A 57,671-nucleotide genomic window follows, 5' to 3' on the forward strand; every position below is an offset into this window, starting at 1 on the left:
TCAGGATGATCACCACCTCGGGCAGGCCGCGGAAAATGTCGGTGTAGACCCGGGCCGGCCAGCGCAGCCAGCGCTGGTGCGAGATTCCAGCGATCGCCAGCGCCATGCCGAGCGCCAGCCCGATGATGCTGGCGCTGAGGGTCAGGATAAACGTGTTGGGCAACCCGGTCTTGAACAACGTCGGGATGGCTTGCCGATACATGTCCCAGTCGAAGAAGGAGTCCCGCAACTGGGCTAGGGCCGATTTCGGTGCGGCCGGCCCCACCGGCTTGTGCCGATGGTTTGCGGCAATGGCTGCGAAATCGGGCAGGGTGGGCGCGGCGACGGCCCGAGAACCCGGCTTCCAGCCCGGCGGCAGGGTTCGGGGCACCCACTTGCTGTACAGCTGGGACCAGGTGCCGTCGGCGATGACGGCGTCCAGCCCCGCGTTGAGGGCATCGAGCAACGGCCGATTGTCTCGGGCCACCACATAGGCCACAAAGTCCCCCGCGCCGAACGTGTTCGCCACGAGCACGGCGGGATCGCCGGGCCGGATCGCCGCCTCGGCCTGATTGCCGGGTGCCACCCAGGCGTAGATCTGGTGGGTCTTGAGGCTGCCGTACACGGTGGCAAAGTCGGGGTACTTCACCGGTTGCAGATGCAGGCTGTTCACCACATAGGCCTCTTCGACCGTGCCCTGAACCACGCCGATGCGTTGCCCCGGCGCCAGGTCACTGAACTTGGTTATTGCCGAACCCGGGGGCACCACCAGCGAGTAGTAGCCGAAGTCGTAGCCGTTGGTGAAGGCGACCGTGCGTCGCCTCGCCTCGGTCAATTTGACCGAGGCAGAGCCAACGTCGAAGCGTCGCGCCGCCACCTGGGCCAGCAGCCCGGAGAAGTCGGTGCCAACAAAGCGGACTTGCAGGCCCAGCTTGGCTGCGATGGCGCGCAAGAGTTCGTTATCGAAGCCGGTGAACTGCCCGGTGGAGTTGATGCAAGTGTTGGGCGGAGCGTCGGACAGGGTGCCCGCCGTCAAGACTCCGGGCGTGCCTAGCCCCAGGTCGCCAATGTTCACCGAACTCAGCGGCACAACCCCCGCGGTGGTCTGGACGTCTTCGTCCGAGCCGGCAGTCGTCGTACTGGACAGATCGGCGGGCAGGACCATGGCACTGTCCACACCGGCCGGTGCGCACTGATTGTGGTCCGCCTGGGCGGGCGCCGCCAGCGCCAAGCCCAACACGATAAGGATCGTCGCGGACACCGCGAGCATTCTCTTCCCGCCGCGAGCACGGGGATGCACGGTTGAACTCATCACCGCCACCGTATCGATCAAGCGGGCGGTGTGTGCTGCTCAGAATGCGAGCCGGGTCGCCTCAGGGGTCTCGACAACAATTTTGGGCCGCGACGGCAGCGGCGCTACCGGCGCGGCCGTTGCATGGCCGTTGTTGCGGCACGCTTGCTCATGCGGGGTGAACACCTGGCGCCGAAACAGTTCGGTCAGCATCGTTTGCGCCATCAATTCGGAGCGGCCGCTACAGGCCGCGCGCGCGGCGTGCGGGTCACGTCGATGTATCGCCGAATGCTCGTCTTCGTAGAAGGGCAGCATGTCTTCGCGCCGGTACTGGTAGCTCGCCCAAAACGCGCCGGGTATCAGGTTTTGCGACGCGCGAATGAGGGCCTGCAGTCGTGGTCCCGCGTACTCCTCGTTGATCGTTCTGCGGTATTCCGAGGTGAGTTCGGCAAAGATCCGAGCGTCCTTGGCGGCGCGAAGCGTTCGCATCAGCCCGTCGAGCTCTCCCAGAATCCGAGGTGTGGGATTGGCCGCGGTGCGCGCGGACGCCATGCCATTGAGCACGCCCTCGAGCTCGTAGTGTTCGAGAACGGTCGATTGGTCGAAGCGTTCCACGAACGCTCCTCGGTGATAGCGCGTGGACACGACTCCGTCGTGTTCGAGCTGGACCAACGCCTCCTGGATGGGGACCCGGCTGACCCCGAGGCTCCCTGCGATCTCGTTGCGGTCGACACGGTCGCCGCTTCGTAGTTTGCCAGTCAGAATCAGGTTGAGGAGGTGCGCAACAACCTGGTCTTTTTCCTTGACCCCATATTTCTTTGGCATCGGTTTCGTCGAGTCTCTTTTCGGCCCGGTCCGGCAATCAGCGCTGGAAGTTTCTCACGACTGGGCACGCAAATTCTCAGATTTGACGATTAAATTTACGTTCTCGAAAGTCAGCGGCTGTCACGCCATCTGCACAACGCCTCGGCAGCTGCCAGGTCGTAGTCGGGCCCATCGCACCCGACGGTCAGCAGTGTGACTCTCAGACCGGCGAGTGCGTCGGCGTCGGCGCTGAGCCTGCCGCTGTCCTGAAGCGCGGCAGAACGCTCGATGGTGGCCGGATCCCGACCGACGTCGGCGCAGTGCCGGGCGAGCACCGCGGACTTCGCCGGGAACTCGTCAACGCCGGTGAAGCTGTGCCAGATGTCAGCGTGTTCGGCGACCAGCCGTAGCGTCTTGCGTTCGCCCCCGCCGCCGATCAGGACCGGAATGTCGCGAGTAGTCGCCGGGTTCAGCTTCGCCAGCCGCGTCTTGATCCGGGGGAGGGCGCCGGCTAGATCGTCGAGACGGCTGCCTGCGGTGCCGAACTCGTACCCGTATTCGTCGTAGTCCTTCTGCTTCCAGCCCGAACCGATCCCCAAGATGAGCCGGCCGTCGCAAATGTGGTCGACGGTGCGAGCCATATCGGCCAGCAACTCCGGATTGCGGTAGGAGTTGCAGGTCACCAGCGCGCCGATCTGGATGCGCGAGGTCTGTTCGGCCCAGGCCGCCAGCATGGTCCAACACTCGAAATGGGCTCCATCGGGGTCGCCGAACAGCGGGAAGAAGTGGTCCCAGTTGAAGGCGATGTCGACACCGATGTCTTCGCACCGGCGCACGGCATCGCGGATATCGCCGTAGTGCGAGGCGTGTTGTGGCTGCAGCTGAACGCCGATACGCAAAGGTCGATCGGGATGTACGGGTGAGGTCATAAGACCACCGTAGGCGCGTTGCGGCGCGGGCTCAGCGCCCGCCGAGCACCCCACGCAGGATCTCGACCAGGACCCGGGGTTGGTCGCTTTGCACCGAATGACCCGAGTTCTCGACCGTCTGTGCGCCACGAAAACCCTTCGCACGCCCGCGCAGCTCGGCGATGTCCTCGTCGCTGACGAAGCCCGACTTACCGCCGCGCACCAGGGTGACCGGCGCTGCCAACGCATCGACGTCCCAGAGGACGGCGAAGTCGGGGAAAGCGCGGATGGCGTCATAACGCCATGCCCAGTTGCCGTTCTCCAGCCGCAGAGAGTTGTGGAACACGCCGCGGCGCAGAGCCTTTACTTCGCGATGTGGTGCCGCGGCGACCGTCAGATCCAGCATGGCCTGGAAGCTGGGAAACTCCCGCTCTCCGTGCATCAGGGCAACCGTGCCGCGCTGCTCCGCGGTCATTTCAGCGTGGCGCTGCAAGGCAGAGGGGGTGACGTCGATGAGCACCAGCTCGTCGACGAGTTCGGGTGCCAGGGCGCCAAGCCGTATCGCGGTCAGCCCGCCTAGCGACATCCCGACAACGAATTCGGCTTCGGGTGCCAGCTCGCGCAGCGCCGGTACCAGTGCGTCCGCGTTGTGCTGGGGTGAATAGTCACCGTCCTGACGCCAGGCCGAATGGCCGTGGCCGGGAAGGTCCACCGCCAGCGCTGGTTCGCCAAGACCGACGATCACGGTGTCCCAGGTGTGGGCGTTTTGCCCCCGTCATGCAGAAAGATCACCCGCGGGGCGCGGCCGCCCCAGCGCAACGCGCTGATCCTGGCCTCGGCCGCGCCGACTTCGATGCGCTCCACTTCCGGAAGCGGACCCGTCACCCCGGCCTGTTCGGCATTCTCGGCCAGCAGGTCGAACTCGGTGAGGCAGGTCAGATCGTCGGGGAAGGAGTCGGTCACACCTGCGACTCTACGAGCTGCGCCGAGCGTCACGCTGGGGTGACGCTCGGCGCAGAAAGCCACGCTGGCGTGACGCTCGGTAAGAAGGGGTTAGCCCTCGATGATGAACTCTTCGAGCTGGGTGCGCGCAACGTCGTCGGCCAGCTGCTTCGGCGGGCTCTTCATCAGGTAGGCCGATGCCGGGATGACCGGGCCACCGATGCCGCGGTCCTTGGCGATCTTGGCCGCCCGCACCGCGTCGATGATGATGCCCGCCGAGTTCGGCGAGTCCCACACCTCGAGCTTGTACTCCAGGTTCAGCGGCACGTCACCGAATGCGCGGCCTTCCAGGCGCACGTAGGCCCACTTGCGGTCATCGAGCCAGGCCACGTGGTCGGACGGGCCGATGTGGACGTTCTTGTCCTCGACCTTGCCGGCCAGCGAGCCGGTGAGGTTGGACGTGACGGCTTGGGTCTTGGAGACCTTCTTGGACTCCAGGCGCTCGCGCTCGAGCATGTTCTTGAAGTCCATGTTGCCGCCGACGTTGAGCTGGTAGGTGCGGTCCAGGGTGACCCCGCGGTCCTCGAACAGCTTGGCCATCACGCGGTGGGTGATGGTGGCGCCGACCTGGCTCTTGATGTCGTCGCCGATGATCGGCACGCCGGCGTCCTTGAACTTCTTGGCCCAGGCCGGGTCGGAGGCGATGAACACCGGCAGCGCGTTGACGAACGCCACGCCGGCGTCGATGGCGCATTGGGCGTAGAACTTGTCGGCCTCCTCGGAGCCCACCGGCAGGTAGGACACCAGGACGTCGACCTTGTTGTCCTTGAGGACCTTCACCACGTCGACCGGCTCGTCGTCGGACAGCTCGATGGTGTCGGCGTAGTACTTGCCGATGCCGTCGAGCGTCGGGCCGCGCTGCACCACCACGTTGGTGGGCGCCACGTCGGCGATCTTGATGGTGTTGTTCTCCGAGGCGAAGATCGCGTCGGACAGATCGAAGCCGACCTTCTTGGCGTCGACGTCGAAAGCCGCCACGAACTTGACGTCGCGCACGTGGTACGGGCCGAACCGCACGTGCATGAGGCCGGGCACCATCGAGTTGTCGTCGGCATTTTGGTAGTACTCGACGCCCTGGACCAGCGAGGACGCGCAGTTGCCGACGCCGACAATGGCGACTCGTACCTCAGGCTGCGCACCCGGCGCGCCTAGCGGCTTCTTCTCACTCATTCGGGCGTTCTCCTAACCTCATTGCTTCTGCGGTGTCTAGGCATTGTTGGTTTGCGGGGGTTCAGGTCTGTTCAGCATGATTGGGTGCGGCGCGTTCGGCGGCGATGAGCTCGTTGAGCCACTTGACCTCACGCTCGCTGGACTCCAGTCCGAGTTGATGCAGCTGGCGGGTGTAGCGGTCGAACGAGCTGCTAGCCCGGGCCACCGCGTCACGCAGGCCTTCCCGGCGTTCCTCCACCTGGCGGCGACGGCCTTCCAGGATGCGCATCCGCGCTTCGGCGGGGGTGCGGTTGAAAAACGCCAGGTGTACCCCGAAGCCATCGTCGGTGTAGTTGTGCGGGCCGGTGTCGGCAACCAGCTCGCCGAAGCGCCGACGGCCGGCATCGGTGAGCTGGTAGACCCGCCGGGCCCGCCGCACCGGCATCCCCGTGGGGGCGGCGTTCTCGGCGATCAACCCTTCGGCCTGCATGCGCCGCAGCGCGGGATAAAGCGAGCCGTAGGAGAATGCCCGGAACGCGCCGAGCAGGCCGGTCAGGCGTTTGCGCAACTCATAGCCATGCATCGGCGATTCGATGAGCAGGCCCAGGATGGCGAGCTCCAGCATCGAACCACCTCCTTTGCATGCCTGGTTACGACGAACCGACGCCTCGCGCCATAGTATCGTCGCGATATATTCGCCACAACACAACCTACCGTTGGTGCGGTGTTAGTCACAGTTGGTTGGCGGGGAAAACCCGCTGAACGACGAGCCCGTTCGGGCTAGGACGGGTAGTTCACCTGTTTGATGGTGCCGTCGCCGGCAAAGGCGATGTATCCACTGCCGTAGTCGCTCGAGACGTATAACTGTAGCGATATCGCCCCGGGGGTGGTCGGGTCGCTCGCGGGGTTGATGGACAGGTACATGTTGGTGACGTCTTTCGGCTTCATCCCCAGGGTCTCCGCGGCCCCGCGCATGATGCCCACTGCCGTCTTCACGTCGAACTTGCCCAGGTCGACGAGTGCGGTGTCGGCGCCGCTTCGGGCGCTGCCGGTGGGATCCCCCCCAGCCGCCGCGGTAGGTGTAGCTCAAGATCCTGCGTTCGTCGGCGGGGTCTTTGCGGTCCAGCACCGCGTACTCGGGATAGATCACCATCCGGTAGCCCATCGTGTCCCCGAACCTCTTGCGGGTTTGTTCCAGCAGCCCGGTCAGCCCGCCCAACGAGTGCAATTGCTTGGGCGGTGTCAGCACCACCGCCGCGACCCCGTCGGGCTTGGCGCCCGGGTCCGTCGTGAAGTCCAGCGGCGAACGGGTGTTTCCGTACAGGCCCCAGCCGATCGCAACACCTAACAAGATCGAGACACCCAACGCGGCCGCCAGCAGGCCAAGGCTGTTGCGCTGACCCCGGGACTTGAGGGCCGGCACCTCCGCGGGCGCACTCTCGGATTGCAGGTCGGCGACCAGGTGCTGCAGGTCACCCAACGTCACCGCCTGGGTTGCCGTGGCGACCCGCTGGAGATGCTCCTCCATCGAGAGCTGGCCGTCGCTGAGGGCACTGTCGAGAATCTGGCAGGCGTCTTGCCGGTCGGTGTCCTTGGCCCGGGTCGCCGCCGAGCCTCCACGCGCGAGTGATGAGCCTAGCCATTTCGCCACGCCGATGATCGTAGAAGTCCCCGCCGGCAGGTGGTCAACGAATACCCAGGAGACGCGCGATAACGGCATTGTTGCGTATCGGTGGTGCGGATCGCGACGTACTCTGGTCAGCGTGCGACTGCAGCGACAGGTAGTGGACTACGCGCTTCGGCGGCGCTCACTGCTGGCCGAGGTGTATTCGGGGCGCACCGGTGTTTCCGAGGTGTGCGACGCGAATCCCTATCTGCTGCGCGCGGCGAAGTTTCACGGGAAACAAAGTCAGGTGATCTGCCCGATCTGCCGTAAAGAGCAGCTCACGCTGGTGTCTTGGGTGTTCGGTGACCACCTGGGCCCGGTGTCGGGTTCGGCGCGTACCGCCGAAGAGTTGATCATGTTGACCACCCGGTTCTCCGAGTTCGCGGTGCACGTTGTGGAGGTGTGCCGCACCTGCAGTTGGAATCACCTGGTGAAGTCCTATGTCCTGGGTGCGGCACGTCCCGCACGTCCCCCGCGGGGAACCGGCGGCAAGCGCACGGCGCGCAATGGAGGCCGCACTGCCAGTGAGTAACGAAGGGCGCCACCACCAGCCGCCCAGCGACGCTCGGGGCGGTCCAGCGGGCGATGACATGGGCGGCCAATCCGGCAACGACGAACGGTCGCGTTCGGCGCCGGTTCCGCGTCGTGCGGTTCCTCCCGACGACAGGATGACCGCGATCATTCCTGCGGTGTCGGATCCTCGCTCAGCTCGCCACGCCGACCCGATCGAGGAAGTCAAGGCCGCCCTGGACAGTCCGCCCTCGACGCCCCTGCAGCGTGATCGACTCGATCAGGTCAAGGCCGCGCTCGACGCCCCGCCGACGCGGCCCATCCGCAGCCGGCGCAGCGGCGGTGGGCTTCCGCCCGATGGCGGGGCGCCTCCACCCGCGGGTCCCGCGGGGCCTTCAGGTCCAACAGGTCGCTCTCGCGCCCGGTCCCACCGGTCCACGACACAGCGCGACTGGCTGCGCCGGATCAACTGGAAATGGGTGCGGCGCTCGGCCTACCTGGCCGCGGCGGTGGTCATCCTGCTGCCCATCGTCACCTTCACCATGGCCTACTTCATCGTCGATGTGCCAAGGCCGGGCGACATCCGCACCAATCAGGTGTCCACGATCCTGGCTAGCGACGGCTCCGAGATCGCCAAGATCGTTCCCCCCGAAGGCAATCGGGTCGACGTCAACCTCAGTCAGGTGCCCGAGCATGTCCGCGCCGCGGTCATCGCCGCCGAAGACCGCGGCTTCTACTCCAACCCGGGGTTCTCCTTCAGCGGCTTCGCGCGAGCGATAAAGAACAACTTGTTCGGCGGTGACCTGCAAGGCGGCTCCACGATCACCCAGCAATACGTCAAGAACGCGTTGGTCGGCTCGGCGCAACACGGGTGGAGCGGCCTGATGCGCAAGGCCAAGGAACTCGTCATCGCCACCAAGATGTCGGGGGAGTGGTCCAAAGACGATGTCCTGCAGGCCTATCTCAACATCATCTACTTCGGCCGCGGCGCATACGGGATTTCGGCAGCGTCCAAGGCCTACTTCGACAAGCCGGTCGAGCAGCTCACCGTGTCGGAGGGAGCCCTGCTGGCGGCGTTGATTCGGCGGCCCTCCACGCTGGACCCGGCGGTGGATCCCGATGGGGCGCTGGCGCGCTGGAACTGGGTGGTCGACGGCATGGTGGATACCAAGGCGTTGTCCGCCAAAGACCGGGCCGAGCAGGTATTTCCCAGGACCGTGCCGCCGGATCAAGCCCGCGCGGCCAACCAGACCACCGGGCCCAACGGGCTGATCGAACGCCAGGTCACCAAAGAGTTGTTGGAGCTGTTCAACATCGATGAACAGACCCTGAACACGCAGGGGCTGCAGGTCACGACCACGATCGATGCCCAAGCGCAGCAGGCGGCCGAAAAGGCGGTAGCGAAATACCTCGACGGGCAGGATCCCGAGATGCGGGCCGCGGTGGTCTCCATCGACCCGCACAACGGGGCCGTGCGCGCCTATTACGGCGGCGACAACGCCAACGGGTTCGACTTCGCGCAGGCCGGGCTGCAGACGGGATCCTCGTTCAAGGTATTCGCCCTGGTGGCCGCCCTTGAACAGGGAATTGGCCTGGGCTATGACGTCGACAGTTCGCCACTGACGGTGGACGGCATCAAGATCACCAATGTCGAAGACGAGAGCTGCGGTACCTGCAACATCGCGCAGGCGCTCAAGATGTCGCTGAACACCTCCTACTACCGGCTGATGCTCAAACTGAAGGGCGGCCCGGAGGCCGTCGCCGACGCCGCGCACCAGGCCGGCATTGCCACCAGCTTCCCGGGCGTGCCCCACACGCTGTCCGAGGACGGCAAGGGCGGACCGCCCAACAACGGGATTGTGCTGGGCCAGTATCAGACCCGGGTGATCGACATGGCTTCGGCCTACGCCACGCTGGCCGCATCCGGGATCTATCACCGGCCACATTTCGTGCAGAAAGTCGTCAACGCCGACGGCCGGGTTCTCTTCGACGCCTCCACCGAAGACAACACCGGTGACCAGCGCATCCCCAAGGCGGTAGCCGACAACGTCACCGCGGCAATGGAACCCATTGCCGGATATTCGCGTGGTCACAACCTGGCCGGCGGCCGGCCGTCGGCCTCCAAGACCGGCACGGTGCAGTTGGGCGACACCAGCGCCAACCGAGACGCCTGGATGGTCGGTTACACCCCGTCACTGTCGACGGCCGTGTGGGTGGGAACGGTCAAGGGTGACGAGCCGTTGGTGACCGCCTCGGGCGCACCGATTTACGGCTCGGGCCTGCCGTCGGACATCTGGAAAGCCACCATGGACGGTGCATTGAAGGGCACCGAGGTCGAGAGCTTCCCCAAGCCCACCGAGATCGGCGGCTACGCCGGCGTGCCGGCACCGCCTCCACCTCCACCGGAGGCGCCGCCGCCCTCGGAGACCGTCATCCAGCCCACGGTCGAGATAGCGCCCGGGATCACGATTCCCGTCGGGCCGCCAACCACCATCACTCTTGCTCCCCCTCCGCCACCAGGGGCGCCACCCGCCGACAATCCGCCACCGTGACGGACGCACGGACACCACGTTGCGCCACCTCGCCCGAACCGCTAGCCAGGGATCTGCGTAGCGCCGACTATCGCGATTTCCCCAGCCGCACTGATGTTTTGGGGTCCGCGCTGGCGGGTGTGATCGGTGGACCGGTAGGCCGCCACGCGCTGATCGGTCGCGCCCGATTCATGACCCCGGTGCGGGTGATGTTCTTGATGGCCTTGGTTTTTCTGGCGCTCGGATGGTCAACCAAGGCGGCCTGTCTACAGACCACCGGCACCGGTCCGGGCGACGAGCGGGTAGCCAACTGGGACAACCAGCGTGCCTACTACGAACTGTGCTATTCCGATACGGTGCCGCTCTACGGGGCCGAACTGTTGAATCAGGGCAAATTCCCGTACAAGTCGAGCTGGATCGAGACCAACGGCGAAGGTACTCCCCAGATTCAGTACGACGGCCGAATTGCGGTGCGCTACATGGAATACCCGGTTTTGACCGGGGTCTACCAGTACCTGTCGATGGCGCTGGCCAAGACCTACACCGCATTGAGCAAGGTGGCCCCCTTGCCGGTGATCGCCGAAGTGGTGATGTTCTTCAATGCCGCGGCCTTGGGTCTGGCACTGGCCTGGCTGGCCACCGTCTGGGCCACCGCCGGGCTGGCGGGCCGACGGATCTGGGACGCGGCCCTGGTGGCGGCCTCACCGTTGGTGATCTTTCAGATATTCACCAATTTTGATGCGCTGGCAACGGCATTCGCGATGGGTGGCCTGCTGGCCTGGGCGCGACGCAAACCATGGCTGAGTGGTGTGCTGATCGGATTGGGCGCTGCTGCCAAGTTGTATCCGCTGCTGTTCCTGGGCGTGCTGGCGGTGCTGGGTATCCGGTCCGGACGATTCGGTGGCGTGCTGCGCGCCACGCTGGCGACCGCGGCAACCTGGCTGATGGTGAATCTGCCGGTCATGGTGCTCTATCCGCGGGGCTGGTCGGAGTTCTTCCGGCTCAACACCCGGCGCGGCGAAGACATGGATTCGCTGTACAACGTCATCAAGTCGTTCACCGGCTGGCGCGGTTTCGATCCCTCGCTGGGCTTCTGGGAGCCGCCGGTGGTGCTCAACACCGTGGTCACGGCGCTGTTTGGGCTGGCCTGTGCGGCCATTGTCTACATTGCGCTCACCGCGCCGCGGCGGCCGCGGCTGGCCCAAGTTGCATTCCTGGTGGTCGCCGCCTTCTTGTTGACCAACAAGGTTTGGAGTCCGCAGTTCTCGCTGTGGCTGGTCCCGCTGGCCGTGCTGGCGCTGCCGCATCGACGGGTTCTGCTGGCGTGGATGACAATTGACGCACTGGTGTGGGTACCGCGGATGTATTACCTCTATGGCAATGCCAGCCGTTCGTTGCCCGAACAGTGGTTCACCACAACGGTGCTGCTCCGTGACATCGCGGTGATGGCGCTGTGTGCATTGGTGATTCGACAGATCTACCGGCCCGAGGAGGACTTGGTGCGTTGGGACGGCCGAATCGACGATCCGGCGGGGGGCACTTTTGATCGCGCCGCCGATGCTCCTCCAGGGTGGTTGCCGGGTTGGCTGCGCCCGGTGCATTCACGACGGGTGACGGTGGCGGCCGCGCCCGAACCGGTCACGGTGGGGGGCCGGTGATGCAGGTCGCGATCCCGGTGTTTCCCCGGTTCACCGCGTTGGACGCGGTTGGCCCCTATGAAGTTCTGCAACGGATTCCGTCGATCGATGTGGTGTTCATCGGGCACCAGCGTGGTGAGGTGCGCACCGAAAACGGCATGCTCGGCGTGACCTGCGATGCCACCTTCGACGAAGTCGATGCGCCCGATGTCGTGGCGTTTCCCGGTGGCATCGGCACTCGCGGACTGCTCGAAGACGAAACCATCCGCGGCTGGCTGCAGGCGGTGCACCCGCACACCAGATTCACCCCTTCGGTGTGTACCGGTGCGCTGCTGCTCGCCGCGGCCGGCTTGCTGGACGGATTGACCGCGACGACGCACTGGCGGGCCGCCGAACTGCTCAACGGGCTCGGTGCACGGTATGTGCCGCAACGAGTGGTCGAGCACCTGCCGCAACGGATCATCACCGCCGCCGGGGTGTCCAGCGGGATCGACATGGGATTGCGGCTGGTCGAGCTGCTGGTGGATCGCGAGGCCGCGCAGGCCACCCAACTGCTGATCGAGTACGACCCCGAGCCGCCGTTCGATGCCGGATCGCTGGCCAAGGCCGACGAAGGGGTCAGGGCCAGGGCGATCGAATTCCTCGACTCCCGCAAGTGAGCGGTCCATCCGATTTCGCAGGTTAAGCCGCGTCCGGTAGCCTGATGCGGTTGCCGACGCAGGCGACCCTTCTGCCGCGGAACTACCGTGGCCGTGCAGACCAGAGGAGGTGATGAGGTTCCCATGCGTCCATACGAAATCATGGTCATCCTTGACCCAACGCTCGACGAACGTACTGTTGCCCCGTCCCTGGAGACGTTCTTGAATGTCATCCGGAAAGACGGCGGAACGGTCGACAAGGTCGACATCTGGGGCCGGCGGCGCCTGGCCTACGAAATCGCCAAGCACGCCGAAGGCATCTACGCCGTCATCGACGTGAAGGCCGCCCCGGCGACGGTATCTGAGCTCGACCGCCAGCTGAGCCTGAACGAGTCGGTGTTGCGCACCAAGGTGATGCGCGCCGACAAGCGCTGACTGTCCGCTGTCAGCGCCGTTGCATAGGCTCGTGTGCAGGCTCGCTACGACATGCTCATGACTACCCGCCAGGCGGATCCAGGAGGAAATTGTGGCTGGTGACACCACTATCACCGTTGTTGGAAACCTGACCGCTGACCCCGAATTGCGTTTTACGCCATCGGGTGCGGCCGTCGCGAATTTCACCGTGGCTTCCACGCCGCGGATCTATGACCGCCAAAGCGGTGAGTGGAAGGACGGCGAGGCGCTGTTCCTGCGCTGCAACATCTGGCGTGAGGCCGCTGAGAACGTCGCAGAAAGCCTTACCCGGGGAGCGCGCGTGATTGTCAGCGGGCGGCTCAAGCAGCGGTCCTTCGAAACCCGTGAGGGCGAGAAGCGCACCGTCGTCGAGGTCGAGGTCGAGGAGATCGGACCGTCGCTTCGGTACGCCACCGCCAAGGTCAACAAGGCCAGCCGCGGCGGCGGTGGTGGCGGCTTCGGCGGTGGCGGTGGCGGTGGCGGTGGGGCGCGTCAGGCGCCCGCGCAGGCCAGCAGCCCGGCAGGGGGCGACGACCCGTGGGGCAGTGCCCCGGCATCGGGTTCGTTCGGCGGCGACGACGAACCGCCCTTCTGAACCAACAGAATTTCAGACCAGTAAGAAACGGAAAGAAACAGACACATGGCCAAGTCCAACAAGCGTCGTCCGGCTCCGGAGAAGCCGGTCAAGACGCGCAAATGCGTCTTTTGCGCCAAGAAAGACCAAGCAATCGACTACAAGGACACCGCGCTGCTGCGGACCTACATCAGTGAGCGCGGCAAGATCCGTGCCCGCCGGGTCACCGGCAACTGTGTGCAGCACCAGCGTGACATCGCCCTGGCGGTGAAGAACGCTCGCGAGGTCGCGTTGCTGCCCTTCACCTCGTCGGCGCGGTAATCGACGGTAATCGCTGAAAGCCCAACGAAAGTACGTATAACGATGAAGCTGATACTGACGGCTGACGTCGACCACCTCGGTTCCGTCGGCGACACAGTCGAGGTCAAGGACGGGTACGGCCGCAACTTCCTACTACCGCGCGGGATGGCGATCGTCGCCTCGCGAGGTGCGCAGAAGCAGGCCGATGAGATCCGCCGGTCCCGCGAGACCAAGGCGGTACGCGACCGCGAACACGCCAACGAGATCAAGACCGCCATCCAGGCGCTCGGCTCGGTCGCGTTGCCGGTGAAGACGGCTGTCGACTCCGGCAAGCTGTTCGGCTCGGTCACCGCTGGTGACGTCGTGGCCGCCATCAAGAAGGCGGGCGGGCCGAACCTCGACAAGCGGATCGTGCGGCTGCCCAAGGCCCACATCAAGGCGGTGGGCACCCATCCCGTGGTGATGCATTTGCACCCCGAGATCGAGGTGGAGCTCTCCGTCGACGTGGTCGCGGAAAGTTAGCCCGCACTAACAAGCAATGTCCCCGGTGGCGGCCAGTGGCCGCCACCGGGTTTTGTGCTGCTCGGAACCATATCCGAGATAGCTGGGAAGCGCGATGCGGCGGCGCCCGGCTGGCGAACTTTCCAGAGCATGGTTTCGGACGTGCCTCGTTACCACTGATTAACTTGGGGAAAATCTCGGCGAAAACCAACACGCCCGACGCAGTAACCTGACCCGACACGCCGAAGAGATTCTTGTCCACACTGAATGTCTGGCGTTGGATAGCGGTCACCTGCAGTGATGTATAGAAGGTCGGCCTTGATCCACAGGTTTTCCACACCCCCCTCAACACCGGCGTCAATGGATATGCACACACGATGCACAGGTTCATAAACAGCAGGCACTTGGAGTACTCGCCAGCAACGTCTAGCATCGTCCCGTCGCAAGACGATGGGTGTGTGGGAGTGGGGGTTGTCGGTGCGGTGACTTACGCTCTGAAACTCAGCGATCGAATGTACGTTCGGATGCTTATTTCGGAGGAGGTGAGAGCCAATGGCTGTCGTTGACGACCTCGCGCACTCGGACAACATGGATGCCCCGTCGCCGAGTGAAGACTTCGGCCGGCAGCCGCCGCAGGATCTCGCCGCGGAGCAGTCGGTGCTGGGCGGGATGCTGTTGAGCAAGGACGCCGTCGCCGATGTGCTGGAGCGGCTGCGGCCCGGTGACTTCTACCGCCCGGCTCACCAGAACATTTATGACGCCATTCTGGATCTCTATGGGCGCGGGGAGCCGGCCGACGCGGTGACGGTGGCCGCCGAGTTGGATCGACGCGGCCTGCTGCGGCGTATCGGCGGTGCGCCCTATTTGCACACCCTGATCTCAACGGTGCCGACCGCCGCCAACGCCGGCTACTACGCGGGCATCGTCGGCGAGAAGGCGCTGCTGCGCCGTCTGGTGGAGGCCGGCACGCGGGTGGTGCAATACGGCTATGCCGGTGCCGAGGGCGCCGATGTGGCCGAGGTGGTCGACCGCGCGCAGGCCGAGATCTACGACGTCGCCGATCGGCGGCTGTCCGAGGATTTCGTGCCGCTGGAAGATCTGCTGCAGCCAACGATGGACGAGATCGACGCCATCGCTTCCAACGGTGGGATCTCGCGCGGTGTGCCGACCGGATTCACCGAACTCGATGAGGTGACCAACGGCCTGCACCCGGGGCAGATGATCATCGTCGCGGCGCGGCCGGGTGTGGGCAAGTCCACGTTGGGCCTGGACTTCATGCGCTCCTGCTCGATCAAGCACCAGATGGCCAGCGTCATCTTCTCGCTGGAAATGAGCAAGACCGAGATCGTGATGCGATTGCTGTCAGCGGAGGCGAAAATCAAACTCACCGACATGCGTTCGGGCCGGATGACCGACGATGACTGGACCCGGCTGGCGCGTCGGATGAGCGAGATCAGCGAGGCGCCGCTGTATATCGATGACTCGCCGAACCTGACCACGATGGAGATCCGGGCCAAGGCGCGCAGACTGCGCCAGAAGGCGAACCTGAAGCTAGTGGTCGTCGACTATCTGCAGCTGATGATCTCCGGCAAGAAGCACGAGTCGCGGCAGGTGGAAGTCTCGGAGTTCTCCCGGCATCTGAAGCTCTTGGCCAAAGAGATCGAGGTCCCGGTGGTCGCGATCAGCCAGCTCAACCGTGGTCCCGAGCAACGTACCGACAAGAAGCCGATGCTTTCGGACCTGCGTGAGTCGGGCTCGCTGGAGCAGGACGCCGACATGGTCATTCTGCTCAACCGCCCGGATGCATTCGAGCGGGACGACCCACGTGGGGGAGAAGCGGATTTCATTCTGGCCAAGCACCGGAACGGTCCGACCAAGACGGTGACCGTCGCGCACCAGTTGCACCTGTCGCGCTTTGCCAACATGGCCAGATGAGCCGCGGCAGCTATTGGGTCTCACGGATCGTGGCGGAATCTCGCGCGCGATGGCGGATCCGCCAAGTTCGTGAAGCACGCCGGCGGGTCGACGAATCCGAGGGCCTCGCCCGCAGCCATGTGACGATCAGCTCACCGAAGCAGCTTGATTCCATTGCCGGGCCGAGGTGATCGCCCTGGGTCGCAATGGAGGCAATGCGTCGACCACCAGTGGCCCAGTGGACTGCGGCCAGGATCGACGAACTTGTCAACGCGGCTGAATCGAGGACTCGCTCGCCGGCGGCTGTGACTGCCATGGGACGTCCGCGCTCGATGCGCCCGATCTGCAGTGTCAGGGGGGCGATGAGTGATGGCTGTGCGCGGGGATGACAGGGAGCTTAGCGGCTCTGCGTGCCCAGCAGCCCAGTTGTTGTGCGGTAGGCGCGGCAGGCCGTACCCACGGCGAGGATGAAATCCGGGCTCGCTGCCCTCGCAGCGGCGTATCCGTGGCGTGAATTCCGCTGGCGCGCAGGGCAGGAGCACTTATCGGACGGCCACCGAGGGTCGGCGTGGCAGAGTTGATCCCGTGGACGGTCTCGAGATGGCCACCGCCGAGCGGACAGAGCTGGCCGATCTGCTGGCGACTTTGACGCCCGAGCAGTGGGAGGCGCAGTCATTGTGTGAGCGCTGGCGGGTGCGCGACGTGGTCGCTCATGTGATGAGCTTCGACGACGCCAGTCTGCTCGGCATGTTTGGCCGTGTCATCCGCGGTCGGATCATTGACGCCAACCAGGTGTGGGTCGACGAACTCGCATCGCTGAGCACCGAACAGCTGCTCGACCAACTGCGGGCTCGGCTGCGGCCGCGGGGGCTGGCCACGACCTTCGGAGGCCGGCTCGCGCTGCTCGACGTCACCATCCATCATCAAGACATCCGCCGCCCGCTCGGTCTGCCGCGCCAGATCCCGGCCGAACGGCTGCGTTGCGTGCTGGGTGACAGCCTGCGCACCCCCGAGCTGCCAGGGTGGCACCTGGCCCGCGGTGTACGCCTGACCACGAGCGACCTGGACTGGAGTCACGGCAGCGGACCAGAGCTGACCGGATCGGCGGAAGCCGTGCTGATGGCGGTCTCCGGTCGGCACAGTGCCATCGGGGAGCTGGCCGGCCCCGGGCAGCAGGTGCTGGCTCGGCGGCTCGCCCGCAGACAACGCCGGACCCATGATCGCGCGCGGTCTCGTCCGCGGTAGCAGTGAGAGCGGATCCGCCAATTCCGTGCGGCACGCGGGTTGTTCAATCCGACGAGCGCGTTGCGGTGACCCCCCTGGTGATGGCGCGGCTGGGGCGAGACGGCTCCTGACCTGAGCGCGCGGCGGTGTCAGCCTCTGCGGGCGACGTCTTGGCTGAGGATCTTGGGCCAGGTCTCGACATCGGCCGGGGTGTGCGCCACGGTGAGCGTCGACTGCGGCAGCAGTGCGGCAAGTGATTCCGCGGTCGACAGCGGATGCGCCGGGTCGTTGATCCAGGCCAGGATCGTGGTCGGCACATCGATTCGTGCCAGGGCTTCACTGGTGGGAAGGTCGCTGAGAGCCGCACCGCGAAACAGTGATGGCAGCAACGCATCGGCGACATCGGGAACTGTTTCGGGCGCGCCGACCGTGGCTGGTGGCGGAGTCGCCGCACGCCCCCAGGCGATGAATGCCCCGACTCCCTCGGTTTCGATGATCTCGGCCGCCACCCGGTAATTGGCGGCCTGCGCGGGCCGGGTGTGCCACGCGGTGGCCGGCACCATCAGCGTGAGACCGGCGAAGCGGTCCGGCTCGCGGGCGGCAGCGTGCAGCAGTGTGCCGGTACCCATGGATGGGCCGACCCCATGCACCTGTTCGCCGGGAAACCATTTGTCGAGCAGCCGTAGAAGATCCTCGGCAAGGCGTTCCCACCGGTAATCTTGGGGAACCTTGCGCCCGGTCGACTTGCCGTGGCCGCGTGCGTCGTAGCGCAGCAAGCGGGTCCCGCTGAGCCCCCTGCCGAGGTCAAGATTGAGCACCCGGTCACGCGCCCGGTTGGAGGTAAGTCCGTGCAGTTGAACTACCGGGTGACCACCTTCGTCGCTCAGCTCTACCGCAAGCTCTGCTCCCGGTACCACGAAAGTGGACATCGCGCGACTCTTTTCACGATCGGCCGACTCGTCCCGGAGCCGACCGCGCTGACTGAGCATTCAGGCTATCTGGGGCGTTAGGGTACCGCCATGCGGCTGACCAACGTGGCGCACTTGCGGCTACCGTTCGGACGACTCTGGGGCTATGACGTGTCGGTGTCTGACCTCGGTCGGCAGCTTCCGGTGTCTTTTGACCAGCGCATACACGTAGCCGCGGGTGCGCGACCCGGCTCCTGGATGGCTCTGTCCATTCGATTGCCGGCTGGGGTCAGCCGGCAATCGCTGGCCGATGCGTGGCTGGGCGTGATCGCCCGCCACGGCACTCTGCGAACGGCATTCACACTCGGGGCGGACGGCGATCCGCAGCTGCATGAGATCGATGTTCAACCCGGCAAGTGGGTCGAGCATGAGATCGCCGCGGGCCAGGAGGTCAACGACGCACTGCGAGTAGTTCTCAACGCGACGTGTTCGCCCTATCAGCGGCCCTCACATCGGCTCTGCGTGTTGGAGACTGCCGCCGGATTGACGGTGGTCATCGCTGCCGACCACGCACATGTGGACATGTGGTCGATGCTCGTGATTGCCCGGGACCTGTTGTCGATGCTCGCCGACGCGAGGACCGGACGTACGTCGTCTCTGCAGCCGCGGCCCGCGTTTGTGGTGCACACCCAAGCGCTACTGGACCGTCCCCCGGCGCCGGATCGCGTGTGTGCGCGGTGGGCCCAAATCATCAGCGACAGTGGTGGGGTCATGCCGCGGTTTCCGCTGCCGTTGGGTGAGTCTGGGCCGCATCCGGAACGCGTCGAAGTGCGTGATGTGTTCGATGTCGATGACGGCGCCGCGTTCGCCGCGCAGGCACGCAATGACGGCGTCTCGACGTTGGCACTCGCGGTGGTCGCCATGACTGCGGTAACCCGCGAGTTGGCGGGAGCGCCGCTGCGCGCAGTTTTCCCCGTGCACCGCCGATTTGAAGAAAAGTGGCACGACTCGGTCGGCTGGTTCATCACCAATTCGGTGCTGGAGTCCGCGGTCGTCGAGCCGAACGCCGCGGCCGCCGCCGTCAAAGAAGCGGTGCAGCTTGGTTCCTGGCCACTCGCCGACGTACTGGCTCCGTGGGGCGGAATGCCAATGGCGCCTGGCATGTTCGCCATCTCCTGGCTGGACCAACTTAGACTTCCGGTGCGCATCGACTCGGTCGGACTCGACGCCCAGTATGTGAGCGCGAGGATCCACACCGACGGCGTCATGCTCTGGTTCATTCAGGACGAATCCGGCCTGCATCTGCGATGCCGCTACCCAGATACCGCGGAGGCGCGAACCAACGTGGGGTCCTGGCTGGACCTGCTGGTGGCGCGCCTGCAGGCACTGGCGCAGTCCTCGGTGCGAGGACTGTTGCGGGTAGCAGGGCGCACCTTCCGGGTGCAGCGCGCGACGCGCGAACACGTGGGAGTGATCGCCGAGCTGCTCTCCGACGACGAATTCGGTCAGGATCGCGAAGGCGCCGGACTCGAACGCTACGAGGCGGCCTACGACGTCCTCGTTCGCAACCGATCCAACTATCTCGGAGTCGTCCTGAACGGTTCCGACATGGTCGTCGCGACCGTGCAATTGACCATCATTCCCGGCCTGTCCCGCGGCGGCGCCACTCGGCTGCAGATCGAGGGATTACGGGTCGCCAAAGCCGAACGCGCACAGGGCCTCGGTACCGCACTCGTCGAGTGGGCACACAACTACGGCCGAGCTCACGGGGCGCAGTTGGCGCAGGTGACCACGGACGAGGCACGCGAAAGGGCTCGGGCGTTCTATCGCCGGCTCGGGTACCACGCTGCCCACGTCGGGCTGAAACGCACCATCTGAGTCCGGTGTCTGCGCTCGTGCTCGGTGGGGTTCTTGAAGACACCGGTGCGACCAGCGATTCTTCGATGACATGCGCCACGATCCGCAGCAAGGCTGCGTCGCCATGTCAGGGGGCGCGAGGGTAGCTCCGAGGTCCTATTCACCCGGTCATTCGGGGTCGATCAACGAGCGCAGCAGCGGTGTAACAAGTCGCAGGATGTCGTCGATGTCGGCGTTGACCAAATCGGGCATCCGCAGAATGAACCGCTGGCTGGCGATGCCCATCAAGATGGCGCCGGCCACCGCGGCACGCAGCCTGGCGTCGGTGGCGTCGATGGTGGCCGCTACCGCGTCCACGCCCTGCGTGGTGATGTGCCTGCGCAGGATGTCAGCGGCGTCTTCGCTGGTCATGCTGGTGCGCAGCAGCACGGCCATGGGGCTATTGGGATCGGCGGCCCAGGCAGTAAGCATGGCGCGTGCGTAGTTTTCGGTCGTTTGCCCCGCGTCGTCGGTGCTCAGTTCGGCCACCGGGATGTCCCAATGCACGGCTTCGTGAAACAGCGCCTGCTTGGTGCCGAAGTATTTGATGATCGAGGACTTGTCCACGCCCGCAGCGGCGGCGATGCCCCGTATCGTGGCGCGTTCGTAGCCGACCTCGGCGAAGACAGTGCGAGCGGCATCGAGGATGCGCCGCCGGGTCCGTTGCCCCTTGCGTTCGGTGCTCGGTACGGATTCGACGGGGCCTTCGGGAACCTGTTCTCCGATAGTCACCAGTGCCTCTTCCGCGTCGTTGTGTGAGCGATTATGCCCCGGATCAGCAAAAGTAGACAATCGGTGCGAAATCGCCCACCCTTGCGGAAGGCCCCTACGTGGCCGTCAGACCGAAGAAACCCGCTAGGGAAGGACCCCCACGTGACAGAACCGCGGATGGATTGGGACAGCGCCTACCGGCAAGACGTTCGGCCGCCCTGGAGCATCGGTGCACCGCAGCCGGAACTGGCCGCTCTCATCGAAGGGGGCAAGGTGCGCAGCGAGGTTCTCGACGCTGGATGCGGGGAGGCTGAACTGTCCCTTGCGCTTGCCGCGCAAGGGTATTCGGTCGTGGGCCTCGACGCCAGCGCGACCGCCATCGCCACCGCCAGTGCGGCGGCGGCCGAGCGAGGACTGACCACGGCCACCTTCGCTGCGGCCGATGTCACTGCCTTCGACGGATACGACGGCAGGTTCAACACGGTGATGGACAGCGGATTACTGCACGCCCTGCCCGTGCAGCGCCGCCAGGCCTACGTGCAGGCCATCCACCGGGCGGCGGCTCCGGGTGCGGGACTGTTCATCCTGGCGTTTGCCCAGCGGCCATTTGGCGATGGGATGCCAGGTCCTAACGGTTTCACCGCCGAAGAGCTGCGCGACACGGTGGCAACGCAATGGACCGTCGATGAAGTGCGCCCGGCCACGCTCTATGCCAATGATGTGCAGCTGGCGGCGGGGTCTGCGCCGAGTGTCGAGGCGCAGCGAGACGACAAGGGCCGATTGATGTTCCCGGGATTTCTTCTCCTCGCGCACAAGGGCTGAGGATGACTGAGCCACCCGAGAACGCATTCACCCCGGACGCCCACGGGCCGCCATCTCAGGGAACTCCGGGTCTATGGGCTCACGCAATGGGGCCGACGTGATGGCGGCCCTCATGGGCAGAAACACCGCAGGGAGAAAAGTCACTAGCATGACCACGCTGGCGTATACGAACACCACGGTGTACGCCTGAGACAGGTCGTGCAACAGGTTGGCCCCATAATCGGGATTGAGGGTTCGCGGCGGTATCTGCGAAGGGGCCAGGGGGATCCCCCGTCTGGTCGCGCTTTCGTTAAGGGCTTCGAGGCGGTTCGCCGCGGCAATGTTGGCGCTGCGATTGAACTGGCTGGTCAGTATGACCGACATCAGTGCGGTGCTTGCCGAGGCGGACAGCTGTTGATTGACGCTAACCAGGGTCGAACCCCGCGCGATTTGGTGCGGGGCCAGGGTCTGCACCGCCACCGTGGTGAGTTGCAGCATGATGGAGCCTATGCCCATACTCACGATCGTCAGCCCGATAAGCAGGGTGGGTACGTAAGCGGCGTGCTCGGCGGCGCCGAACGCGAGAGTGCCCATGCCAACGCTGATCAGCGTTACGCCGCCCAACACCACCTTGCCGGCGCCGTGTCTGTCCATCAAGACGCCGGAGGTCGGTATGGTCACCGCGGCACCGAGCCCAAGCGGAATCATGTGTATGCCGACCTGCAACGGTGTTTCACGCAACAGCTCCTGAAAGTAACTTGGCACCAGCAGCACGGCGCCGGAAAACCCCGCGGCGACAAAGACTATCGTCGCATTGGCGACGGTCACCACCCGGTTCCTGAACAGCCGCAGATCTATCAGCGGACGGTCGGCGCGATAGAGAGCATGAAAGACGAAGGCGCCCATCAGAACCAGCCCGGCGGTCGCCGGTATCAAGACATGGCGATCAGCTACGGTCCCGCGGGCTGGAACAGTCGACAATCCGTAGAGAAATGTTGCCAGCCCGGGTGACAGTAGCAGCATGCCGACTATGTCGAGGGTTTCTGACGGTGCTGTGTGATCTCCGGGAAACGCGATGGCTGCAAGGGCTACGTGATCAAGCCGATCGGCACATTGATCCAGAAAATCCACTGCCACCCGTAGTCGTCGATGAGCCAGCCGCCGAGTATCGGCCCAGCCATCGGGCCAAGTAGTAGCGGTATGCCCATCACCGACATGAGCCGAGCGAGTCGGTTGGGGCCCGCCTCGCGAGCCAAGATGGTAATGACCAGTGGCATCAATATGCCGCCACCACCGCCCTGAACCGCGCGGAAGATGATCAGACACGCGATGTTCGGGGCGACAGCGCACAACACTGAACCTAGGGTGAACCCCAACACCGAAATCATGAAGAGTCGCTTGGTGCCGATCCGGTCGGCCGCCCAGCCTGACAACGGGATAGCCGCGGCTTCGGTCAGTGTGTAGGCGGTCACCGTCCAAGCGACGACGGCTTGATTTGAGCCAAAGGTGACGATCAGACTGCGCTGCGCGACACTGACGGCAGTATTGGCCAAATTCACTGCGACCGAAGCGAACACGCAGATTCCAGCAATCCGAAGCAGCGAACCGTCGAGTCTATCGGCGTGGCGCTCTCCCGCCGCCACTGAACTCCCCGTGCTCCCAGCGGGCCGTCCCGGCAGATTATGTTGCAACGCGGTAGCTTTCGCAGGAGTGGTATTCATCGGCAGCCGCTATACGCACGGCCTGGACAGCATCGGACCACCCAGGTTCGGCGGCTCGGTAGCGTGAACCAACATCGAATGACGCCCGGCTACACGCGCGCCGCTGCCGGCTCTTGCGAGACGGACGTGAGTAGTCGCTGACGCGTTAGCCGAGGGGGCCGTGAGCGGATGTTTAGTGGCCACCAGAACCAGCGGCCGAGTAGCGCGGCGATAGATGGGGTCATCAAGGAGCGCACAATCAACGTATCGAACAGCAGACCCAGGCCGATGGTGATCCCGATCTGGCCTATCACAATCAGATCGCTGACCGCCATGGACGCCATCGTCAAGGCAAACACCAGGCCGGCCGACGTCACTACCTTGCCAGTACCGCCCATCGCCCGGATGATTCCGGTCTTTATCCCGGCCCCGACTTCCTCCTTGAGCCGGGATACCAGCAGTAGGTTGTAATCGGAGCCCACGGCCAATAGAACGATGACGGACATCGCGAGCACGAGCCAATGCAGTTCGATGCGGAGCAGGTGTTGCCACAGCAACACCGAGAGACCAAACGATACGCCTAGCGATAGCGCAACGGTTCCCACGATCACTAACGCCGCGACGAAACCTCGCGTGATAAGTAGCATGATGATGAAAATCAGGCACAGCGACGAAAGCCCCGCAATTATCAGAACGTATTTCGAGCCGTCGGCTATGTCTTTGTAGACCGCGGCGGTACCGGTGAGGTAGATCTGGGCGTCCTCCAACGGGGTACCCTTGAGCGCCTCCGCCGCCGCGATATTTATCGCGGAGATGCTCGATATGTCCTCGTATCCCGCCGCGTTTCCTCTGTGAAAGATAAATAGCCGGGCCGCCTTCCCATCTTGGGACAAAAACATCTTCATTCCCCTTTTGAAATCGGGGTTGTTAAAAACCTCTGGAGGCAGGTAGAACGAATCGTCGTTCTTAGCGGCGTCGAATGCTTGGCCCATCGCAGTCCAGTTCTTGCTCAATTCATCCATCTGATCGTAGATCCCGGACATCGTGCTGTGCATTGTCAGAATCAATGTCCGCATACCCTCCATGTTTTGGATCATCTGCGGAAATGTCGCAACGACCTGAGGGAGAATCCGATCCATGTCGGTTAGGCCTCCCGTGAGGGTGGTGAGCTGTTCGGAAACCTGGTCGACGCCGTCGAGGGCATCAAATATCGACCTTAGCGACCAGCAGATAGGGATGTCCGCACAGTGTTTCTCCCAGTAAAAATAGCTCCGAATAGGCCGCCATGTGTCTTCGAAGTCCGCGATGTGGTCACGCAATTCGTCGGTGACGCTCTTCATTTCGAGCGTATCGCCCACCATTCGATGCGTAGTTTTCGACATCTGCAGTATCAGATCGTAGGTCCGCTTCATTAGCGCGATAGTGCTCGTCAGCTGGCCCGCCTGCGTCAGCATGTCGTTCATGCGGTCGCGCTGGTATTTCATGTTTTGCAGCTGACCCGCATTCTGCATGCTGATCTGGAACGGTAGCGACGTATGCTCGATGGGCGTGCCCTTGGGCCGAGTTATCGCCTGTACTCGGGAGATTCCCGGCACATGAAAGATGCCTTTGGCCAACTTGTCCAAGACCAGGAAGTCCGCAGAATTCCTCATATCGTGGTCGGCGACGATCAGCAAGACGTCCGGCTTCATTCGGGACGGAGGAAAGTGACGATTTGCCGCGGCGTATCCAGCATTGGCCGGGATGTTGTCTGGCACATAGGTCTGGTCGTCGTAATTTGTCTGATACCCGGGCAGGGCGATCAGGCCAACCAGTGAGACGGCACAGGTTGCCGTCAGGATGGGAGCGGGCCACCGTACGACAGCGGTGCCAATCCGGCGCCAGCCGCGCGTCTTGATCTTCCGCTTCGGATCGAACAATCCGAAGCGGCTGCCCAATGCGAGAACTGCTGGGCCCATCGTCAGCGCGGCGACGACCGCAACCAGCATGCCTGCGGCACAAGGGATCCCCATGCTCTGGAAATAGGGCATCCGCGTGAAGGTCAGGCAATACATCGCTCCGGCGATGGTCAGGCCGGAGCCTAAGATAACGGGAGCAACGCCTCGGTACATCGTGTAGAAGGCTGTTTCCGCGTCCTCGCCGGCCTGCCTAGCCTCCTGGTAGCGGCCGATGATGAATATGCTGTAGTCCGTACCGGCGGCGATGGCCATGGTTGTGAGCAAGTTAATGGCATAGGTCGACAAGCCAATAACCCCGTGCCACGCCAAAAAGGCGACGACTCCCCGCGCCGCTGTTAACTCGATTCCAACCGTAATGAGCAAAAGTGTCACGGTGACGATTGAGCGATAGACCAGCAGCAGCATGATGAAGATCACCAAGATACTTATCATCGTGACGATGACGAGTGATTTATCTCCGGTGCGACTCATATCGGCGGTGAGTGCCGACGGGCCGGTGACGTACACCTTTATGCCAGGAGGGGGCGGCGTGCGCGCCAGGATCTGCCGCACAGCCTCGAAGGACTGGTTGGCCAGCGGGCCCCCCATGTTGCCGGCGAGGTTCAGCTGCACATACGCGGCTTTGCCATCGGTGTTCTGCGCCCCTTCCGCCGTCAGCGGATCGCCCCAAAAATCCTGAATGTGCTGAACGTGCGTTGTATCGCTGCTCAACTGACGAACGAGGTTGTTGTAGTAGTAATGCGCGTTGTCACCCAGCGGCTGGTCGCCCTCCAAGAGGATCATCGCTGTGTTGTCGGAATCGGACTCCTTGAACAGCTCCCCGATGCGCCTCATCGCAACCGCCGACAGGGCATCTCTGGGATTCATTGAAACCGAATGCAGCTGCCCAACCACCTCAAGTGGTGGCAAGCCCACAGTGAGATACGCACTCAGTGCAATCCAGCCGATGACGATGGGAATGGACAGCCTACGGATCGCGCAGGAAAGCGACTGCCGCACTGGGCGTTTGATGGTCACGCCGACTTTACTATGCAGAAGGTGTACGCGTTGACTTCTTGTGATATTCGCTCGGCCTTGATGACGCCGTCTACGATTATTCGGCAGCCCAATCTGTTGCTATCACCCTGCGCCACAATGTTTCCCGTCAGTGATGCCGACGTTGACTTGATTTCCAGCGACCAGGGCAGATGCGCTCCATCAACCCGGCGCGGCTGGGCGTTGACGTCGAAATAGTCGATATCGGCGACCGTTCCAGCTGGCCCGAAGATTTCATACGTCAGCTGTTTTGGGTTGAAGGGTGTGGCGTCGTCACTGGAGCCGTCGGTATAGAGCTCGGGCTTTTGTGAACCGAAGAACCCGTGAACACGCGATACGCTGAATGCGGTGACGCCGACCACGGTGACGATCACCAGTGGGATCCAAAGTTTGCCAAGAATCTTGAGAGCTGTCATCAGTTCACCTAGCCGCAGTTCTGCTGTTCGAGGACCGCGTCAGTCGGGGGATTCTTCGGCGCGGTTCTGGGGATGAAAGATGGGACTTCGCGGGTGCGCCCTCCGCGTCGAAACCTGGTCGACGGCCGGAGCGGAGCGGCGCGACGGTCGCGAAGGTGGTGTGCTGGGTGATCGGCTCGCTGATCACTGGGGCCCCTAACGATCGGGATTGTTGTCAGCACTGATGTCTGGCTACCCACCTAGAAAACTGAAACCAATTCGCTTTTAGGCGTTAGGAATTCGTGCAGTTACTAGGTGCTGTAGTAGGTAGGGCGTCAATAGCGGGCTCAACCGTACTGTCGCCCTTGGGGGTTGGCAACCCCGCCGAAATTGCGTGAATCCTGTGAGTTGGCTTAATAGCCTTTCGGGCCGAGATTGATGGAATCGCAAGTCGGCGAACAAATGTGACGTGTACTCGCCTTTTCGGGCGGAAACCACCCCAGTGCTTGGGAAACGCGTCGCGCACCGGCACCCATGTGCGACAGGTACAACCGGCCCATGTTGGGGAAACGCCGTTCGTCGGTTGCCCGCAGTGAACGACCGCCGCGAGTCGTTCAGCTGCGGGTTTGTGAATACCTACCGGTAGGGAATTGGTCGCGGCCGCCGGCGGGGTTCGCGTATTCAATTGACTTGTAAAGCTATGTCGCACAACGTTTCAGGCGCTTTGCCGACTGCCGGTGGTGGCGACGAGATGTCGAGCCGACCGGTTGAGCTGCGGAGACTGCGGCCGCGGGCCGGCCTCATTACCCGCCCCGCCCTGGCTGACTCCTGTGAGTTCACTGGGAGGGGTTGCGAAAGCACTTGGGCGGGCGTGAAATATTCGCTTGGCGCCGACGTTAAAACGTCGACTCGAAAGTTGTAATGCTAATGACTATCAGTCCTTTTGACGACGATAATGGCGCATTCTTCGTTCTGGTCAACCACGAGGAGCAGCACAGCTTGTGGCCGACCTTCGCTGAGATCCCTGCCGGATGGCAAGTGGTCTATGGCGAGGAGGAGCGCACAAAGTGTCTGGCATATATCGATGAAAACTGGCCTGACATAGGGCCGAAGAGCCTCCGCGAGAAGCTGGCACGAGGTAGTCACGGCCACACCTGAGCCGCTGGCAAGCTCCCGAACCGAACTCGATCTGACGCGGTTCGCCAGGTTCGGTGACTCGGTGATGTCACGGCGAGGCTGGTCACGGCCTGACGGCCAATTTGTGGTCGCCGGCTGCCCGGTTCACCAAATTAGGGGACCCGCTCTAAGAAAGGCATTTCGATGGCAAGCCAAGAGAAACTTCACACCTATCTCAAGCAGGTCGTCTTGGAACTCGAGAAGACGCGTAGGCGTTTGCGCGAGGTTGAGATGGGGGCTCGGGAACCGATCGCAATCGTGGGTATGGCTTGCCGCTACCCGGGCGGGCTGGAGTCACCCGCAGATCTGTGGTCGGCCGTTGCCGAAGGCCGTGACCTGATTTCGGAGTGGCCGTCGGATCGGGGGTGGTACGGCGAGCCCTATTTCGACGGGGAGTCTCAGACCAGCAGGTTGGGCGCACCGATCGGGGGGTTTCTGGCCGATGTGAGCGCCTTCGACGCGGAGTTTTTCGGACTCAGTTCGAGTGAGGCCTTGGCGATGCATCCACATCAGCGGCTCGCGCTCGAATGCGCCTGGGAGGCGTTCGAGCGCGGGGGTATCGATCCCTCGAGCGTCCGAGGTAGCGACACCGGGGTCTTCCTAGGTGTTACGTCGATTCCGTACGAAACACTGGGCGCAGGGGTGGACGGCGATAGTCCACTGATGTTGGCGGGCCATATGACGAGTATGGCTGCGGGGCGAATTTCCTATCTTTTCGGGCTTGAGGGACCAGCCATGGCGCTGGATACCGCTTGCTCGTCGTCGCTGGTTGCGATTCATCAAGCCGTCGGATCATTGAGATCGGGTGAGTGCTCGATGGCGCTTGCCGGGGGCGCAGCGATCATGATGTCGCCACCGAGCTTCTTTGCCTTGGCGCAAGGCATGGCGTCGGCGAGCGACGCGCGGTGCAAGTCGTTTTCAGCGTCGGCCGACGGTGCCGGTTGGGGCGAAGGGTTGGGCCTGCTCCTGCTGGAGCGCCTGTCTGACGCCCGGCGAAATCAGCATCCGGTGTGGGCCGTGGTGCGCGGTAGCGCCGTCAAGCATGACGGCGCATCGAACGCTCCGCAGGCGCCCAACGGTCTTGCCTAGCAGCGGATTATCCGGCGAGCGCTACCGAATGCTGATTTGGAGGCGGCCGAAGTCGACGTGGTCGAGGCGCACAGCCCGGGAACGCCGGTGGGCGTTCTGGTCGAGGCCGAGGTGCTGATGGCGACATACGGTCAGCACCGGCCAGAGGGGCGGCCGCTGTGGTTGGGTTCGCTCAAATCAAACACCGGACACACTTTGGCTGCGGCCGGCGTTGGCAGCGTGATCAAGATGGTGGAAGCGATGCGGCACCGCACCATTCCATTGACTTTGCACGTGAACGAGTCGACTCCGTATGTGGACTGGGCATCAGGGCGCATTCAGTTAGCGACTGAAACTCAGGAGTGGCCGCGACCGGACAACGCGCGCCGGGCCGCGATATCTGGCGTTGGAATGGGCGGGGTTAACGCACACATCATCATCGAAGAGGCCGTCGAGGAGCCCATGCCAGTGGGTCAGACGGCCTTATCGGACAGTGGCTGGGACGCAGCCTCTCCCGTCGGCCCGTGGATCATCACCGCAAAGTCGCCGGAGGCGCTGCTGGCGCAAGCCGCTCGGACGGTAGCGCATCTTGAGGATGATCCCGACCTACGGGCCATCGACATTGGATACTCGCTGGCTAGCACTCGGGCACAGTTTGCACATCGAGCGATAGTCGTCGGACGCGATCGCAACGAGTTGCTCAACGGGGTGCGATCACTTGTGGCTGGCGAATCTGACCCGGCGGTGGTGCGTGGTGTGGCTGGGCCGTCCGCCAAAACGGCAGCGTTCTTTCACGGCGAAGGGGCGCACTGGCTGGGCATGGGGCGCCAGCTGTACTCAATCTTCCCGGTGTACGCCAAAGCAATCGACGAAACCTGCGAAATACTGAGCAGTCTGATGGGCACGCCAGTTCGTGACCTCCTTTTTGCGTCGGCCGACTCGGAAAAGGGCAGCTTGCTGAGGCGACCCAGCTGCGCTCACCCCGCACTATTTGCCGTGGAGACGGCGTTGTACCGGCTGGCGCAGTCCTGGGGTTTTCACCCCGACGTCGTTATGGGGTGTTCTGCGGGTGAGATCACGGCCGGACATGCGGCGGGCCTGTGGTCATTGCAGGACGCGTGTGCTCTCGTGGTGGAGAGTGGCCGCCTGAGGCAGTCAATGGGTGATGCCGACACCACTGCTGTCAGCCCTGCCGCGGAGCTCTACGCAATTCCTCCGTTGGGTGCCAGCGAGCGTAGTGCCAACGGTGCGTCAGGCAACCACACCGGGGCGCAGTCGTCTGATGGGCAGGAAGCCACGTCCACCGAGCACCAGCAGGCGTCCTCCGCTGACGCGCTGCGAGCAGGCCTTTTCAAGCTCTGCGAGCGGCTCGATTACCGCCTTCCGGATACGCCCATTGTCTCAGCGCATACCGGAACGGTTGTTGATCCTAGCCTGGTCCGCACGCCGGAATATTGGGTAGAACAACTGATTTCACCGGTGCATCTCAAGAAGGCGATACGCCGGGCACGGAGTAGGGAAGACATCACCACTTTCCTGCAAATCGGTCCCGGGGTTCATCCTGCCGCCATGATCCACGGGATTTTCGAAGATGCTGATGGCAGTTCCTCCGGCGTCGTGATTCCGCCGTTGTTGCAGCCAGGCACGGATGAAGATGTCTCGTTTGTGAGCGGGCTGGCCACGGCGTACGCGAACGGGGCGCCAATCGATTGGGCTGGCGTGTACCGCGGTGCGGGAGCACGACGAGTACCGTTGCCGACCTACGCTTTTCAGCGCACGCCACTATGGTTTGATGCGCAAGGCGGCGCAGGCCTGGCCGGGGCGTTCGATGCTCGGGCGTCGGCGGGACCGGTGCACGATGGTGCGCCCGTGTGCACCGAAATCGAGCGGACTGTGGCCGCGGCGATTGGGCAGGTTCTGGGCATCGCCCAAGTCAGCCGCGACGACGGGTTCCTGGCCCTCGGCGGCGAAAGTGTCTCTGCAATGCGGCTGGCCGCGCGGGTTCGCGCGGAGGGCCTGCCGCTAACCCCGGAGCTGCTTTTCGAACACGCCACCGTCAGACAGGTCGCAGCGGCGCTGGAGGAGGCCGCCAACCAGGCCACGGACTGTGGCGCCCCGGGGTGCCTCGCCGCGGGCCGCCAGTTCGAGGCCATGAGCGTGTCGGGACTGTCATCCGCGGAGCTGGCCGCACTGCCAGGACTGTTGGCGATGCTCGACCAGCCGAGGTCAGCATGACGCAGCCAACCAAGCCCGTCGTCGACATCGAGGACGTGATGACGCTCAGCCCACTTCAGCTGGGGCTGTTCGCGCTGGCCATGGCGAGTGTAGCCGCGTCCGACGACTCGTACACCGTCGCATTCGGCATCGATGTGCATGGTTCGCAGGACGTCGGCCTGTTACGCAGTTGCGCGTTGGCGATGCTGAAGCGCCACCCGAATTTGAGGGCCCGATTCCTCGGCCGCGGCTTGCCGCATCCAGTGCAGGTGGTGCCGTTCGAGGTGCAGTTGGAATGGGCGCGTGTCGAGGCCACGGCGGAGACGGCGGGTGCGCTGGAAGCGCAGGAGCGCAATCGCGGATTCGACCTGGAAATGGGTCCGGCGATCCGATTCTTGCTGATCGAGCTACCGGGCGACAGGTGGCGATTCTTGATTACCGCCCACCACATCGTGATCGGCGGCTGGTCCATCGCGCTGTTCGTCGATGAGCTACTCACGTTGTATGAAGCCGACTGCAACATCGACACGTTGCCGGCGCAGCCGCGACCGTATCGCGACTACATCGGTTGGCTCGAGCGCTGCGACGTTGAGCAAGGGCAACGGCAGTGGCGCGAGCATCTCGCCGGCCTGGCGGCGCCTACCCTGCTGGCGGCGGCGCCGCTCGGTAGCAGCGGTGTGCAGCCGGACAGCCTGCCCAAGAGTGCGCAGCTGACCCTGGACGAAGGGGCCACGACATCTTTGGTCGACGGCGCCCGCAGCCGCGGCGTGACGGTCAATACCCTGACGCAGCTGGCCTGGGCGCTGATGCTGTCGACGCTAACCGACCGCCGCGACGTGGTTTTCGGCGTCACGGTGTCGAGCAGACCCGCCGAGTTGGCCCGGGTGGAATCAATGGTCGGGCTTTTCGTCAACACCGTGCCACTGCGTGTGCGTCTCGACCCGAAGACCACTGTTGCCCAGCAATGCGCGTTGATACAACGCGATGCCGCCCGGCTGCGTGAGCATGCCTATCTGAGCCACTCGCAGATCCGGGCACTGGCCGGCATGGGCGAGCTGTTTGACACCCTGCTGGCATTCCAGAACTTCCCATCCCTGGGTCTGGCCGACGGGAAGGCGCGAGCCGTAGGCGCGGCGAGGTTTGACTCCCTAACCGTGCAGAGTCCTACGCACTTCCCCGTCTGCATCACCGCTGAACTCACCGATGCTCGTTTGTCGCTGTCAATAGCAACAAATGCCAACGCATTCGGCGACATCACCGAATCGGCCCTGGGTGATCGCTTGGTGGTAGTACTGCAACGACTGTTGCCGATGTGGGACCGTCCGCTGCGCGACGTCAGCATGCTGCTTGACGGTCAGACCGACGGCGATACGGCCGTATCCGAGCATGCGCGGCTGGATGTGTGGGGTAATCGGGCGGTGTTGGCGGAGCCGTTGGTGGAGCCGGTGTCGGTTCCGGGGTTGTTCGCCGCGCAGGTGGCCAGCCGTGCTGAGGTGACGGCGTTGGTGTGTGGGGATCGGTCGTTGACCTATCGCGAGCTTGATCGGGCGGCTAATCGGTTGGCGCATTTGTTGGTTGATCAGGGTGTGGGTCCTGGTGATGTGGTCGGGTTGTTGTTGCAACGCTCGGTTGAGGCGGTCATCGCGATCTTGACGGTACTCAAAAGCGGTGCAGCGTATTTGGCGATCGATGTCAATCATCCTGATGGGCGTATCGGGTTCATGATCGAGGATGCCGCGCCGGTAGCGGTGATCAGTACCACGGGGTTGGCGCAGTGGTTGGCGGGTTATCCGGTGGCGGTGATCGATATCGATGATCCCGCGATCGCGGCGCGCTATCCCGGCCATGAGTTGCCCTTTCCCAGCGCGGACAACATCGCGTATCTGATCTATACCTCGGGCACGACCGGCAAGCCCAAAGGCGTGGGGATCACCCACCACAACATCACCCAGTTGTTCACCTCGGTCGCCGCCACCGGATTCACCCCAGCACCGGGACAAGTCTGGACCCAATGGTATTCGTATGCCTTTGACGTGTCGGTATTTGAAATATGGGGTGCGTTGCTGCATGGGGGGCGGTTGGTGGTGGTGCCGGAGTTGGTGACTCGGTCTGCGGCGGAGTTGTTGGCGTTGTTGGTGACTGAGGGTGTCAGTGTGTTGAGTCAGACACCGTCGGCGTTTTATGCGTTGCAGGCCGAGGATGCGGCGCAGCCGCAGTTGGGTCGGCAGTCGTGTCTTGATGCGGTGGTGTTTGCCGGTGAGGCGTTGGAGCCGGCGCGGTTGGGGCCGTGGTTGGCCAATCATGGGCAGCGGCCGCGGTTGATCAATATGTATGGCACCACCGAGACGACGGTGCATGCGTCGTTTCGTGAGATTGTGCGCCACGACCTGGGTTTCGCGGTGAGCCCGGTTGGGGTGCCGTTGGCGAATCTGGCGTTTTTGTCCTCGATGGCTGGTTGCGGCCGGTGCCGGCGGGGGTGGCCGGGGAGTTGTATGTGGCTGGTGCCGGGGTGGGGTGTGGGTATTGGCGGCGGTCGGGGTTGACCGCGTCGAGGTTTGTGGCGTGCCCGTTCGGGGCTGCGGGTGCGCGGATGTATCGCACCGGTGATGTGGTGCGTTGGGGCCCAGATGGGCAGTTGCAGTACGTGGGGCGCGCCGATGAACAGGTCAAGATCCGTGGCTATCGCATTGAGTTGGGCGAGGTGGCTGCGGCGTTGTCGCAGTTGGACGGGGTGGATCAGGCGGTGGTGATCGCTCGTGAAGACCGGCCCGGGGATAAACGGTTGGTGGGCTATCTCGTCGGTGGGTTAGAGCCGGGTCAGGCGCGGGCGGCGTTGGCGCAGGCGTTGCCGGCCTATATGGTGCCCGCCGCGGTCGTGGTGGTCGACAGTTTGCAGTTGACGGTCAACGGCAAGTTGGACATCCGGGCCCTGCCGGCCCCGCACTACGGCGCCACCGGCAGTTACCGCGCCCCCGCTTGCCAGGGCTCCGGCGTTGTTGATTAGCAGGCTTGTGAGCTGGGGAATTGTGGATTGAGGAGGTGTAGGCGGCGGTTGGCGGTCAAAGCGGTGATCCGGCAGGCTTCGGCGATGTTGTCGGCGCCGTTGAGGCGGTGCAGATTGATCGCGGTGTTGCGTAGCGTTGCTAGGACCTGTGCGCCGTTTCCGGTATGTGCCCTTTGACGGTCTTCGTCGAAGGTGACGTCGCGTATCCAGTGCAGGCTGTTCTCGATTCCCCAGTGTTGACGCATCCAGGTCATGATCGCGGTAGGGCGGGCGTGCTCGAACGGCAGGCTGCAGATGGCATAGACCACCTCCACGCTGCGCTGGTCGGTGGCGGTGATCAAGCGTTCACGAGTGATCCGGATGATTTGTTTTGCGTAGGGGAAGCCGATTCCTCGTGCAGCGGTGATGATTTGCAGGGTGCGGGTCTCGACACGGCCGTGGCCGCGGGAGTCATCGGTAGCGGCTGCGGGCACCTCGGCCCAGGGCAGCGCGGTGATACGCGCAAGTATTTTGGCTTGGTTGGACTTGACGATCATCAGGTAGTGCGACTTCAAGGTGGCGCAGATCAACTTCGCGGTGACGACCTGGGTATGCATCGCATCCACGGTGACCAGCCACCGCAAGCTACCCGGCAGCAGCGTGAGCAGGGCACGTACGCAGGGAATTTCATTGCTTTTCTCGGCGACAGCGAGTTGACCGAGCACCAATCGGGCACGGTGGGCGAACACCGACACGAGATGCGTGGCTGTCGCTTTGGCGCGTAAAGCACCACGCAGCATCTTGCCGTCCAACGCGATCGGCACCAATCCACTGGGGTCGCTGCTGGCCACGTGTGCAGTGAAGTAACTGCCCATCCTGGCGTTGAGGTCGGCGGGGTCTAGCCGAGACAAAACAGCGCGGAAGGTCTTCTCACTGGGCCGCCGGAACCGGACCCCTAATTGGGCCAACACATCATCGGGAGCGGTGGCCGCCCATGTGGCAAAACCAGCATAGCCGCGCATCCCCGCGGCAGTGGCCAGAACCGCGATCGCCAACAAAGCCATCAGCGAATACCTCCGACCGCGTGGGCCCCTCGGGTCTGGCACCGAGGCCAACACATCGAAAAACTCCGATCCGATGAGCTCGCTGCGCCCACCAGGACTCCAGCGGTCGAACACCTCTGGAACCGACGACACAGGCAATACTGAAACGGTAGGCACGGGCAACTCCAGACCAACGACGAACAGTAACCAACTCGATCGTTCTCCAGATAGCCCGTGCCTACACTCCGGCCCCAATAGCGCGGCACCAAAGATCATCAACCCAGCCCACAAGCCTGCTAATCAACAACGCCGGAGCCCTGCCCGGCCAGCCCGGTCGAAGAAGTCCTCGCCGGCATCTACGCCCAAGTACTCGGACTAGACCGAGTCGCGGTAGACCAATCCTTCTTCGACCTAGGCGGCAACAGCATCTTGGCGATGCGGGTGGCGTCCGCGATCGAGAAGTTTCTGGGTGTGGACCTGCCGGTGCGGCTGATGTTCGAGGCTCCAACTGTTGAAAGCCTCAGCAGACAGTTGGAATCACCCTACAGCTCAGTCGAATTGGCTCCCGTCGAGCTGCTCAAGCAGGGCGCTGGAACGCCCCTGTTTTGCCTGCCGCCTGGTGGCGGGCGCAGTTGGATATATCGGAATCTGGGCGCCTATCTGGACTGCCCGATCATCGGCATTCAACAAGTTCCGTCAGATCAGGAAGTAGAACCCAGATCGGTTGGGGACATGGCACGACGCTATGTCGACATGATTCAGGCGAATCACCCTGATGGCCCCTACAACCTTCTCGGTTGGTCCATGGGGGGCGTGGTCGCCCATGAGATTGCCGTTGAGCTCCGCCGGCGAGGATGCGAGGTCGGCCGGCTCATCGTTCTGGACGCGGCCGGCGAGGTCGATAGCGCCGACAGCGTTGCCGAGCCAGCATCCGAAAGCGATGTCCTGGAACTGATTTTGGTCGCTGCGGGAATCGATATCGCGGAACACCCGCGGCCCCTTACCTATCAGCAGGCAGAAGCACTACTCAACCAACGCACACCGATCGAGTTCTCGCTCCCGCCCAGGCGGATTGTAGAAATCATGCTCGACAACATGAACGCCAATCAATCAATGAGATTGAAGCATGTCCCGGATGTATTTGACGGTGACATGATCGTCTTCTCCGCCAAGCGGGGCAGCGGCGGCCGATCACTCGCAGACAGTTGGCGGCCATACGTTTCCGGCGATATCACGGAATATCCCGTCGATTGCACGCACGCGTCTATGTTGGACATCCAATCACTGCAATTATTCGGAGAGCGGATCGCTATCTACCTGAATTAGTTGAACGGCAATAAGACCGACTCGCCCTGAGACTGGAGGTACGACCAATGAACCGCCGCTATTTGTCGGATGAAGAGATACAAGGCCTGAACCGAGACCTCCGAATACTGGTCACGACAAATGGCACTCTCACCAGGATTCTCAATATCGTCACCGCCGACGAGATCGTCATCCAGAACATCGATCAGGAGATTCTGCCCGACGCGCCGACTCCGCCGGACCGCGCGCAGTTGCCCAAAGGCCGAACTCTGCTGCGCAATGTAGTGCTCCAAGGCAGGCATTCCGGGAGCTCATTCGTAGCCGCAGAGACTTCGATCGTCGTCGATCGAGTCCCGCCCGAGCTCATAGAAAGCCTGATGAACACGGACCGCCCGATTGGCGAGTTGCTGGTGGCGAGTCGCATCGAGTTCTTCAAGGAAGCGCCGGAAGTCTGGATCGGCGAGTTGCCGGAGTGGATCGTGGCTCCGGAATACGGAATCTCACAACATCAAGCCCTCGCCCGCCGATACACGATCTTCATCTCGGGTCAACCGGCGATAGTCATCACGGAGCATTTCCTTCCGGAGATATTCATCTGCTGTCTCAACAACGACATCGCGATCAACAAGGACATTCGGCCTATATCGGCACCAAGGCCCAAACAGTGACTTGAAGCGGCGGCATCGGCACCAGCCGACTGTAGGAAGTTCCAACTTCTTCACGTGTAGGTCTGCCTTAAGACAAGGGCCTGCATCCCTGCGCCATGCGGGGAAACGAATGTGTTCATAGTGGCGAGTCAGGACGGGGTCATTCGGCATGCGAAATAACAATCTAGCGTGGCTGCTTGCCAACCAAGCATTGGCGTCAGAATGGGCGTCCTCGCCGGGATACTACGCGCCGAACATCGTGACCCACGCCCAAATCCATGAGGGTGCGGCGCGCCTCGGCAACGTATTTGGTTCCCGGGGTCTGTGCACTGGCGACCGTGTCCTGCTGTGCCGCCCGGACTCAACCGATTTGGTGCAGTTACTGCTGGCCTGTCTGGCTCGGGGGATTGTGGCGTTCATTGCGAATCCGGAGCTGCGCCCCGACGGCCATGCATTCCAGGAGCAGGACACGCAGCCGGCACTTGTGGTGACCACTGATGCTCTGCGCGACAGGTTTGCGCGGTCCGGCATCGTGGATCCGGGGGAGCTGTGGGCGGAAGCCAACCAGGCCAAACCGGCGGCCTACGAGCCGTTGACCGGCGATGCCCTTGCCTACGGCACCTATACGTCCGGTACCACCGGCGCCCCCAAGGCGGCGCTGCATCGGCACGGCGACGTGTGGGCATTCATCGACGCCATGTGTCGCAATGCACTACGGCTCACTCCTGACGACGTCGGGCTAAGTATCGCGCGCATGTATTTTGCCTATGGTCTGGGCAATTCGGTGTGGTTTCCACTGGCCACCGGCAGTTCTGCGGTGATCAGTCGTTCGCCGCTGGGCGCCGAGTCGGCGGCCAACCTCAGCGAGAGGTTCTCGCCATCGGTTCTGTATGGCGTGCCAACCTTTCTTGCGAGAGTTGCCGACACCTGCGCCGCCGATGCGTTCCGGTCGTTGCGCTGTGTGGTCTCCGCAGGCGAGGCACTTGAGCTCGGCCTGGCCCAGCGACTGATGAAGTTCTTTGGCGGTATCCCCCTCCTCGATGGAATAGGCTCCACCGAGGTTGGGCAAACGTTCATCTCGAGCACGGTCGATGAATGGCGCCTCGGGACTCTAGGAAAGGTTCTACCCCCTACGAGATACGTGTGGTGGCACCGGATGGCACCACCGCCGCACCCGGGGTTGAGGGAGACCTTTGGGTCCGCGGACCGTCGCTGACCGCCGGCTATTGGAATCGACCTACCGAGCCTCCGTCGATCAGCGATAGCTGGCTCGACACGCGGGACAGGGTGTGCGTCGACGCCCACGGATGGGTAACTTACCGGTGCCGCGCGGACGACATAGAAATCGTCGGCGGCATCAACATCAATCCGCGCGAGATTGAACAGCTCATTCTCGAAGACGACCTGGTGGCCGAGACGGCGGTCGTTTCCGTACGGGAAGCCACCGGCGAATCGTCGCTTCAAGCGTTTCTGGTGCCCGAAAGTGGCGCGTCGCTTGGTGAATCGGCGATCAAAGAACTTCATCGGCGGCTGCTTGGCAGCTTGTCGCCGCACAAGGTCCCGCATCGATTCGAGATCGCAGAGCGGCTCCCCCGCACCGCGTCCGGCAAACTACAGCGCGGCCAACTCCGCACGCAGCCTGCGGCGCAGCCAGTTTGGGGGCGCCGGTCCACGGTGGGGACGTCCGACTCGGATGGGCAGCGCGATCCCCAAACGCAAACCAACTACAAGGTTGGCCCGAGAGTCGGCCCGGTAACACTTGACGAGCGCCTGGCAGTTCTACAGCAAGAAGGTCACCGCCTGATCGCCGACACAGTCAGCGCAGAGGTGGCCCAGATCCTGGGGGACCCGGCCGCTGAGCGAATATACCGCGACGTGGCCTTCGCCGAGCTGGGTTTTGACTCGCGCATGACGGTTGAGTTGCGTAATCGGTTGGCGGCGGTGACGGGGTGGCGGCTACCGGAGACGGTCGGGTGGGACTATGGCTCGATTTCTCAGCTGGCAGCGCATTTGAGACCGAGCTAGCTGGATCGGGTGGCCGGGGGAAGCCGGGTCCTTCGGTGGTTGGTGGGGCGCCGGTGGCGATTGTGGGTGTGGGGTGTCGGTATCCGGGTGGGGTGTAGTCGGCGGGGGGTTTGTGGGATGTGGTGGTGGGGGGTCGGGATGTGATTTCGGGGTTTCCGGTTGATCGGGGTTGGGATGTGGAGGGGGTTTTTGATCCGGATCCTGATGCGTTGGGTAAGACGTATTGCCGGTTGGGTGGGTTTTTGGATGGTGCTGATCGGTTTGATGCGGGTTTTTTGGGATTGGGCCTAGTGAGGCGTTGGCGATGGATCCCCAGCAGCGGTTGTTGTTGGAGTGTTCTTGGGAGGCGTTGGAGGACGCGGGGATTGATCCGGTGTCGTTGCGGGGTTCGGTGACTGGGGTGTTTACCGGGTTGATGAGTTCTGATTATGGGGCGGGGCGGGTGTCTGGGGATTTGGAGGGTTATGGGTTGACGTCGGCGGCGGCGAGTGTGGCTTCGGGGCGGGTTGCGTATTTGTTGGGCCTAGAAGGTCCGGCGGTGTCGGTGGATACGGCGTGTTCGTCGTCGTTGGTGGCGTTGCATTTGGCGGCGGCGTCGTTGCGGTCGGGGGAGTGTGATGTGGCGTTGGCGGGTGAGGTGACGGTGATGGCCACGCCGGCAACGTTTGTGGGGTTTTCTCGGCAGCGGGGATTGGCGGCTGATGGGAGGTGTAAGGCGTTCGCGGGGGCTGCGGATGGGACGGGGTTTTCTGAGGGTGCTGGGGTGGTGGTGCTGACGCGGTTGTCGGAGGCGCGGCGGCGGGGCCTTGCGGTGTTAGGGGTAATCGCGGGATCGGCGGTGAATCAGGATGGTGCTTCTAATGGGTTGACCGCACCCAATGGGCCTGCGCAGCAGCGGGTGATCGAGGCGGCGTTGGCTAACGCGGGGTTGACCGCTGCGGATGTGGATGTGGTGGAGGGCCACGGGACGGGCACCACGTTGGGTGATCCTATTGAGGCGCAGGCGCTGTTAGCGACTTACGGGCAGGCTCGCCCGGCCGATCGGCCGTTGTGGCTGGGTTCGATCAAGTCGAATATGGGCCATACTCAGGCCGCGGCGGGAATCGCTGGGGTGATCAAGATGGTGCAGGCGATGCGCCATGAGCTGATGCCGGCGACGTTGCATGTGGATGTGCCTTCCCCGCATGTGGATTGGTCCTCGGGGGCGGTGTCGTTGTTGACCCAGCCGCGGCCCTGGCCGGCGGTGGATGGCCGGCCGCGTCGGGCGGGGGTGTCGTCATTTGGGATCAGCGGCACCAATGCGCATGTGATCGTGGAACAGGTTTGCCCTGCGGTGGTGGCCGAAGCCGTTGATGTGTCCCCGGATTCGCTGCCGTGGGTGGTTTCGGGCAAGTCGGAGGCGGCGGTAGCCGCGCAGGCAAAGCGGCTACTTGCTGCCGCGCAAGCCGATGAAGGCCTCGATCGGCTCGATGTGGGCTTCAGCTTGTTACGGCGCACGGCGTTTGAGTATCGGGCCGTGGTCCTGGGCGAGGACCGTCAGCAACTGATATCGGGATTGACCGAACTGGCCGCCGGGCAGCCCGGCCCAACAGTACTCAACGGCCGAGCCGCCACGGTAGGCAAGACCGTCATGGTATTTCCCGGCCAAGGCTCGCAATGGCCGGGAATGGGCCGCGAATTGTTAGCGGCATCGCCGGTGTTCGCGGAGCACATGCGCTTGTGCGCAGAGGCGTTGGGCGAGTTCGTGGATTGGTCGTTGCTCGATGGGGTCAACGGCGTCGCGGGGGCGTCGACGCTGGATCGGGTAGATGTGGTGCAGCCCGTCTTGTGGGCGATGATGGTGTCCTTGGCCCAGTTATGGCGCTCGATGGGCATGGTCCCCGACGCGGTGATTGGGCACTCGCAGGGTGAGATTGCTGCGGCGTGTGTGGCCGGGGCTTTGTCGCTGCGGGATGGCGCGGCTGTGGTGGCCTTGCGTAGTCGGGCGTTGGTAGATCTGGCTGGCACCGGCGGCATGGTGGCTATCGCATGCGGTGTCGAGCGGGTGCGCGAGTTGGTGGCCGACTACGGAGATCGGCTGAGCTTGGCTGCGGTTAATGGTGTTGCGGCGGTGGTGGTTTCCGGCGAAGCCGAAGCTTTGCACGGATTGACGGGGCGTTGTGAGGCCGAGGGCATGAGGGCGCGCCGTGTCGAGGTGGACTATGCGTCGCATTCCGCGCAAGTGGAGTCGATCGGTTCTAGCCTGGTGGAAGCCCTGGCCGGGGTGCGGCCGCGTTCGTCAGACATCGAAATTGTCTCGACGGTGACCGGTGCGTCGGTGGATGGCGCTTCGTTGGACGCCGACTACTGGTATCGCAACATTCGGCAGACGGTGCGCTTCGATCGAGCGGTGCGTTACTGCCACGAGCAAGGGTGCCGGACCTTCGTTGAGGCCAGTCCCCATCCGGTGTTGCTGGGCGGTATCGAAGAATCGCTGGCCGAGGGGATCGGGCGGCCCGATTCCGCTGGGGTGATCGTGATTCCGACATTGGGCCGCAACGAAGGCGGCGTAGAGCGGTTTTGGATGTCGCTGAGCCAGGCCTGGGTGGCCGGGGTGGGGGTGGATTGGTCGGCGGTGTTTGCGGGCTCGGGTGGTCGGCAGGTGGGGTTGCCGACGTATGCGTTCGCGCGGCGGCGGTTTTGGCTGGACGGCTCGGCCAGCGCTGCCGATGTGGGCGAGGCGGGGCTGGTAGCGGCTGGGCATGCGTTGTTGGGTGCGGTCGTTGAGCAGCCCGATACCGGTGCCGTGGTGCTGACCGGACGGTTGTCGTTGGCGCGTCAGCCATGGCTGGCCGATCACCTGGTCGGCGGCGCGGTGCTGTTCCCCGGCACCGGATTCGTGGAACTGGCCATTCGTGCCGGTGATGAAGTCGGATGCGGTGTGGTCGAGGAGTTGACGCTGGCGACGCCGTTGGTACTCAATGCCGGCACCGTGGTACAGGTGCAGGTGGTGGTGGGTAGTGCCGGGCAGTCGGGGCAGCGGTTGGTGTCGATGTACTCCCGCGCGGACCAACCCGATCAGCATTGGGTGTTGCATGCGCAAGGCAGTGTGGCGCCCGCAGCGGTGCAGCCGGCCCCGGCCGCCTCGGCGGAGCTGTCGACCTGGCCCCCGGCCGGTGCAGAGGCGGTCGATATCGGTGGCCTCTATGAACGGCTGGCGCGACGCGGCTATGGGTATGGCCCCGCCTTTCAGGGACTGCGCGCGGTCTGGCGGCGCGGCCGCGACGTCTTCGCCGAAGTCGGCCTGCCCAACGACGAGGGCCTGGACCTGACCGACGTCGGGATCCACCCAGCACTGCTGGATGCGGCATTGCACGCATGGCTGTGTGTGGGTGGCTTCGGTGGCGACGGCGAGGCGACGGTGCTGCCATTTTCCTGGCAGCACTTGTCATTGCACGGCTCGGGCGCTTCGCGGCTGCGAGTTCGCATCGCGCCGGCTGGACCGAGCGCGGTATCGGTGGAGTGAGTTGGCCGATGGTGCGGGTCTTCCGGTCCTATCGGTGGGTTCGCTAACTACCCGCCCGGTTGGCGCCGCGCAGCTACGGGCCGCGATGTCAGCGGGAGGCGATGGCACCGGCCGGGAGCTGTTGGATGTGGTGTGGACGCCGATCACGTTCGAGCGCGACAGCGTTCAGCGCGAAGGCGAACGCCGGGTGGTCTCCTGGGATGACTTCCTTGCCGGGCGTTGTGCGGCTGCGCGGGACCTTGACCGGGACGTTGCGGTTGTGTGGCAGTGGGAGTCCGGCGGCGCTGAGTCGGTGGTGAACGCGGTGTATGCGGCCACCCACCGAGTCCTAGAGGTACTGCAGCGCTGGTTGGCTGACGACCTGCCCGCCGTGTTGGTGGTGTGTACGCGGGGGGCGATGGGGCTCGCCGGCGAAGCCATCACTGACCTGGCCGGGGCCGCGGTGTGGGGGTTGGTGCGGTCGGCCCAGACCGAACACCCGGGTCGCATTGTGCTGATCGACACCGACACATCGATGGCCCTGCCCACAGTCATCGGCGTAGGGGAACCGCAGTTGGTGGTGCGCGCGGGTGATGTGTACGCCACCCGGCTTGCCCGAGGCAGGGCGGCGCTGCGCATACCGGACGCGGGCCAAGGGTGGCAGCTGGCCGCCATCGGCGGGGGCACCTTTGATGACGTCGTGTTGGAGCCGTGCCCGCGGTCGGATGAACCACTGGCGGTGGGCCAGGTGCGGGTCGCATTGGCTGCGCTTGGGGTCAACTTCCGGGACGTGCTGGTGGTGTTGGGGCTGTATCCCGGCAACAAGCCCACCCTCGGCGGCGAGGGCGCCGGGGTGGTGGTCGAGGTCGGTCCGGGAGTCAGCGGGCTGGAACCCGGTGATCGCGTCCTGGGACTGATAAGCGGCCGTTCGGAGTGTGTGGTTGATCAGCGGCTGTTGGTTCCGATACCGGCAGGGTGGTCGTTTGCTGAGGCGGCCAGCGTGCCGATCGTGTTCCTGACGGCCTTTTACGGGTTGTCGGATCTGGCGGGGCTTCGTCGTGGAGAGTCGGTGTTGGTCCATGCGGCCACCGGCGGGGTGGGCATGGCAGCGATTCAACTGGCGCGGCTATGGGGGGCGCGGGTCTTTGTGACTGCCAGCCGCGGCAAGTGGGACACATTGCGCGCAATGGGTTTTGACGATGATCAAATCGCGGACTCCCGTACGTTGGAGTTTGAGGAGAAGTTCTCGGCGGCTACCGGCGGCCGTGGAATCGATGTTGTGCTGAACGCGCTTGCGGGAGAGTTCACCGATGCCTCGCTGCGGTTGCTGGCCGACGGGGGGCGCTTCATCGAGATGGGTAAGACCGATATCCGTGACGGCCAGGAGGTTGCTCAAGAACATCCTGGCGTCAGCTATCGGGCATTCGACCTGGCTAACGAGGTTGCGCCGCAACGCCTTGGGCAGATGCTGGCCGAATTGATGACGTTGTTTGCGGCCGGGAAGCTGCATCGGCTGCCGGTCAAGAGCTGGGATGTGCGGTGCGCTCCGCAGGCCTATCAATTCGTCAGTCAGGCCCGTCATATCGGCAAAGTGGTCCTCTCCACACCAACGGAACTGCGCGATGCGCTGGCGGCAGACACGGTATTGATCACTGGCGGCACCGGGCTGGTCGGCTCGGTGTTGGCTCGCCATTTGGTCAGTGCCTACGGCGTGCGGAATTTGGTGCTGATCAGCCGCATGGGCGAACAGGGCGCGGGTGTGGCCGAGCTGGTGGATGAGCTCTCCGAAGCTGGCGCCCGTGTGCTGGTGGCCGCTTGCGACGTGGCCGATCAGAGTGCGGTGGAGAAATTGATAGTCGGCTGGGGCCGGGAGTATCCGGCGCTAACTGGGGTCATTCATGCGGCCGGGGTGCTCGATGATGCGATAATCACCTCGATGACACCGGATCAAGTCGATTCGGTGCTGCGGGCCAAGGTCGACGGGGCGTGGAATCTACACCACGCGACTCGTGGTCTAGGGCTGTCGATGTTCGTGTTGTGCTCCTCGATTGCGGGCGTGGTTGGGGCTCCCGGTCAGGGGAACTACGCCGCGGCCAACGCGTTTTTGGATGCGCTCGTCACAGACCGGCGCGCACACGGCTTGGCGGGCGTGTCGTTGGGGTGGGGGTTATGGGAGCAGGCGAGCGGCATGACCAAACATCTGCGCGGCAGCGATGTGAGTCGGCTCAGTCGCGGCGGGTTCGCGGCGATATCCGCCCAGCAGGCGCTCGATCTATTCGACGCCGCGCTGATTGTGGATCAACCCACGGTACTGGCCGCCCGTCTCGATCGCAGAGCGTTGGAAAACCCGGCGCTCAATGCCGACTTGCCGACCCTGTTTAGCGACTTGATTACTCGGCCCATGCGGCGCAACGTCGATAACGACGGCACGCCAACGGAATTGGCGCTCGTCAACCGCTCGAACATGATGACCCAGGATGAGCAGCACAACCTGCTGACCGAAGTTGTGTGTGCCCAAGCGGTGATGGTGCTGGGCCGGCTCAACGCCGTCGACATCGACCCAAACGCTACCTTCAGCGACCTCGGGTTCGACTCGCTGACAGCTATCGAGCTTCGCAACAGGCTCAAAACCGTTACCGGGCTGACTTTGCCGCCCACTTTGATCTTCGATCACCGAGCCCCGAGCGCGCTCGCCCAACACCTCGGCCAACAGTTGTGCGCCACCCATCAGCACGAATCTCACAACGCCATGGCGCCCGCCGATTCTGAGGACGAAAAGCTGCGGTCCGTGCTCAATACGATCTCGGTTGCCGATCTGCGAGATGCCGGCCTGCTGGACAAACTGCTACGCCTGCGGAAAGACCCCGATCCAAATCTCCGGGTGGACCGGGTGGACAACGTAGGAACCAAGCAGCAGGAACTCGAAGGCATGATCAACTCACTAAGCCCCGAAGAATTGGTAGCGATGGCGCTCGCCGAGCCCTCCGGCGGCAATCGCATGGATAGTGGCGGTTAGCCCGCGGGCCCGATGCGATGCAACAACTGGGTCCGAAGTGCGCTCGCGGTCAGCTGTCGCAGCCGGATAGGGCGTGGCTCGATGCGGCGCGTTCGTCAAGGTGCCAGCCGAGCACCGACCGGCCTAGCGCGCTCAAACTCAGCGGGTCACAGTTGTCAGCCACCGGCGCTCGGGCAATAGGCCAGTCGACCCAAATATTTCTCCCGCCACGTTTCCAAGTTTTCGCTGTGGTCGACGTCATCGGGGTGCAACCCCGGCTTGAAATACATGTTTGCGTTGGGGGCGTTGCCTTCAAAAGAATGGGATACGGGGCAGCATGATCGTGCGGCGCAGCGTTTTGATGGGATGGAGCCAGGCCCACGAAGCGCCGCCGAGCCATACACTTGCCGCGTGAACATCAGCAAGGCCATCGTCGGCGTAGTGACAGCACCTATCCGGGCCGGCGTCGCGGTGGCCGACGCAGGACTCAGCGTTGCGGCCGTCGCGCTCGGGGCTGTGAAGCAATCCTTGGGTGAGGAAAGCCGGAAGACGGTAGACCCGATCACCGACCTATTTCCGCTGCGCGGCGCAATCGTGGGTGCCAACCGGGTTGCCGAGTTGACCGAAAACGACAGGGCGATGGGGCGCGCTCTGGTCCGGGGCGGGGCGGCGGACAAGCTGATGCGTCCGGGTGGGATTGTTGACCTGTTGACCGCACCCGGGGGTTTACTCGATCGGGTATCCGCTGCAGACAGTTCCTCGCTAGAGCGGATCCTGGCGCCCGGGGGGCTCGCTGATCGGCTGCTCGCTGAGGACGGGCCGCTGGAGCGGATGTTCGCCGCGGACGGCATTATCGAGCGGATGTTCGCCGAGGACGGCGTCATCGACAAGTTGCTGGTCAAAAACGGGCCACTCGAGCAATTCACCGAAGCCGCCGAAATCCTGAGCCAGCTCGCGCCCGCCGTGGACAAGTTGACGCCCACCACCGACACCCTCGAGTCCGCTGTCGTCACCCTCAACAAGATGGTCAACTCGCTCAGCGGCATCACCGATCGCATTCCGCGGCGGCGGTCGACGCGGCCGGCGGTGCGCGCCAAGCGCACCACGGACCAAGCTGGCGTCGATGAGTGAGTCGACCGGCGCACCGGCACACCCCCGCTAAGCCATGGTGTCCGCCTGGCGAGCCCGTAGGTGATGGCGGTGGGGGAGTGCACCACGCTGATTGCCTGGGAGGCCTGGCGTTTCCGGCGCGGTGACAACGCGGCGATCTCGCGGCGTCAACGGGCCCGTTTGCAGACGCTGGTTCGGCATGCGCGAACGGCGTCCCCGTACTATCGCCGCCTGTACCGGGACATTCCTTCGGGGCAGGTCCCGCTGGCGTCACTTCCCGTCGTGTCCAAGCGCGACCTCATGGCGCATTTCGACGACTGGGTGACCGTCCCGGACATCACCATCGAGTCCCTGCGGCGCGACTTCTTGTCCGACCACTCGCTGCTGGGGGCCCGCTATCTGGGCCGTTACCACGTCGCGACTACATCGGGAACGAGCGGAGAGCCGGCCATCCTGATTCACGATGACGCGTCGTGGGCGGTGTTCCAGTTCGTGGGCCGCCGGGGCGAATCGCGGTTCATCGCTCGACGAGAGCTGCTGTCGGGGGTGCTGCGGCGCGGTCTGCGTGCGGCGGCGCTGTTCGTCGCCGACGGGCACATCGGTGCCTCGGCCGCGTTGGCCGCTGCGCGACGCCGCAGCGCCTTTCTGGCCAGCCGCGCACGGGTCTTCTCGGTGCCGCGACCGGTGCCGGATCTGGTGCGGGAAATCAACGAGTTTCAGCCAACGATCGTGAAGGGCTACCCGAGCGCGTTGGCGCTGCTGGCCGGCGAACAACGCGCTGGCCGGCTAGCGATTGAGCCCCTGCTGGCGATCACCGCAGGCGAACAGCTGACGCCCGCGCTGCGCGCCGACATCGAGTCGGCGTTCGGCTGCCCGATCCAAAACCGTGATGTCTCAGCCGAATTCCCCGGCTTGTCGATGGAATGTCGGTACGGGTCATTGCATGTCAACACCGACTGGTATCTATTCGAGCCGGTCGATGAGAACTACCAACCCGTGGCAGCGGGGGCTGTCTCCCACACCGTTTTGGTCACCAACCTGGCCAATCGGGTGCAGCCGCTCATCCGCTATGACCTGGGTGACCGGGTGAAACTGACCGGCACCCCGTGCGCGTGCGGCAATCGGCTGCCGGCCATCACGGTAGAAGGGCGCGCCGCCGATCTGCTCTTATTCGAGGCGCCCGATAGGACCGCGATCACGGTGTTGCCGCTGGCCCTGGTGACCGTAATCGAAGAAACCCCGGGTGTGCACCGGTGCCAGGCCATCCGCACCGGTCCACGGGCCCTGACGGTGCGGCTGGAGATGTCACCCGACACGGACCCGGGCCAGGTGTGGCGTGCGGTCGACGAGCGGTTGCACGCGTATTTCGCCGCGCAGCAAACCGCACCCGTTGCGGTGGAACACGCGGTCGAACCGCCCGCCGTCGACCCGCGCAGCGGCAAGTTCCGCCAGGTATGGTCAGCGCACTGATCGTCACCACCATCGCGAGTTCTTTTCGAACGCAACATGTTTGCGGTCATGCCCGGCAGGTGAAGGCAACGGCGACGCTGGGTCAACAGGGCTACGCCGCTTCGTCACGACAGATGGCCCCGGTCGATTTCCCGCTGAATCTGCTCTTCGGTTATCGGTCGCATGCCCAGGAAAACGCCGAGGCCATGAAAGACGAGGCCGATCCCCCAGCCCAGCGCGGGCCATATCGGCCAGAAGTACCCGCCGGAGGTAAAAAACCAGATCGCGATCAGCGCCGCGTTGCCGAGGATGTAAGCGCCCAGGTGGCACCAGAAACTGCGCTTCGCATGGATGCGGGCTAGCGCCTGGCGTCGCTGTTCATCGGTCATATCGCCTCGTTCGAGCCGGCAATCTCCAATGTCCTCGAGCATACGGGCAGGCTCGACGGAAACGTAGTGCCTTGCTCGAGGTCGGGGCCCCTTTGCCGGCAGTGACGTAGCCGGTGCGCGCACCGGCTGGTCGGCTGTGGCCCGAAAACGCTTGCCCGGGTGAGTGGTCCAGATGCCCTACCGCGTGGGGTCCACCGCGGCCGCGGTCAGCTGAAGCGAACGTTCAGAGTCGCGAGGCCGAAGATCTTGCGGCCACCGGACTTTGCGGCGACGATGACGACGCCGGTGCGGGTCGCCGGGTCCAGCGACTTGATCCGGCCGCTGTATTCGATGTCCGCGCCTTCGGCGGCGGACACGATGGCGGGCTGGGACAGCCGCACCGCATAGCGGGTAACCGCGCCCGGGTCCCCCGACCATGCGGAGAGGAATCCGGCACCCAAACCCATGGTCAGCATCCCGTGGGCGATCACATCGGGCAGCCCCGCCAGCTTGGCGATGTTTTCGTCCCAGTGGATCGGGTTGGCGTCGCCGGCGACGCCGGAGTAGTTGACCAGGTCGCCGCGGGACAGTCGCGCGTGGCGGACCGGCAGCTCGTCGCCCACCTGCACGTCATCGAAGGACGGCGTACCCGGCGTCCGGGTCGTGCCACCGTCGGCGATGCGAATTTCGCCCTCGGGGCGCATCGTCTTCTGATACGCGGCATCGGCTGCGGCGATCTCGAGGATGTTCACGTCGTGCATGATCGTGTTCTGCACGGCCGACTTGATCGCCGGATCGACATCCTCGGCGGTGATGCCGACGACGGTGGTGTGCAAGGTGTGCACCCGTTCGCCGGCGGTGTCGGTGAAGGTGTTGGTCACGGTGATGAGGTCTCGGCCGGCAATCCTGCGTACCGAGGACAGTTCGACATCCACGTGCAGTTCGTCATCGGCCACGATCGGGCGGTGCTGCTCGAAGACTTCTTCGGTCTGCATGTAGGTGTCGTAGCCGACGACCACCGACTCGAACAGGTAGCGATTGGCGGCCATGGCCGGTATCGACGTGAAGGTCAGCGGCGTCACCAGACCGGAGTAGCCCAGCTTTTCGGCGGCGGCCATATCCCAGTGCGCAGGGTGGTAGTCCTGCACGGCGCGGGCATATTCGCGCACTTTCTCGCGGCCGACCCGGTAGGTTTCGTCCAGCCGGTAGTAGTGGCCGACCCGCGATTCCATCGCCGACGCTTCTGCTGCTGCGGTCATGAATTTGCTCAACTTTTCTATCGGCTTGTTCGGTGTGGCCGACCAGGGCACAGTAACGCGCCAAAGCCGCGTTAATAGACACCGATGGCGTTTGCCTGGCTGCTGTGGCCGACGGCGGGGGTGTGCCGATGACCGGCCTGATCAGCCCGCCACGCCGTCCATGTGGTCCACCCCGGCGGCGCCATCGAGAATTTCTGTTCCGTCCGCGCTGCGGTCGCTAATTGGCGTTTGTCGAATTGTGGCACTATTTTGCTGGGGTGATGTCCTCAGCTTTTGGCGCACTCGCACGCCGGATCGCCCCCTTCCTGGCCGTTTCGGCCGCCGCATACCTGGCGTTTTTTGCCGCCCCGGCGCCGGTCGTTCCGGCCCCGCCGATGACCCTGGTCGACGGGGCAAACCCGCTGGCCGGGCAGCCTTTCTACGTCGATCCCGGCTCGGCCGCAATGGTCGCGGCGCGCAACGCCAACCCGCCGAGTCCTGAGCTGAACGCCATCGCCAACACCCCACAGTCCTACTGGCTCGACCAAGCGTTCCCGGCCTCCACCGTCGGCGGCACGGTTGCCAGGCAGACCGGTGCCGCGCAGGCCGCCGGCGCCATGCCGATTCTGACGCTCTACGGGATCCCGCATCGTGACTGCGGAAGCTACGCATCGGGTGGGTTCGCGACGGGTGCCGACTACCGCGCATGGATCGACGCCATCTCGTCGGGCCTGGGCTCGGCGCCCGCGGCGATCATCGTCGAACCCGATGCGCTGGCCATGGCCGACTGCCTTTCGGCCGACCAGCGCCAGGAACGCTTCGACTTGGTGCGCTACGCCGTCAACACGCTTACCCGTGATCCGGCCGCTGCCGTCTACGTCGATGGCGGGCATTCGCGCTGGGTGAGCGCCGAGGAGATGGCTGCCCGGCTCAACCAGGTCGATGTGGGCCACGCGCGGGGTTTCAGCCTCAACATCTCGAACTTCTACACCACCGATGAGGAAATCGGCTACGGCGAGGCGATATCGGGGATGACGAACGGTTCGCACTACGTGATCGACACGGGCCGAAATGGTGTCGGCCCGGCCCCGGAGTCCCCGCTCAACTGGTGCAACCCTGACGGCCGCGCCCTGGGCGTGGCGCCTACCACCGCCACCGCCGGCGCGCATGCCGACGCGTACTTGTGGATCAAGCGTCCGGGTGAGTCCGACGGGTCATGCGGCCGCGGTGAGCCTCAGGCGGGTCACTTCGTCAGCCAGTACGCCATCGACCCGGCCCACAACGCGGGCCAGTAGCGGTCTCACGTACCGGCCCATGCCGGGCCGGCCGGTCCCGTTGCCGCCTGGCTCTACCATGTGGTAGGTCTATCTTTCCGGATTAGGTCTACCAAATGGTATGGCTATTCCTCTGTGAGGGCGGGATAGGGGGCGAGTGCGATGATCTCCACCAGCGGGACCGAGCGGCGTGCCGACGGCCGTCAGCTGCGCTATCAGCACCGGCGCGGCGAAATCTTCGACGCGGTCATGGCCCATGTGCTCGAACACGGGATTACCGGTCTGTCGTTTCGCACGCTGGCCGCCGCGGTCGGCGTATCGCATGTGACGCTGCGCCACCACTTCGGCACCAAGGACCAGCTGCTGGTCGAAATTCTTGGCGCGATCGGCACTCGGATCGTGATTCCGGAGCAGCTCGGCGCCGATGATGTCGAGGCGCTGTGGCGGCGTTGGAACGAGCCGGGAGCGCAGCGGCGGTCTCAACTGCTTTTCGAGGCCTACGCGCAGGCAGTGCGCCACCCAGACGAGTACCGCGGGTTCCTCGACCGCATCGTCACCGACTGGATCGAAACGATCCGTCAGCACGCTGTGCAGGCCGGATGCCCCAGTGAAGAGGCCGAGAATTTCGCCACGCTGCTCATCGCCCAGTTGCGCGGCCTGCAATTCGACCTGCTTGCCAGCAATGACCGGGCCCGTGTGGCCGCGGCACTAGGCACCGTTGTCGATGGCGTCCGCGCCAAACGCGCCGAATGGGACGCAAGTCGCTAATGGTGCGGTGAGACCGGAGGCTGGCGAATTTATGGAGTTCGGCGAAACGTGACGAGTCCGCAGCCTGAGTAGTACCGTGACGCGTCAGTCCTTCTTCACTATCCGGGAGTGGGCATGCCGAATATGGATATTCCATTTCAGCCGCTGCGAAATTCGTTGTACACGTCCCTAGAGCTGATGAGCGGCTTCGATCCGGAACGGCCACTCAGCGCCGCCGAAACGTTGGACTTACTTTCAGACCTATCGTTACTTCACCGCCAATGGCGGCGCGTGCCCGAATGACCCCTACGCCGGGATGATGCAGGCATTGCACGATCACTCGATCATGCGCGCAATATCGAAGTTCTTCACCAGCGTCGAGGTGCCCACGGTGGCGATCATGGGCGGTCACGACGTGCCGCGTAGCGCCGCAAGATACCTAGATGTCGTGCACGTTGCGCGGACCCTGACCCAAGGTGGATGCCTGGTCGCCAGTGGCGGTGGACCCGGCACGATGGAAGCCACCCACCTAGGTGCGCTGCTGGCGACTGCCTCGGATCAGGACGTGGCAGATGCGGTGCAGCACTTGAGGTCGCGGCCGACGTTGCCCGACACCACGTCGGTGGTCTCGCAGACCGGTGAGGTCGACACCGCGATCGTGCGCCAGTTGCACAGTTGGGCCAAGCCCGCCTTCGAGATTGCCCAGACATTCACCGATGCCGGAGGGCGCAGTCTGGCCGTTCCCACCTGGCACCACGGCTGCGAACCGCTGACACCGCTGGCGACCCATGTGGCGAAGTATTTCCAGAACAGCCTCCGCGAAGACATGCTGCTCTCGCTGGCCGCCAACGGGATCATATATACCCCCGGCGCATCGGGAACACTGCAGGAGGTTTTCCAGAACGCCGCCCAAAACTATTACCCGAGATCCGGCCAGGAATTTTCTCCGATGATCTTCTACGGCAGGGAATTCTTGACCGAAAAACTACCGGTGCTGCCGGTTCTTGAAGGCCTATTCGTGGGTAATGCGAAGCTGACGCCCGAGGAATTCGGCCGGTTGATTCGGGTGGTCGATACCGCCGAGGAGGCGGTCAACGCCCTGCTGGAGCATCGCCCGTCGACCACCAAGATGATCCATCGGATGCAAGCCGAGGGATTTGGGCCGATCCTGGCGGCCGCCGCCGGATCCGCTGAGGCGGCCACGAGTGTGCTGGGGGCGCGCTAGGTTCTTGGCGCCAGTGCCCGCGCTCAACTAGTCGGGCGGGGTAACGGTTCGAGCACGTTTCGGTCGTGACGCGACAGGTCGTTCGGTGTCCTGGTGGTGCTGCCTGAACAATGCGGGCATGAGGCAATTGGCCGGCCCGCACGCGGCGGGGGCCTGACATTGGCGCGTGAGATCTCGCGCCAGGCGTTCTTGCGTGGCGCCGCCGGTGCGTTGGCCGCCGGTGCGGTGTTTGGTTCGGTCCGCGCCGCCGCCGAGCCGAATCCCTCCGGCTGGGAGGGGCTTTCTTCGGCCCTCGGCGGGAAGGTTCTACGACCCGACGATGGACCCCAGTTCGCAACGGCCAAACAGGTTTCAACACGAACTACAACGATTTCACGCCCGCGGCGGTCGTGGCCCCGACATCGGCGGCAGACGTGCAGAAGGCGATGGCCTTCGCGACCGCCCACAACCTCAAGGTCACCCCGCGCAGTGGCGGACACTCCTACATCGGCGCGTCCACCGCCAACGGCGCCATGGTCCTCGACCTGCGACAGCTTCCCGGCGACATCAACTACGACGCCGCCACCGGGCAGGTCACCGTGACACCGTCGACCAGTCTGTATGAGATGCACCAGGTGTTGGCCGGGGCGGGGCGAGGCATCCCGACGGGCACCTGCCCCAGCGTCGGCGCCGCCGGGCACGCGTTGGGCGGAGGCCTGGGCGCTCATTCCCGGCACGCGGGCCTGCTTTGCGGCGCGTTGACCTCGGCGGCGGTGGTGTTGCCCAGCGGCCAGGCGGTCACCGCGTCCGCCGCGAGCAACCCGGATCTGTTCTGGGCCTTGCGCGGCGGCGGTGGCGGCAACTTCGGCGTCACGACCGCGCTGACCTTTGCCACATTCGCCACCAAAGACCTCGACGTGGTGAACCTCGACTTCCCGCCCGAGTCCTTCGCGCAGGTTCTGCTGGGTTGGCAACAATGGCTGCGCACCGCCGATCGAAACAACTGGGCGCTGGCGGACGCCACCGTCGACCCGATGGGCACGCATTGCCGGATTCTTGCCACCTGTCCGGTGGGGTCAGGTGGCAGCGTGGCTTCGGCCATCACCTCCGCCGTCGGGGTGCAACCGATCGGTACCGACCACCACACATTCAACTACCTGGATCTGGTGCGGTACTTGGCCGTCGGGAACCTCAACCCCGCACCGCTTGGCTACGTTGGCGGGTCCGACGTGCTGCCCACCATCAACGCGGGTGCGGCAAAAGGGATCGCCTCGGCGATCGACGCCTTCCCGCGCGGTGCGGGCCGCGCGTTAGCGATCATGCACGCACTTGACGGTGCCCTGGCCACGGTGGCGCCGGGGGCCACGGCCTTTCCGTGGCGCCGGCAGTCGGCGCTGGTGCAGTGGTATGTCGAAACCCCGGGCTCCCCGGCCGCGGCGAGCGGCTGGCTCAACACGGCACATCAAGCAGTGCAACCGTATTCGGCTGGTGGCTACGTGAACTATCTGGAGGCAAACCAGCCGGCGTCGCGCTACTTCGGTCCGAACCTGTCCCGGCTGAGCGCCGTTCGGCAGAAGTACGATCCCGGCCGGGTGATGTTCTCCGGACTGAATCTCTAGCGGCCAAGTGGCGGCAATCCCGGGCTGCCCGATGGCTAGGGGCCTAGCGACGTCGCCAGCAGTTCCGGCACATACTGCACCAGGCTCGGGACGAGGCCGCCGACCGGTGGGCCGGTGATGGTCAGTGAATTCAGCAGGGGGAGTACCGGTGTCGTCGCCGTCAGGGAGAGTGGTTGTAGGGGACTGAGCAGACCGGAGAACGGAATGTCAGCGGCCACGGACAGCCCGGGAAGCGACAGCTGCATCGATAGCGTCTGGCTGCCGTTGAGGAATCCGTTGGCGATATTGGCGGGGGTGTCGGCGAGCGTGCTGATTGCACCCATCGTGTCGCCGGCCTGTAGCGCCCCGAAAAATGCTGTGCCGCTTGCTCCGACGGCCAGGCCCGCATTGACGGGGGCGCCCAAAGCGTTGAGGGCCAGAAGCTGCGGTAGCCCGAGGCCGACCCCGAGCGATATGCCCGACGGAGTCAGCGACGTCAACGACAGCGAGACCGGGCTGCTGAACGCTTGATACAGGGTGGCGGAGCCCTGTGCGAGGTTTGCCGGTATCGCCAGCAGCGGCAGCGCGTTGCCGCTGGCCAGTGAGGTGGAAATCAGCTGCGGATACCCGGTGACGGCGTGTGTCAGGATGGGCACCGTTTGGTTGGTCCAGGTGTCTGCAATGGTCTGCAGATTGGCGGTGGTGTTGGCGACCAGGCTCGGGAAACCGCCGGTAGTGACGGTGGCGGTAGCTGCGGTCTCGGCGCTGAGGTAGGCACCACCGCTAACGGTCAATAGATCGATCAGCTGTTCGTGAAAGGCCTGCGCCTGGGCGCTGATCGCTTGGTAGTCGGAGCCGAAGGCGCCGAACAACGCCGCGATCCCGGTCGATATCTCATCTTCGGCCGCGGCCGCTAATGCTGTTGTGGGGGCGGCAGCGGTCGCGCTTGCCTCTCCCAACGTGGAACGAATAGCCGCCAAGTCTTGGGCCGCCGTCGTCATCAGCTCTGGTGTCGCGAGTACAAAGGACATTTCCTTCTCCCATCGACGCATTACCGTGGGTGCCCAGGGCTCCGGCGTTGTTGATTAGCAGGCTTGTGAGCTGCGGAATTGTGGATTGAGGAGGTCTAGGCGGCGGTTGGCGGTCAAAGCGGTGATCCGGCAGGCTTCGGCGATGTTGTCGGCGCCGTTGAGGCGGTGCAGATTGATCGCGGTGTTGCGTAGCGTTGCTAGGACCTGTGCGCCGTTTCCGGTATGTGCCCTTTGACGGTCTTCGTCGAAGGTGACGTCGCGTATCCAGTGCAGGCTGTTCTCGATTCCCCAGTGTTGACGCATCCAGGTCATGATCGCGGTAGGGCGGGCGTGCTCGAACGGCAGGCTGCAGATGGCATAGACCACCTCCACGCTGCGCTGGTCGGTGGCGGTGATCAAGCGTTCACGAGTGATCCGGATGATTTGTTTTGCGTAGGGGAAGCCGATTCCTCGTGCAGCGGTGATGATTTGCAGGGTGCGGGTCTCGACACGGCCGTGGCCGCGGGAGTCGTCGGTAGCGGCTGCGGGCACCTCGGCCCAGGGCAGCGCGGTGATACGCGCAAATATTTTGGCTTGGTTGGACTTGACGATCATCAGGTAGTGCGACTTCAAGGTGGCGCAGATCAACTTCGCGGTGACGACCTGGGTATGCATCGCATCCACGGTGACCAGCCACCGCAAGCTACCCGGCAGCAGCGTGAGCAGGGCACGTACGCAGGGAATTTCATTGCTTTTCTCGGCGACAGCGAGTTGACCGAGCACCAATCGGGCACGGTGGGCGAACACCGACACGAGATGCGTGGCTGTCGCTTTGGCGCGTAAAGCACCACGCAGCATCTTGCCGTCCAACGCGATCGGCACCAATCCACTGGGGTCGCTGCTGGCCACGTGTGCAGTGAAGTAACTGCCCATCCTGGCGTTGAGGTCGGCGGGGTCTAGCCGAGACAAAACAGCGCGGAAGGTCTTCTCACTGGGCCGCCGGAACCGGACCCCTAATTGGGCCAACACATCATCGGGAGCGGTGGCCGCCCATGTGGCAAAACCAGCATAGCCGCGCATCCCCGCGGCAGTGGCCAGAACCGCGATCGCCAACAAAGCCATCAGCGAATACCTCCGACCGCGTGGGCCCCTCGGGTCTGGCACCGAGGCCAACACATCGAGAAACTCCGATCCGATGAGCCCGCTGCGCTCACCAGGACTCCAGCGGTCGAACACCTCTGGAACCGACGACACAGGCAATACTGAAACGGTAGGCACGGGCAACTCCAGACCAACGACGAACAGTAACCAACTCGATCGTTCTCCAGATAGCCCGTGCCTACACTCCGGCCCCAATAGCGCGGCACCAAAGATCATCAACCCAGCTCACAAGCCTGCTAATCAACAACGCCGGAGCCCTGCGTGGGTGCCCGATGATAAGGGCGAAAATGAGCGTAACGGCACGTCAGCTCGCCGGGTGGGAAAACTGATTTTTGACTGATTGGGCAATTTGGTCCCGCGCGTTTTCCGGCAACGCCGTTCAATCACCATTCATTTGGGAGTGGCTCTGACGGCATGCCCGGGTACGGGCAATGTTGAAGGCCCGTACCGTCGGGTTAGCCGCGTTGTGGGAGAAGGGACTTGAGCCCAGTACCGGCCGGGGCGCCACCGATCGACTGCCGATACGGCCTGCCCGGCTACTACGCTCGAGTCCAGGCATTCTCGCCGACCCACTTGGAGGCTCCGATGACCGAGATCGATCCCACTCCACTCACCAAACGCCGCCTGGCCGTCGACGGCAAGCAAATGGCGTACCACGAAAGCGGTGAGGGCCGTTCGGTTGTGTTCCTGCACGGCAATCCGACCTCATCGTATTTGTGGCGCAACATCATTCCGCATGTGTCCGATCGCGCACGCTGTATCGCTCCCGATCTCATCGGGCAGGGTGACTCGGACAAGCTCGATGACACCGGACCGGGCAGTTACCGCTTCGTTGAGCATCGGCATTACCTCGACGGCCTTCTTGACCAGCTCGACCTCGGCGATGATGTCGTTTTGGTGATCCACGACTGGGGCTCGGCCCTCGGATTCGACTGGGCCAATCGCCACCGCGAGCGGATCGGCGGCATCGCTTTCATGGAGGCCATTGTGCGGCCGGTGACTTGGGCGGAGTGGCCCGAGTCCGCAGCGGGAATCTTTCGGGGGTTTCGCTCGGATGCGGGTGAACAGATGGTCATTGACAAGAACC

General features: G+C 64.0%; 36 protein-coding genes and 7 pseudogenes (2 of these 43 cut by a window edge). 26 read left to right on the forward strand and 17 right to left on the reverse strand.

Going from position 1 to position 57,671, the window contains the following annotated elements; all coding sequences use genetic code 11:
• From SHTP_RS00295 to SHTP_RS00325, 7 genes and pseudogenes are all read right to left on the reverse strand, one after another.
• Positions 1–1,249, reverse strand: partial view of an ABC transporter substrate-binding protein/permease gene (locus SHTP_RS00295; protein WP_096369441.1) — the 5' portion only. Its footprint begins 521 nt before the window's first position; only the first 1,249 of its 1,770 coding nucleotides appear in the window; the start codon lies at positions 1,247–1,249; its stop codon lies off the left edge, out of view.
• An 81-nt stretch (positions 1,250–1,330) separates the two neighbouring features.
• A complete protein-coding gene (locus SHTP_RS00300; RefSeq protein ID WP_096369442.1) occupies positions 1,331–2,095 on the reverse strand; it encodes a GntR family transcriptional regulator in 765 nt (254 codons plus the stop codon).
• Positions 2,096–2,205: 110 nt separating this feature from the next.
• Positions 2,206–3,003, reverse strand: a complete 798-nt coding sequence (locus SHTP_RS00305) for an LLM class F420-dependent oxidoreductase (RefSeq protein ID WP_096372239.1) — start codon at positions 3,001–3,003, stop codon at positions 2,206–2,208.
• A 31-nt stretch (positions 3,004–3,034) separates the two neighbouring features.
• Positions 3,035–3,945, reverse strand: a pseudogene (locus tag SHTP_RS00310) (alpha/beta fold hydrolase).
• Between the two features lie 90 nt (positions 3,946–4,035).
• On the reverse strand, positions 4,036–5,154 hold the full coding sequence (locus SHTP_RS00315; RefSeq protein ID WP_011738462.1) for an inositol-3-phosphate synthase: 1,119 nt from the start codon (positions 5,152–5,154) through the stop codon (positions 4,036–4,038).
• 61 nt (positions 5,155–5,215) lie between these two features.
• A complete protein-coding gene (locus SHTP_RS00320) occupies positions 5,216–5,758 on the reverse strand; it encodes a PadR family transcriptional regulator (protein ID WP_011738463.1) in 543 nt (180 codons plus the stop codon).
• 155 nt (positions 5,759–5,913) lie between these two features.
• Positions 5,914–6,784, reverse strand: a pseudogene (locus SHTP_RS00325) (DUF1707 SHOCT-like domain-containing protein).
• A gap of 112 nt (positions 6,785–6,896) precedes the next feature.
• Between SHTP_RS00325 and SHTP_RS00330 the strand changes: the two are divergent.
• From SHTP_RS00330 to SHTP_RS00375, 10 genes are all read left to right on the forward strand, one after another.
• Positions 6,897–7,331, forward strand: coding sequence for a DUF5318 family protein (locus SHTP_RS00330; protein WP_172900493.1), 435 nt, complete (start codon positions 6,897–6,899; stop codon positions 7,329–7,331).
• Positions 7,324–9,861, forward strand: coding sequence for a transglycosylase domain-containing protein (locus SHTP_RS00335; protein ID WP_157756256.1), 2,538 nt, complete (start codon positions 7,324–7,326; stop codon positions 9,859–9,861). The genes SHTP_RS00330 and SHTP_RS00335 overlap by 8 nt, the downstream gene beginning before the upstream one ends.
• Positions 9,858–11,498, forward strand: coding sequence for a glycosyltransferase family 87 protein (locus SHTP_RS00340; RefSeq protein ID WP_096369444.1), 1,641 nt, complete (start codon positions 9,858–9,860; stop codon positions 11,496–11,498). Before SHTP_RS00335 ends, SHTP_RS00340 begins: the two co-directional genes overlap by 4 nt.
• A complete protein-coding gene (locus SHTP_RS00345; RefSeq protein WP_096372240.1) occupies positions 11,498–12,136 on the forward strand; it encodes a DJ-1/PfpI family protein in 639 nt (212 codons plus the stop codon). Before SHTP_RS00340 ends, SHTP_RS00345 begins: the two co-directional genes overlap by 1 nt.
• Before the next feature lie 123 nt (positions 12,137–12,259).
• The gene (gene rpsF, locus SHTP_RS00350) at positions 12,260–12,550 is read left to right on the forward strand and encodes a 30S ribosomal protein S6 (RefSeq protein ID WP_011738469.1); all 291 of its coding nucleotides are present in this window, start codon (positions 12,260–12,262) and stop codon (positions 12,548–12,550) included.
• A 91-nt stretch (positions 12,551–12,641) separates the two neighbouring features.
• The gene (locus tag SHTP_RS00355) at positions 12,642–13,163 is read left to right on the forward strand and encodes a single-stranded DNA-binding protein (protein WP_020727597.1); all 522 of its coding nucleotides are present in this window, start codon (positions 12,642–12,644) and stop codon (positions 13,161–13,163) included.
• A 45-nt stretch (positions 13,164–13,208) separates the two neighbouring features.
• A complete protein-coding gene (gene rpsR, locus SHTP_RS00360) occupies positions 13,209–13,463 on the forward strand; it encodes a 30S ribosomal protein S18 (protein ID WP_011738471.1) in 255 nt (84 codons plus the stop codon).
• 42 nt (positions 13,464–13,505) lie between these two features.
• Positions 13,506–13,964, forward strand: a complete 459-nt coding sequence (gene rplI / locus SHTP_RS00365) for a 50S ribosomal protein L9 (protein ID WP_096369445.1) — start codon at positions 13,506–13,508, stop codon at positions 13,962–13,964.
• A gap of 531 nt (positions 13,965–14,495) precedes the next feature.
• Complete coding sequence (gene dnaB, locus SHTP_RS00370; protein WP_096369446.1) at positions 14,496–15,878, forward strand: replicative DNA helicase; 1,383 nt, start codon at positions 14,496–14,498, stop codon at positions 15,876–15,878.
• Positions 15,879–16,442: 564 nt separating this feature from the next.
• The gene (locus tag SHTP_RS00375; protein WP_020785417.1) at positions 16,443–17,102 is read left to right on the forward strand and encodes a maleylpyruvate isomerase family mycothiol-dependent enzyme; all 660 of its coding nucleotides are present in this window, start codon (positions 16,443–16,445) and stop codon (positions 17,100–17,102) included.
• A gap of 128 nt (positions 17,103–17,230) precedes the next feature.
• Here SHTP_RS00375 and SHTP_RS00380 read toward each other — a convergent pair whose 3' ends face one another.
• A complete protein-coding gene (locus SHTP_RS00380) occupies positions 17,231–18,010 on the reverse strand; it encodes an alpha/beta fold hydrolase (protein ID WP_096369447.1) in 780 nt (259 codons plus the stop codon).
• A 90-nt stretch (positions 18,011–18,100) separates the two neighbouring features.
• Here SHTP_RS00380 and SHTP_RS00385 point away from each other — a divergent pair, with 90 nt between their 5' ends.
• Entirely contained in the window at positions 18,101–19,867 is a 1,767-nt protein-coding gene (locus tag SHTP_RS00385) for a GNAT family N-acetyltransferase (protein WP_096369448.1), read from the forward strand.
• Positions 19,868–20,014: 147 nt separating this feature from the next.
• On the opposite strand, the gene SHTP_RS00390 is transcribed toward SHTP_RS00385, so the two are convergent.
• On the reverse strand, positions 20,015–20,617 hold the full coding sequence (locus SHTP_RS00390; RefSeq protein WP_096369449.1) for a TetR/AcrR family transcriptional regulator: 603 nt from the start codon (positions 20,615–20,617) through the stop codon (positions 20,015–20,017).
• A gap of 141 nt (positions 20,618–20,758) precedes the next feature.
• Between SHTP_RS00390 and SHTP_RS00395 the strand changes: the two genes are divergently transcribed.
• On the forward strand, positions 20,759–21,418 hold the full coding sequence (locus tag SHTP_RS00395) for a class I SAM-dependent methyltransferase (protein WP_096369450.1): 660 nt from the start codon (positions 20,759–20,761) through the stop codon (positions 21,416–21,418).
• A 27-nt stretch (positions 21,419–21,445) separates the two neighbouring features.
• Here the strand turns inward: SHTP_RS00395 and SHTP_RS00400 are convergent.
• The 3 genes and pseudogenes from SHTP_RS00400 to SHTP_RS00410 form a co-directional block, all read right to left on the reverse strand.
• Positions 21,446–23,118, reverse strand: a pseudogene (locus SHTP_RS00400) (DHA2 family efflux MFS transporter permease subunit).
• Between the two features lie 89 nt (positions 23,119–23,207).
• The gene (locus tag SHTP_RS00405) at positions 23,208–26,072 is read right to left on the reverse strand and encodes an MMPL/RND family transporter (protein WP_096369451.1); all 2,865 of its coding nucleotides are present in this window, start codon (positions 26,070–26,072) and stop codon (positions 23,208–23,210) included.
• Positions 26,069–26,506: an MmpS family transport accessory protein gene (locus tag SHTP_RS00410; RefSeq protein WP_012392098.1), complete on the reverse strand. Its 438-nt coding sequence runs from the start codon at positions 26,504–26,506 to the stop codon at positions 26,069–26,071. Before SHTP_RS00410 ends, SHTP_RS00405 begins: the two co-directional genes overlap by 4 nt.
• A 906-nt stretch (positions 26,507–27,412) precedes the next feature.
• Between SHTP_RS00410 and SHTP_RS00415 the strand changes: the two genes are divergently transcribed.
• The 4 genes and pseudogenes from SHTP_RS00415 to SHTP_RS00425 all read left to right on the forward strand — a co-directional run.
• Complete coding sequence (locus tag SHTP_RS00415; RefSeq protein WP_096372241.1) at positions 27,413–27,643, forward strand: MbtH family protein; 231 nt, start codon at positions 27,413–27,415, stop codon at positions 27,641–27,643.
• A gap of 162 nt (positions 27,644–27,805) precedes the next feature.
• Positions 27,806–28,750: a beta-ketoacyl synthase N-terminal-like domain-containing protein gene (locus SHTP_RS28235; protein WP_231991238.1), complete on the forward strand. Its 945-nt coding sequence runs from the start codon at positions 27,806–27,808 to the stop codon at positions 28,748–28,750.
• A gap of 9 nt (positions 28,751–28,759) precedes the next feature.
• The gene (locus tag SHTP_RS00420) at positions 28,760–30,964 is read left to right on the forward strand and encodes an acyltransferase domain-containing protein (RefSeq protein ID WP_265338826.1); all 2,205 of its coding nucleotides are present in this window, start codon (positions 28,760–28,762) and stop codon (positions 30,962–30,964) included.
• A pseudogene (locus SHTP_RS00425) lies at positions 30,961–33,920 on the forward strand (non-ribosomal peptide synthetase); the annotation flags it as partial. The gene SHTP_RS00420 and the pseudogene SHTP_RS00425, both read left to right, overlap by 4 nt.
• Positions 33,921–33,943: 23 nt before the next feature.
• Here the strand turns inward: SHTP_RS00425 and SHTP_RS00435 are convergent.
• The gene (locus SHTP_RS00435; protein WP_420873062.1) at positions 33,944–35,146 is read right to left on the reverse strand and encodes an ISAs1-like element IS2404/ISMul1 family transposase; all 1,203 of its coding nucleotides are present in this window, start codon (positions 35,144–35,146) and stop codon (positions 33,944–33,946) included.
• A 144-nt stretch (positions 35,147–35,290) separates the two neighbouring features.
• Between SHTP_RS00435 and SHTP_RS00445 the strand changes: the two are divergent.
• The 5 genes and pseudogenes from SHTP_RS00445 to SHTP_RS00475 all read left to right on the forward strand — a co-directional run.
• Positions 35,291–36,295 (forward strand): annotated as a pseudogene (locus SHTP_RS00445) (thioesterase domain-containing protein); the annotation flags it as partial.
• A 47-nt stretch (positions 36,296–36,342) separates the two neighbouring features.
• On the forward strand, positions 36,343–36,942 hold the full coding sequence (locus tag SHTP_RS00450) for a chorismate--pyruvate lyase family protein (RefSeq protein WP_096369457.1): 600 nt from the start codon (positions 36,343–36,345) through the stop codon (positions 36,940–36,942).
• 148 nt (positions 36,943–37,090) lie between these two features.
• Positions 37,091–45,446: pseudogene (locus SHTP_RS00465) on the forward strand (SDR family NAD(P)-dependent oxidoreductase).
• 390 nt (positions 45,447–45,836) lie between these two features.
• Positions 45,837–46,556, forward strand: a complete 720-nt coding sequence (locus SHTP_RS00470) for a hypothetical protein (protein ID WP_096369459.1) — start codon at positions 45,837–45,839, stop codon at positions 46,554–46,556.
• A gap of 63 nt (positions 46,557–46,619) precedes the next feature.
• Positions 46,620–48,005, forward strand: a complete 1,386-nt coding sequence (locus SHTP_RS00475) for a phenylacetate--CoA ligase family protein (protein WP_231991240.1) — start codon at positions 46,620–46,622, stop codon at positions 48,003–48,005.
• A 104-nt stretch (positions 48,006–48,109) separates the two neighbouring features.
• On the opposite strand, the gene SHTP_RS00480 is transcribed toward SHTP_RS00475, so the two are convergent.
• The gene (locus SHTP_RS00480) at positions 48,110–48,373 is read right to left on the reverse strand and encodes a 2TM domain-containing protein (protein ID WP_096369461.1); all 264 of its coding nucleotides are present in this window, start codon (positions 48,371–48,373) and stop codon (positions 48,110–48,112) included.
• Positions 48,374–48,579: 206 nt separating this feature from the next.
• A complete protein-coding gene (locus tag SHTP_RS00485; protein ID WP_096372242.1) occupies positions 48,580–49,611 on the reverse strand; it encodes a fused (3R)-hydroxyacyl-ACP dehydratase subunits HadA/HadB in 1,032 nt (343 codons plus the stop codon).
• 260 nt (positions 49,612–49,871) lie between these two features.
• Between SHTP_RS00485 and SHTP_RS00490 the strand changes: the two genes are divergently transcribed.
• From SHTP_RS00490 to SHTP_RS00505, 4 genes and pseudogenes are all read left to right on the forward strand, one after another.
• On the forward strand, positions 49,872–50,885 hold the full coding sequence (locus SHTP_RS00490; RefSeq protein ID WP_420866682.1) for a glycoside hydrolase family 6 protein: 1,014 nt from the start codon (positions 49,872–49,874) through the stop codon (positions 50,883–50,885).
• Between the two features lie 141 nt (positions 50,886–51,026).
• The gene (locus SHTP_RS00495) at positions 51,027–51,632 is read left to right on the forward strand and encodes a TetR/AcrR family transcriptional regulator (RefSeq protein ID WP_015353950.1); all 606 of its coding nucleotides are present in this window, start codon (positions 51,027–51,029) and stop codon (positions 51,630–51,632) included.
• A gap of 325 nt (positions 51,633–51,957) precedes the next feature.
• The gene (locus SHTP_RS00500; RefSeq protein ID WP_231991684.1) at positions 51,958–52,836 is read left to right on the forward strand and encodes an LOG family protein; all 879 of its coding nucleotides are present in this window, start codon (positions 51,958–51,960) and stop codon (positions 52,834–52,836) included.
• Between the two features lie 159 nt (positions 52,837–52,995).
• Positions 52,996–54,434, forward strand: a pseudogene (locus SHTP_RS00505) (FAD-binding oxidoreductase).
• A gap of 35 nt (positions 54,435–54,469) precedes the next feature.
• On the opposite strand, the gene SHTP_RS00510 reads toward SHTP_RS00505, so the two are convergent.
• Both SHTP_RS00510 and SHTP_RS00515 read right to left on the reverse strand, forming a co-directional pair.
• Complete coding sequence (locus tag SHTP_RS00510) at positions 54,470–55,444, reverse strand: PE family protein (RefSeq protein WP_096372243.1); 975 nt, start codon at positions 55,442–55,444, stop codon at positions 54,470–54,472.
• A gap of 54 nt (positions 55,445–55,498) precedes the next feature.
• Positions 55,499–56,701 (reverse strand): ISAs1-like element IS2404/ISMul1 family transposase, encoded by a 1,203-nt coding sequence (locus tag SHTP_RS00515; protein WP_420873063.1) that lies wholly within the window; start codon positions 56,699–56,701, stop codon positions 55,499–55,501.
• A gap of 468 nt (positions 56,702–57,169) precedes the next feature.
• On the opposite strand from SHTP_RS00515, the gene SHTP_RS00520 reads away from it, so the two are divergent.
• A protein-coding gene (locus SHTP_RS00520) for a haloalkane dehalogenase (RefSeq protein ID WP_036427044.1) crosses the window boundary here: on the forward strand, positions 57,170–57,671 show its 5' portion. It continues 380 nt past the right edge of the window; only the first 502 of its 882 coding nucleotides appear in the window; its start codon is at positions 57,170–57,172; its stop codon lies off the right edge, out of view.

This window comes from Mycobacterium ulcerans subsp. shinshuense (genome assembly GCF_002355775.1).
GTDB classification, from domain to species: Bacteria; Actinomycetota; Actinomycetes; order Mycobacteriales; family Mycobacteriaceae; genus Mycobacterium; species Mycobacterium marinum.

What these genes read in the sequence shown, in the direction of transcription:
- dnaB (WP_096369446.1), top strand. Translation starts at nt 14,496, where the DNA reads ATGGCTGTCGTTGACGACCTCGCGCACTCGGACAACATGGATGCCCCG.
- SHTP_RS00305 (WP_096372239.1), bottom strand. Translation starts at nt 3,003, where the DNA reads ATGACCTCACCCGTACATCCCGATCGACCTTTGCGTATCGGCGTTCAG.
- SHTP_RS00510 (WP_096372243.1), bottom strand. Translation starts at nt 55,444, where the DNA reads ATGTCCTTTGTACTCGCGACACCAGAGCTGATGACGACGGCGGCCCAA.
- SHTP_RS00320 (WP_011738463.1), bottom strand. Translation starts at nt 5,758, where the DNA reads ATGCTGGAGCTCGCCATCCTGGGCCTGCTCATCGAATCGCCGATGCAT.
- SHTP_RS00495 (WP_015353950.1), top strand. Translation starts at nt 51,027, where the DNA reads ATGATCTCCACCAGCGGGACCGAGCGGCGTGCCGACGGCCGTCAGCTG.
- rplI (WP_096369445.1), top strand. Translation starts at nt 13,506, where the DNA reads ATGAAGCTGATACTGACGGCTGACGTCGACCACCTCGGTTCCGTCGGC.
- SHTP_RS00480 (WP_096369461.1), bottom strand. Translation starts at nt 48,373, where the DNA reads ATGACCGATGAACAGCGACGCCAGGCGCTAGCCCGCATCCATGCGAAG.
- SHTP_RS00485 (WP_096372242.1), bottom strand. Translation starts at nt 49,611, where the DNA reads ATGACCGCAGCAGCAGAAGCGTCGGCGATGGAATCGCGGGTCGGCCAC.
- SHTP_RS00345 (WP_096372240.1), top strand. Translation starts at nt 11,498, where the DNA reads ATGCAGGTCGCGATCCCGGTGTTTCCCCGGTTCACCGCGTTGGACGCG.
- SHTP_RS00500 (WP_231991684.1), top strand. Translation starts at nt 51,958, where the DNA reads ATGCGCGCAATATCGAAGTTCTTCACCAGCGTCGAGGTGCCCACGGTG.
- rpsF (WP_011738469.1), top strand. Translation starts at nt 12,260, where the DNA reads ATGCGTCCATACGAAATCATGGTCATCCTTGACCCAACGCTCGACGAA.
- SHTP_RS00380 (WP_096369447.1), bottom strand. Translation starts at nt 18,010, where the DNA reads ATGTCCACTTTCGTGGTACCGGGAGCAGAGCTTGCGGTAGAGCTGAGC.
- SHTP_RS28235 (WP_231991238.1), top strand. Translation starts at nt 27,806, where the DNA reads ATGGCAAGCCAAGAGAAACTTCACACCTATCTCAAGCAGGTCGTCTTG.
- SHTP_RS00315 (WP_011738462.1), bottom strand. Translation starts at nt 5,154, where the DNA reads ATGAGTGAGAAGAAGCCGCTAGGCGCGCCGGGTGCGCAGCCTGAGGTA.
- SHTP_RS00300 (WP_096369442.1), bottom strand. Translation starts at nt 2,095, where the DNA reads ATGCCAAAGAAATATGGGGTCAAGGAAAAAGACCAGGTTGTTGCGCAC.
- SHTP_RS00450 (WP_096369457.1), top strand. Translation starts at nt 36,343, where the DNA reads ATGAACCGCCGCTATTTGTCGGATGAAGAGATACAAGGCCTGAACCGA.
- rpsR (WP_011738471.1), top strand. Translation starts at nt 13,209, where the DNA reads ATGGCCAAGTCCAACAAGCGTCGTCCGGCTCCGGAGAAGCCGGTCAAG.
- SHTP_RS00490 (WP_420866682.1), top strand. Translation starts at nt 49,872, where the DNA reads ATGTCCTCAGCTTTTGGCGCACTCGCACGCCGGATCGCCCCCTTCCTG.
- SHTP_RS00415 (WP_096372241.1), top strand. Translation starts at nt 27,413, where the DNA reads ATGACTATCAGTCCTTTTGACGACGATAATGGCGCATTCTTCGTTCTG.
- SHTP_RS00385 (WP_096369448.1), top strand. Translation starts at nt 18,101, where the DNA reads ATGCGGCTGACCAACGTGGCGCACTTGCGGCTACCGTTCGGACGACTC.
- SHTP_RS00475 (WP_231991240.1), top strand. Translation starts at nt 46,620, where the DNA reads ATGGCGGTGGGGGAGTGCACCACGCTGATTGCCTGGGAGGCCTGGCGT.
- SHTP_RS00410 (WP_012392098.1), bottom strand. Translation starts at nt 26,506, where the DNA reads ATGACAGCTCTCAAGATTCTTGGCAAACTTTGGATCCCACTGGTGATC.